Origin of the sequence: Glaciibacter superstes DSM 21135, from assembly GCF_000421145.1 — a bacterium.
GTDB lineage: Bacteria > Actinomycetota > Actinomycetes > Actinomycetales > Microbacteriaceae > Cryobacterium > Cryobacterium superstes.
Genome location: NZ_ATWH01000005.1, coordinates 115,344 through 172,767, shown reverse-complemented (window position 1 = coordinate 172,767; position 57,424 = coordinate 115,344). Strand labels below are relative to the sequence as shown.

Sequence of the window (57,424 nt, the reverse complement as noted above, 5' to 3'; positions counted from 1 at the left end):
CGGATCTGTCGCGTAGTTCTGGATGTAGCCACCCGTTGTCATGTAGCCGGCGGCATTGTTGCCGGCGAAGGTGAGCGCTGCGAGGATCACCAGCAGCCAGTGGTTGCGGAACAGTTTGACGATCGGAACCCTGGTCTGCTCTTTGCGCTTCGCGATCTCCTTGAACACCGGGCTCTCATCGACGCTGCGGCGCACGACGTAGCCGACGATGATCAACACAAAGCTGAGCAGGAACGGGATGCGCCAGCCCCACTCGAGGAAGGCCGCTCCAGGTGAGATCACGCCGGTCATCAGCGCGAGCACACCGGAGGCCAGGAGGAGGCCGATCGGCACGCCGATCTGCGGGAAGGCGCCGTAACGTCCGCGCTTGTCGTTCGGCGCGTGCTCGACGGCCATCAGCACCGCGCCGCCCCACTCACCGCCGGTCGAGATGCCCTGCAGGATGCGCAGCAGCAGGAGGATGACCGGTGCGGCCACCCCGATCTGCGAGTAGGTCGGCAGCACGCCGATGAGGGTCGTCGCCGAGCCCATCAGGATCAGTGTGAGCACCAGCATGGCGCGCCGCCCGATCTTGTCTCCGAAATGCCCGGCGAGGAACGCTCCAAGCGGACGGAACAGGAAGCTGACGCCCACCGAGCCGAAGGAGAGCAGGATGGCGATCTGCGGGCCTGCCGGCTTGAAGAACAACTCGGCGAAGATCAGGCCGGCGGCGCTGGCGTAGAGGAAGAAGTCGTACCACTCGATCGTGGTGCCGATGACGGTGGCGAACGCTACCCGCCTGCGATCCGACGACAGTTTGCTGGCGGGTTGGGTGACCGATACTGCAGACATCTGTTTCTGACTCCTTCGTCACGGCGGAATCCGATCGGCCGGGTGAATGGGCGCCTTGCGGAATAGGCAAGATCGTATATCATTTGAAATACGAACGCAACGATTCAACCGCAACGGTGCGAGGAGAGTGGCATGACGCAGGGACAACACCCGCAACAGGCTCGGCCGGGCAAGATCATCGCCGTGCATCTGAACTATCCCTCCCGCATGGCGCAGCGCGGTCGGGTGCCGGAGCAGCCATCGTATTTCCTCAAGCCGAGCACCTCGTTGAGCGTCTCCGGCACTCCGATTGAGCGCCCAGCTGACACGGAACTGCTCGCCTTCGAGGGTGAGATCGCCCTGATCATCGGGCGCAGCATCCGTCGTGTTGAGCCGGAAGACGCCTGGGCCGCAGTCTCCGGCCTCACCGCCGCCAACGATTTCGGCGTGTACGACCTGCGCCATGCCGACAAAGGGTCGAACCTGCGGTCGAAGGGCGGCGACGGGTTCACCCCGCTCGGTTCGAGGGTGATTGCGGCCACGGATGTCGACCCTGCCGCCCTGCGCGTGCGCACCTGGGTCAATGGCGAATTGGTGCAGGACGACACAACGGCAGACCTCGTCTTCCCCTTCGAGCGGCTGATCGCCGACCTCTCCCAGCTGATGACGCTGGAAGCCGGCGACATCATCCTCACCGGAACACCGGCCGGGTCCTCTGTCGTGCAGCCGGGCGACACCGTCGAGGTCGAGGTCGACGCTCCAACCGCCCCTGGCGCACCGACGACCGGGAGACTGGTCACCCCCGTCACCCAGGGAACCGTGCCGATGGCGCCATACGGGGCCCAGCCGAAGGTCGACGACGCACAGCGGGCGGATGCGTGGGGCTCGCCCACCAAGGCGGGCCCGCCTGTCGAGCCTCCGGCGTTCGCGTTGACCGAGGAACTCACAGCGAAGATCAACTCCGTCGGCACCGCCACCCTCAGTTCGCAATTGCGGAAGCGCGGGCTCAACAACGTTTCGATCGATGGGCTGGCCTCAACCCGACCCACCGAACGAATGGTGGGCCGCGCGCGCACGCTGCGGTTCATTCCGGGCCGCGAAGACCTCTTCGACTCGCACGGAGGAGGCTACAACGCGCAGAAGCGTGCCTTCGACGCCCTCGGGCCCGGTGACGTACTGGTGATGGAGGCCCGCGGCGAGCGCGGAACCGGCACCGTCGGCGACATCCTGGCCCTCCGCGCGCAGGTGCAGGGTGCTGCCGGGATCGTGACGGATGGCGGGGTTCGCGACCTGGCCGCGGTTGCCGCCCTCGGCATCCCGACGTATCACGCCGGTGCGCACCCCGCTGTGCTCGGCCGTCGCCACGTGCCGTGGGACACCGACCTCACCATCGCTTGCGGTGGTGCAGCCGTGCAGCCGGGCGACGTCATCGTCGGCGATGCGGACGGGTTGCTGGTCATTCCCCCGCACCTGCTCGAAGAGGTTGTCGACGCCGCGATCGAACAGGAGCGTGAAGAGACGTTCATCGCCGAGATGGTCGCGGCCGGCGAGAGCGTCGACGGGCTCTACCCGATGAACGCCGACTGGAAGGCGAGGTACCGCGCATGGCTGGAGAAGTAGCTCCCGACGCTTCGACCCTTCGACCGACCCAGGACCAGCGGGGGCTGAGCAAGTCCCAAGCCGCCTACCAGTGGGTCAAGGCCCGCATCGCCGACGGCAGCTACTCCCCCGGTTACCGGCTGGTGCTCGGCCAGATCGCGAAGGAGCTCGGTGTCAGCGTTGTTCCGGTGCGCGAGGCGATCCGGATGCTCGAGGCAGAGGGCATGGTGACCTTCGAGCGCAACATCGGCGCCCAGGTGGCGATGATCGACCCGCGCGAGTACGAGATCACGATGCAGACGCTCAGCCTGGTGGAGGGCGCGGCGACAGCCATGGCCGCGCCGCTGATCTCCGTCGACGCTCTGCGGCGGGCGCGCGAGATCAACGACGAGATGGCCGACACCCTCGCGCACTTCGACCCGGCCAGCTTCACGAGACTCAACCTCGAGTTCCACTCCGTCTTGTTCGAGGCCTGCCCGAATCCGCACATCCTCGATCTCGTCCACCGCGGCTGGAACCGGCTCCGCGCCCTGCGCGAGTCGACCTTCAGCTTCGTTCCCGGTCGGGCACGCGAGTCCGTCGCTGAGCACTCGGCATTGCTCGACCTCATCACCGGCGGTGCCGACGCGTTACAGATCGAACTCTCCGCCCGCAACCACCGTCTCGCCACCCTCGACGCGTTCCTCGCGCAGCAGGCACAGGCCAACGCTCCAGCCCAGAAAGGCGCCGACCAATGAAGTTCCGCAGCAATCCGGCCGCAATACGCGGCTCCATCGCCCCCCTGATGACCCCTTTCACCGCCGATGGAGCAGTCGACCACGCCGGCCTGGCGAACCTGGTGAACTGGCAACTGGCATCCGGGTCGCACGGAATCTCGATCGGCGGCTCAACCGGTGAACCGAGCGCGCAAACCATCGCCGAACGCGCCGAGGCCATTCGAACCGTGGCCGCCGCGATCGACGACCGGGTGCCATTCATGCCTGGCACCGGTTCGGCCAAGCTCGACGAGACTCTCGAACTCACCGCTGCTGCACGGGACGCCGGCATCGACGCCGCTCTCATCATCACGCCGTACTACGCTCGCCCGACCCAGGAAGCGCTCTACGTCTGGTACAAGACGGTCGCTGAAGAGTTCCCAGACCTGCCGATCGTCGCCTACAACGTGCCCAGCCGTACAGCGGTGGACATCAATCCGGAGACCATCGCCCGCCTGTACCGCGACCTCGACAACTTCGTCGGCGTCAAGGAAACCACGAAGGACTTCGAGCACTTCTCGCGCGTGCTGCACCTCTGCGGACCAGACCTGCTGGTCTGGAGCGGCATCGAATTGCTCTGCCTGCCGCTGATGGCGCTTGGTGGGGCCGGCTTCGTCAGCGCGACGGCGAACATCGCGCCGGCGGCGGTGGCCGAGATGTTCGAGGCCTGGGAGGCCGGCGACTTCGCCCGTGCCCGAGAGATCCATTACGGGCTCCACCCGCTCGTCGACCTGCTCTTCGTCGAAACCAACCCGGCACCGGGCAAATGGGTGCTCGAGCAGCGCGGCCTCATCGCGTCTGGCTACGTGCGCCCTCCCCTGATCACGCCGACGGATGCCGGACTCGCGCAAATCCGCACGCTACTGAGCGCGGGCGAACGGTTCCTCACCTCGCCGGAGGGTTTCACGGTTCCCACCGACACGGCCTCCTCTGACATGGCTGACAAGGCTGACAAGACACCGTCAGACGCGACGAGTTCAACTGCGACTACCACCATGAAGGGACTCTAACCGTGGCCTCCGACATCCCAGCAGAGACCTCCGCCACCGTGCCGGCCGGCACCCCACTGGCGACCACACAGTCAGCGCACCACGTTCCGGAGAACCTGCCCACCAGCATCCGTCACTTCATCGGTGGGCAGTTCGTCGACAGCGTTGATGGTACGACGTTCGATGTGCTCGACCCCGTTTCGAACCAGACCTACGTGACGGCTGCCGCAGGGAAGCAGGCCGACATCGACCTGGCGGTCGCCGCGGCGAAGGACGCATTCGACAATGGCCCATGGCCACGGATGCTGCCGCGAGCGCGCGCCCGCGTGCTGAACCGCATCGCCGACGCGGTCGAGGCGCAGGATGCCAGGCTCGCCGAACTGGAGTGCTTCGACACCGGCCTACCGATCACCCAGGCGCTCGGGCAGGCGCAGCGTGCGGCCGAGAACTTCCGCTTCTTCGCCGACCTCATCGTGGCGCAGGCCGACGACACCTACAAGGTGCCCGGCCGGCAGGTCAACTACGTCAACCGCAAGCCGGTCGGCGTCGCCGGCCTCATCACGCCCTGGAACACGCCGTTCATGCTGGAGAGCTGGAAGCTCGCACCCGCACTGGCCTCCGGCTGCACTGTGGTGCTGAAGCCTGCCGAATTCACGCCGCTCTCCGCGAGCCTGTGGGCCGAGATCTTTCGAGAGGCCGGTGTGCCCGACGGGGTCTTCAACCTGGTCAACGGGCTCGGCGAAGAAGCAGGCGACGCGCTGGTCAAGCATCCGGATGTTCCGCTCATCTCCTTCACCGGTGAGACCACGACGGGGCAGACCATCTACCGCAACTGCGCCGCCAACCTCAAAGGCATGTCGATGGAGCTCGGCGGCAAGTCACCAGCCATCGTTTTCGCCGACGCCGATCTCGACGCGGCCATCGACTCGACCCTGTTCGGGGTGTTCTCGCTAAACGGCGAGCGCTGCACCGCCGGGTCGCGCATCCTGGTCGAGCGGTCGATCTACGACGACTTCTGCGAGCGCTACGCCGCCCGCGCCCGCAACATCGTGGTCGGCGACCCGCACGACCCTGCGACCGAGGTCGGTGCGCTGGTGCACCCCGAACACTACGAGAAGGTGATGAGTTACGTCGAGATCGGCAAGGGAGAGGGCCGGCTGCTGGCCGGCGGCGGACGGCCTCCCGGCCTCGAGGCGGGCAATTACGTCGCTCCGACTGTGTTCGCGGATGTCGCCCCCTCGGCCCGCATCTTCCAGGAGGAGATCTTCGGACCGGTCGTGGCCATCACCCCGTTCGACACCGACGAGGAGGCCCTCGAACTCGCCAACGGCGTGAAGTACGGCCTCGCGGCCTACCTCTGGACCAGCGACCTGACCCGCGCCCACAACTTCGCGCAGGCGATCGAGGCTGGCATGGTGTGGCTGAACTCACACAATGTGCGCGACCTCCGCACTCCGTTCGGCGGCGTGAAGGCATCCGGACTCGGGCACGAGGGCGGCTATCGCTCCATCGACTTCTACACCGACCAGCAGGCTGTGCACATCACGCTCGGCGAAGTGCACACGGCGCGCTTCGGCGCATCGACAACGAGACCGTGAGGGGTCACAAATCGTCCTTCCCGCCAATGAAGAGCACTTTGCGACACCTCAGCACCCATTCCGACTAATTTCACCCACTGCACCACATCCACATCTCGATGAGGAGACCACCCCCATGAGCCCCACCAACCCCAGCACGCACCCCACGCCGCCCGACATCATCCGCGCCGCATATGCCGAGCTGATCGTCACCGACCTCGCCACCTCGCGCGCCTTCTACCACGGCGTGCTCGGCCTCGTCATCACTCACGAAGACGACGACGCCATCTACCTGCGCGCCTTCGAGGAGTACCTGCACCACTCGTTAGTGCTGCGGAAGGGCCCGGTCGCCGCCCTGGCCGCCCTCGCCTACCGGGTGCGCACGCCGGAAGACGTCGAATTCGCTGCCGACTATTACACGGGTCTCGGATGCCGCGTCGAGCGCCGCGCAAGCGGTGCGACTCGCGGAATCGGGGCATCCGTTCGCGTGGAAGACCCGTTGGGCTTTCCAATCGAGTTCTTCCACGAGGCCGAGCACGTGGAGCGGTTCACCCGCCGCTACGACGTGCACGGGGCCGGGGCGATCTCGCGGCTCGACCACTTCAACGTGATGACGCCAGACATCGGCGCCGCCCGCGGATACTACGAGGGTCTGGGCTTTAAGGTCTCTGAGGACATCCAGGACGAAGCGGGCACAACCTACGCCGCCTGGATGTACCGCAAGGCGACGGTGCACGACGTCGCTCTGACCGGCGGAGACGGCCCACGGATGCACCACATCGCGTTCGCGACGCACGAACGGCACCAGATCCTGCACATCTGTGATCACCTCGGGGCCATTCGCGAGTCGGACAAGATCGAGCGCGGGCCGGGTCGGCACGGGGTCTCGAACGCGTTCTACCTCTACCTGCGCGACCCAGACGGACACCGCATCGAGATCTACACGCACGACTACTACACCGGTGACCCAGACAACCCGACGCTCACCTGGGACGTGCACGACAACCAGCGACGCGACTGGTGGGGCACGCCGGTGGTTCCGAGCTGGTACAGCGAGGCATCCGCTGTGCTGGATCTCGACGGCAACCCGCGGACGCTGGTCGAACGCGAGGAACCGGCCGAGGAATCCGTCACCATCGGTGCAGACGGATTCTCCTACACGCGGGAAGGCGAACCCCAGCCGGAGTACAAGCTCGGGCACCAGGTCTGAGGCAGCGGGGTGGTCTCACCACGAGGGATTGTTCGACCTCGCCGAGTTGGCGCTTCGGGTGGCTAACTCAGGAGATCCGTCGCCAGACCGCCATCACATCCACAGACCGTGCGACGGCAAACGGATGCCGCCCCGAGGTCTCCTGAATTAGCCACCTGCGCAGCTCAGCTCAGGAACTCGAGCACGGCGTCCTTGAACTGACGCGAAGTCAGCGCATTGATGTGCGTGCGGCCAGGAAGCTCCAGGTAACGGGCTCCGCGTTCGGCGGCGAGCGCCTCGACACCGTCGGGAATTGAGTCTGCACCACCGGCCACATACAGGGTCGGGATACCGGCGGTCACCTCGAGCGTCGCGCCGGCAACACCCTGCACGCACGCCATCAGTGCCTCGCGATCTGCACCCGCGTCGATGGCAGCGCCGAGCACGGTGGCGATGGTCGGATCGGCCGGCAGCGTGCCACGGTCGACGAACGCGCGCACGGCGTCGAGGTTCCACGTGGCGAACAGTTCGAGCGGTCCTGCACCGCCGAGCACCAGCCGCCGTACTCGTTCCGGCGCCAACTGCGTCAGCGCCGCTGCGACCCGCGAGCCCATCGAATAGGCGACGACATCGACCTCTTCCAGCTCCAACTGGTCGAGCACGGCGACGAAGTCTGCGGCGAGTTGGCGGGGCGCATAGTCCTCTGGCCGATGCGGCTTGTCGCTGCGGCCGTGCCCGCGAAGGTCCGGCCGGATCGACCCACGCCCGGCGTCCTGCAGCGCGCGTATCCAGCCAGGGCCCTCCCAGGTGACGGCGGCCGTCGACGCGAAACCGTGCACGAGCAGGATGGGACTCTCGCCTGGCGAGAAGTCGTAGGCGATCCGCACGCCGTCGAGGCGCCGGGCGAACTCGGTCATGCCGTCACGCCCGCGGCACCCGGCGGGCCATCCATGCCCGCCACAGGCGCCGAACGGCCCGAATCGGCTCTGTGCAGCGTGGCTTGAGACCAGAAACGGGCGGGTCGGCGTGCACCGCGTGCGAGGTGGCGAACGGATGCGACGGGTCGGGATACGACGGATCGGGGTGCGACGGGTGGGGATGCGACGAGGCGGGGCTCGACGGGGCGGGGCTCAGCGGACCTCATGAGACCGATTCCGATGTCGCCAGCACCGCACCGGCGTGCGCCAGTTCAGCCAGCGCCGCCGTGCTCGTCTCCTCGGCCACCCCCGCGATGAGATCGGTCAGGATGCGCACGTGCTGGCCGTGTTCGATCGCGTCGAGCGTTGAGGCGCGCACGCAGTGGTCGGTGGCAAGGCCCACGACGTCGATGTCGGTGACGCCGTGCTCCGCAAGCAGCGCACCGACGGTCTCGCCGTTCTCGGTGACTCCCTCGAAGATCGAGTAGGCCGGAATCCCCTCGCCCTTGCGGATGTGGTGAGTGATCGCATCCGTCGACAGCTCTGGGTGGTACTCGGCCCCGACCGTGCCTGCGACGCAGTGCACCGGCCACGTGGTGCGGTAGTCAGGCTCGGCGTCGAGGGCGAAGTGGCCGCCGTTGTCGGTGTGGCCCTCGTGCCAGTCACGCGAGGCGTAGACGAAGCCATAGGCATCCGGATGCTGCTCAAGCAGACTGGTGATTCCACTCGCTACGGCCGCGCCTCCCTCGACGGCGAGCGCGCCTCCCTCGGTGAAGTCGTTCTGCACGTCGATGATGAACAGTGCGCGGGTCACGGTGTGCTCCTTTGCTCGTGAGCGGGCCGGTGTCGGTGTCGGTGGCCCGTGGCAGGATTCAGTTGTTCGAGAGGTTGTCGCCGCAACGGAAGAAGGCCGTTGTGACCGTGTCGATCGCCTCTTTGGCATTGTCGCTCACATCGCCGAGTGCGTACACAGCGAAGGTGAGCGGTGTGCCGTCTTCGGCGTTGATGATGCCGGCGAGCGTGTAGCCGGTGTCGATCCAGCCGGTCTTGGCGAAGACCGCGCCATCGGCATCCGAATTGTCGCCGGTGAACCGGTCATCGTAGGAGAGCGAGCCGGTCTGTCCGGCGACGGGGAGGCCGTCGAGGATCACCCCGAGGTTGCCTTCGCGCGCGTTGATCTTGATGAAGAGCTGGGTCAGGTATGAGGGCGGCACGGCGTTGTTGTCGCTGAGTCCTGAACCGTCGGCGATGACGATGCCGCTGGTGTCGAGCCCGTATGGGGCGAGGCCGCCGACGATCGCCTCCTGCAGCGCGCCGAAGGTGTTGCCGGTTCCGGCCTTCACGGCGACAAGTCTGGCCAGCATCTCGGCGAGCGCGTTGTCGGAGACGATGAGTGACTGCTGGATGAGCGTTGACACCGGCTGCGACTGCACGGCAGCGAGCTGTGTCGCACCGGCCGGGGCGGTACCGCGGCTGATATCGACATTCTCGCCGAGCGCGTCGGCGAAGGCCTCGCCCGCACGCACGATCGGGTCGTCGCTGCGCTCCGAAGTGTTGCTCGACGGGTTCGCCCGGTCGCCGTCGACCTGCAGCGCGGTGATCTCCGGCATGTAGCCGTCGGTGAGTTCCTTGCGGTTCCAGCTCGGCTCCCACCCCGGCTCACCGAAATAGGAGGAGTCGAGAACGACGCTCGTGATCGGCTGGCCGGCCGATGCCGGGTCGGCTTTCCACGCGGCAACCGCCTGGTCGGCGAGGGCGTCGATGTGCGGCGCGCCTGCGTACACCGACTCTTGGCCGGTCGGTGTGCGCGACAGCGTGAGGTCTCCGCCGCCGACGAGCACGATCTGGCCCGGCGAGCTTCCTTTGACGACGGATGTCGTGGCGCGATACTCAGGACCGAGCACGTTGAGGGCGGCCGCAGAGGTGAGCACCTTCAGAACGCTCGCGGTGCGCGAGGGTGTCGTGCCGCCGCGGTCGAAGAGCACTTCCCCGGTCGCGGCGTTGACCACCTGGGCCTGGAAGTTCGCGAGCCGGGGATCTGCGGCCTGCTCGCCGACCGAACAGGTGCGAAGGCGGCTGGCAGCGGTGGCCGCGCCTGGCACCGGTCGCGGGTCAGCGGTTGGGGTGGGCGTTGGGGTGTCGGCGGCTACCAGCGGCCCCGCCTCTGAGCCACCGGTGGCCGCCCCGGCGACCACAGCGCCGGTGCCGAGCAGCGCGAAGGCGAGTGCGCCCGCAGCGATGAGCGAGGCGGTTCGGTGCTTCGCGAAGAAAGCCCCGATGCCAGACACCGCGGTGCCAATTGCGCCGGTGCCGGATGCGCGAGGGCTGGAAGTCGGCGAGGTGCCGGTCGCGGTTGCGCTGCCCGCGCCGGCAGACGGGGTACCGGCGGCCGAGGCGGCCGGGAAGAGACTGGTCGCATCGTCCGATCCTGCGCCGGATGCGGGCGGGACGGCAGCGGGGAAGGCGACCGTCGATGCGCCTGCTACACCGGTGGGGAGAACCGTTGTGGCGTCTTCCACCGTGTCGTCATTGGATAGCGAGCTCTCAGGAATTATCCGCGTCGTGTCGTCGGGAACACCGGCTGCATCCCTTGCACCGACCGCTGTCGGCAGCACGGTGGTCGCATCGTCGGCGAAATCGGAACGGGCACCATCCGCACGGTTCGAATCCGCGTCGTTCGAATCCGCGTCGGCGCCAGTCGCACCGTTCGAATCGGCACCGTTCGAATCGGCACCTTTCGAAGCCGCGTCGTCGCGAGCGGTGCTGATGCGATCAGCATCGTCGGGGAACCCGCCGCCGCTCAGCGTCCAGGAACGGGTGGGGGTCGCGGCGGTCTGCTCTGCACCTGCATCGGGTTCGGCGTCGGGGACTCGGCCCACAGCATCCGTCTCACCGGGTGTTTCATCACCGGGAACGCCGCCCACAGCTTCCGGTGCGGGTGGAATCGGGGTCGCTTCCTCCTCAGCGCGCCTGCGATCGCGGCGGCTCTGGGGTGTATCCGATTCTTCCACCTGAACATTTTACCCGCCACTGTCTGGGCGGTTCCTCCGCGACCCCAACGCAGGGTCTCGACGCACGGTCTCGACGCACGGTCTCGACGCACGGTCTCGACGCACGGCTCCGGCATGGGAAGACCGGCGACACCACCGGAGCGTTCCGGCAGGCGGCGCTGCTACTCCCCGGGGTACCGCAGCCCGATGATGGCACGGATGTCGTCGAGCGTTTCCATGATCGCCACCGATTCCTCCGGCGACAGGATGTCGCTCGCCGTTTTGCCCGCGCGCACCAGTTGCTCAGCCTCAAGCGCCTGGAACTGCATGCCACGACCGGAGACATCGGAGACATACGTCTCGATGACCTCATTGGCACTGTTCAACACCCGGAACGTTGTCGGCGAGTACCAGACCTGGTCGATGTCGATGCGGCCCTCTGTGCCGAGGATGGACGCGACGTTCGGCCCCTTGGTATCGCTCGCCGACAGGGTCGTCGCGACCTGGCCGCCCGGGTACTGGAAAATGGTCGCAACCTGCCCGTCGACCCCGGTGTCCTTCATCGTTGCGGTCGCCACAACGCTCTCCGGCTTGCCGAACAGCGCCGACGCGAACGAGATCGGATAGATCCCGAGGTCGAGAAGTGCGCCGCCGCCGAGCTCCAGCGCGTTGATGCGGTGCGCAGGGTCATCCGTGATGTCCTGGGTGTGGTCGGCCATCAGCGTGTGCACGTCGCCGAGAACCCCGGAAGCGATAATCTCGCGAATCCGCACCATGTGCGGAAGAAACCTCGTCCACATGGCCTCGAGCACCAGCAGGCCCTTGCTGGCGGCGAGGTCGACGATCTCACGGGCCTCGGCCGCGTTCAGCGTGATCGGCTTCTCGATCAGCACGTGCTTGCCGGCGTTCAGGGCGAGGCGGGCATTGTCGGCATGAAACGGATGCGGCGTCGACACGTAGACGATGTCGACCTCAGGGTCAGAGACCAGGGCTTCGTAACTCGCATGAGCGGTGGGGATGCCGAACTCCGCCGCGAACGCGTCTGCCGATTCCTGCGAGCGCGAGCCGACCGCCTGCAGCGCCCTTCCGCTCTGCACCAGGTCGCCGGCAAAGGCGTGGGCGATGCCGCCAGTGGCCAGGATTCCCCAGCGGATGGCTGTCCCGTTTTCTTCGGTGAGGTTCTCGTCAGTCATCTCGAAATCATATCGCGCTACCAGTTCGCGTGAGAGCGCTCTCAGTCTGATGCAACCCCCGATGCAACCCCGCGCTGTGAGCGTTGCTGCCGGGCGATGGGGTGGGCGGCCGCAAAGCCAGTGTTTCTGTGGGGCCGCCTACCAGAATCGAACTGGTGACCTATTCATTACGAGTGAATCGCTCTACCAACTGAGCTAAGGCGGCGTGTTCCTGGAGTGCTCCACGGGGAGCCGCTCGGTGACACAGCAACAAAGCTTACCCGGTCTCACGACTGCTCGTGAACATCCGTCGACCCTGCTCGCTGGCTAGAGGGCAGGGTCAGCACATCGGGTCGGCGTCCGGCACCGTTCCGTTGATGAGGTAGTCGTCGACCGTGTCATTCACGCAGGAATTCGACTTGTTGTACGCGGTGTGGCCCTCCCCCTCGTAGGTGACCAGCTGGCCGCTCTCCAACTGCTCGGCGAGGTTCTGCGCCCACACGTATGGGGTGGCCGGGTCGTTCGTCGTGCCGACCACAAGGATCGGTGCCGCACCCGCCGCGTGCAGTTGGGTGCGCTCCCCCTCGAATTGATATGGCCACGCGGCGCAGCCGATATCGCCGTAGCTCATGTACTTTCCGATGACGGGTGCTTCCGCCTCGATCTGAGCCGCCTGGGCGCGCATCGCGGCCGGGTCACCGTCATAGGAGTAGTCGAGGCAGTTGATGGCTGTGAACGCCTCCGTGGAGTTGTCGGCGTACGTTCCGTCTGAGTTGCGTCCGTTGTAGCCGTCGGCGAACTGGAAGGCGATATCGGCGCTGCCGTTGAACACGCTCTCGAACATCTGACTCAGCTGTGGCCACGCCGTGGCCTGGTAGAGCGGGTAGATGATCGCGGTCAACAGAGCGCTCGACCCGAGCTCCCTGCCGTCTGACACGGCAATCGGGATCCTGTCAACGACGCCGAGGAGCGCCGTGATGGACTCCATCGCCTCGTCGACGGATCCGCGGAACGGACACGCGTCGCCGGCGACACAGTCCGCCAGATAGGCGCGCAGCGCGCTCTCGAAGCCCACCGCCTGAATTCGGGTTACATCGAAGTTGCTGGTCGACGGGTCGATCGCCCCATCAAGCACCAGCCGCCCGACCTTGTCTGGGTACAGGTCGGCGAACATCGCACCGAGGAAGGTGCCGTAGGAGTAACCGAGGTAGTTCAGCTTCTTGTCACCGAGGATCGCCCTCAGCAGGTCGAGGTCGTGCGCGGCGTTGACCGTGTCGACCTGGGCAAGAAGGTCACCGGTGTTCGCGGAGCACGCGGCGCCGAACTCCACGGCCGACGCCTCGATCTCGGCGATCCAGGCATCCGTTCCCCGCTCCGCCCCCGGCAGTCCATAGAGGTACTCATCCATCTGGGCCGGCTCAAGGCACGACACCGCCGACGAACGGCCAACACCGCGCGGATCGAATCCGACGATGTCGAATCGCTCCTGCAGCGTCGCATCTGTCGCGAAGTCGACCGAGTCCTTGACGAAGTCGTAGCCGGATCCGCCTGGCCCGCCCGGGTTGACCAGCAGCGACCCGATGCGGTCCCCTGTCGCCGGATGCCGCACCAGCGCCAGGTCGATCTCCCCGGCCTCCGGGGCATCCCAGTCGAGCGGCGCAGAAGCGGTTGTGCACTGCATCCCGTCTCCGCAGTCTTTCCATTTCAGCACCTGGCTGTAGAACGGATCGAGCGCGGCATCCGTCTTCTCACCGGTCGGCGTCGAGGTCAGCGGCGCCTGCTGTGGCAGGAACCACGACACGCAGCCGGAGAGCCCCATCGCGAGGGCGGCGGCGAGCGCCACGGCCGCCAGTGAGCGAGTTCTACGGGTCAACGGATGCCTCTTTCCGGTCGTGCGTGCCAGCGTACGTCAGTCGGTGTTCTTCATCGGGTCGGTGTTCTTCATCGGGTCGGTGCTCATCGGTATCTCCGGCCGGTTCAGCGCCGGATCGCCGACACCAGCATGGCTTCGAGCGCGAGCGCCGGTGCGACGTTCGCCTCGATCCGCTGCCGTGCCAGCGCGATCGCATCCATTGTCGCGACCGTAGCTGCTGGAGTGCTGGACGTGCCCGCCGACTGCAGTTCGGCAAGCAGCTCGCGGTTGATGACCGCCGTGTCGCGGCCGAGCTGCACCATGATGACGTCTCGGTACAGAGACGCGAGATCGACCAGGATGCGGTCGATCCCGTCACGCAGGCTCCGGGTGGCACGCCGTTTCTGATCGTCTTCGAGCGCCTTGATCTGACTGCGAAGCGCCGTGGGAACATTCTGGCCGGGCTCGACACCCAGCGAACGCAGCACGCCTTCGCGCTCCGCGGCATCCCGCTCCTCGGTGATCGCCTTCGCGTCGTCGCCGGCGATCGCGAGCAGACGGGTCGCGGCGTTCACCGCGGTCGACACCGAACGGATGCCCAAGGCCGTTCGCAGCGTCTCCTCGCGCCTGGCCCGCGCCTCTGCGTTGGTGGCGAGGCGCTGTGCCATGCCGATGTGGCTTTGGGCCTGGCGCGCCGCGCGTTCTGCGGCCTGGGCATCGATGCCGTTGCGCTTGACCAGGAGTTCGGCCACGTCTTCGACGCTCGGGACACGCAGGCGTACGGTGCGCACGCGCGACCTGATGGTGGGGAGGAGATCTGCGTCGCTCGGGGCGCAGAGAATCCAGACTGTGCGCTCCGGCGGCTCCTCGAGTGCTTTGAGCAGCACGTTGGAGGTGCGCTCGACCATGCGGTCGGCGTCTTCGACGACGATGACGCGGTAGCGGCCGATCGACGGCGAGTACTGGGAACGGGCGACGACCTCTTTGACGGACTCCATCTTGATGATGACGCCCTCCGTGGTGAGCACAGTGAGGTCGGGGTGCGTGCGCGCCTCGACCTGGCGCGCGGTGGCGACCTCGTCGTGCGGGCCGCGACTGAGGAGTGCAGCGGCGAAAGCGAAGGCAAGGTTCGAGCGGCCGGACCCCGGCGGGCCGGTGATCAGCCAGGAGTGAGTCATTGAGGCAGAGGAGGCCGAAGACGCCGAACCGGTCGAAGGCGCCGATGCGGCAGACCTGCCGGTCACCACGGAGTCGGTGGCCGCGGTGCTCTCGGTGGCCGCGGCCTGGGCGGCATCCGTCGGCGGGATCGCGGCAGCCGCGCGGAACACGGCGATAGCGTCAGCCTGTCCCGTCAGGTCGTCCCACACGGTCATGCGTCAAGGCTACCGGTCGCCGCTGACAGTCCCCGCCGGGGAGCTCGCGGCCACCCGCGCCAATCGCGGGCCCGCGTTTTGTGACCGGGCCCACCACCATTTATCGCGGGCCCGACCGCATATCGCGGGCCCGAACACGACGTGCACCCCGACGCCGCGGTGCGGTGCGCGACGTTCGCAGCAGAGTAGTGGCACGATCAAGACTGATGCGATCCATGGCCTGGTACCTGCGAGCCGCGCTCGCGCGAGCCATGCTTTCGCGACCCGCGCGCCGAATCGGTCCGGCCTTCATTCCCGGGCTGCATCTGCGTCTCTTCCACCTCACGCGTGGCCGCTTCGAGCTCAGTCGGCTCGTCGTACCCTCCCTCGTGCTCTACACCGTCGGTGCACGCACCGGCGCACGGCGCGAGACGCCGCTGCTCTGTTGCCCGGAACCGGGCGGAACCCTGCTTGTCGCCGACAGCAATTTCGGCCGAGACTTCCACCCCGGTTGGAGCGCCAACCTGCTCGCCCACCCGCACGCCCAGATCTCCCGTCGCGGCCACCGCCGCGCGGTCACCGCCGAACTCCTCGAGGGCCCCCAGCGCGAACTCGCCTGGACCCGCCTCGAGGGCATCTGGCCCGGATACCGCGAGTATGAACGAACCGCGAATCGCCAGTTCCGCGTGTTCCGGCTGACTCTCGTCACAGAGACGACGGATGCCTCCAGTCTGCCAAACCTGACGGGTCGCCGGATCGTCGTCACCGGCGGCAGTTCCGGACTCGGGTATTTCGTGACGGAGAAGTTGGCCGCGGCCGGCGCATCCGTCGTCATCGCGGCCCGCGACCCTGGGCGGGCGGCGACGGCGGCCCGGTCGGTGCGCGACCGTGTGCCGGGCGCACACGTCACCATCGTGCAACTCGACCTCGCCGACCTGGAATCGGTCGCACGTGCGGCCGCAGAGCTCGAAGGCACACGGATCGATGCCCTCGTCGCCAACGCCGGGCTCCTTCCGCAGCGCAGACGCGGTACGACGGCCGATGGATTCGAGCTGGTGTTCGGCACCAACCACCTCGGGCATTTTGCGCTCATCGGGCGATTGCTGCCGACCCTGCTCGCGACGGAGGGTTCGCGGATCGTGCACCTCGGGAGCGTGTCGCATCGGCGCGCCAGGCTCGATTTCGACGACCTGATGAGCCGACGATACCGGCCGTATCGCACCTATCGCCGGTCGAAGCTTGCCGTGATGCTGTTCGCGTTCGAGCTCGATCGGCGCCTGCACGCCGCCTTTGCGCACAGGCCCGGTGCGCACAGGCCGGCCACACAGAGGCGCGGCACACAAACCCGCAGTCTGGTCGCCGACCCCGGCTATGCGACGGATGCGTTGAGTCCCGCTCGCGATGGAATCGTGCCGCCGGCAAACAGGCTGTTCCGGTTCGCGGTGCAATTCATCGGGCAGGGGAAAGACGTCGGGGTATCCCCCATCGTGCACGCCGTCTGCCAGGGCACGGGCGGGCAATACTGGGCGACGTCTGGACGGTTGCGCGGTCGGGCCGTGCTGGCACATCCGGATGCCGGCGCGCTGGACGAACGGGCGGCCCGCCGGCTCTGGGATGAGTCGGAGCGCCTCACCGGCGTCACGTTCGACGCCCTCGACTGACCGCCGCACGCCGCACGGTCTCTCCGGCCCTGGCGGTGGCTAACGCAGGAGATGTGGGGACGACGACCACATCTGCCGCGGAACCACGAGGCACCGACATCCCCATAACGAAATCTCCTGAGTTAGCCACAGTTGGCCCAGCAGCCACGGCATTACTCCTGCAGGGAGCTGCAGATCAATCCGAATTACGCTCTCAGGAGGCACGCCGCACCGGATTGCAGGAGTTGCGCACGAGCCCCAGATGATCGACAGAACACAGAACACAGAACACAGAACACAGAGGACAGAGCGCTGAACGCGGCGCACTCAACTCGACAGCCAGAGCCCGGCACACTGAACCCGGCAGCAAGAACTCGACAGCCAGAACTCGACAGCCAGAAGCGAGGCTGCCGGCGCCCCGCGCCACGACGACCTACGCGGCAATGAGCTGGTCGGGCGAGCTACCCGGCGAGGAGCGCAGCGACGCGCGTGCGGATGGAGGCGGCGATCGCCTCGGCCGGGAACTCGGCGTCGAGCACGAGAAAACGGTCCGGTTCCGCCAGCGCAAGCTCGAGGAACGCCTCCCGCACCCGGGCGTGAAACTCGCCCTTCTCCGCCTCGAGCCGGTCGAACCGCTTGTTGTCAGCATCGAGGCGGCCGCGCGCAACGGCCTCATCGAGGTCGAGCAGAATCGTGAGGTCTGGCAGCAGACCCTCCGCAGCCCACAGCGACAGATCGCGCACCTCCCCGGCTCCCAGGACACGCCCCGCGCCCTGGTAGGCGACCGACGAATCCAGATACCGATCCTGGATCACGATCTCACCGCGCTCGAGCGCCGGTCGCACCTTCGTCGCGATGTGGTGCGCGCGATCCGCCGCGTACAGCAGAGCCTCAGCACGCGGCGCGATGTCACCCCTGTGGTGCAGCACGATCTCACGAATCTCGACACCGACCTCGGTTCCGCCCGGCTCACGCGTGCGCAGCACGGTGTGTCCCTGCTCCTCAAGCCATTCCGTCAAGAGCTCGGACTGCGTGGACTTGCCAGACCCGTCCCCACCTTCCAGCGTGATGAACAGGCCACCGACCAGGCGTTCGGATGCCGCTGGCACCGACACCCCTTCGACAGACGACTCGCCGGCGGTTGTGGTGAGTGGCTCGGGTGTCGCGTCTTCCGTCACTGCTTCGGTGTCCTCTTTCGGCTGGTCGTGAATGTCAGGGAGTGGATGTCAGGGAACGGATGTCAGTTGCCGGCGGCTTTGGTCGAGATGCCGGTCTTCTTTGCAGGAGCCGGCTTCTTCGCAGCAGTGGTTGTCGTCTTCGCCGCAGGCTTTTTTGCCGCAGGCTTCTTCGCGGCCGTCTTTTTGGCCGGAGCCTTCTTCGCCGGAGCTTTCGCCCGCGACTTGGCCGGGCCGTTCGCCCGCTTGTCGGCGAGCAGCTGCACGGCCCGGTCGAAGTCGATGTCCTCGATCATCTCAGACTTCGGAATCGTCGCGTTCGTCACCCCGTCGGTCACGTACGCACCGAATCGGCCGTCTTTGATCTTGATCGCCTTGCCGCTCTCCGGGTCCGGCTCTTCGAAGTCCTTCAGCGCGCTCGAGGCGCGGCTGGCACCGTACTTCGGCTGCGCAAACAGGTCGACGGCGCCGGCCAGGTCGATGTCGAAGATCTGGTCTTCGCCCTCCGGCAGGGAGCGGGTGTCCGTGCCCTTCTTGAGGTAGGCGCCGTACCGGCCGTTCTGAGCGGTGATCTCCGCGCCAGACTCCGGGTCGGTGCCGACAACCCGCGGCAGGTCGAGCAACCGCAGCGCGGTCTCCAGGTCGATCGACGCGAGATCCATCGATTTGAACAGGGATGCCGTGCGCGGCTTCTCCGCGGCTGCTTTCTTCGCTGGAGCCTTGCGCTTGGGCTTCGCCGCAGGAGCGGTGGTGACCTCGCCGGTGACCGGGTCGACCGTCTCGGCCTCGCCGGAACCCGCGCTGGGTATGGCAGTTTCGGTCGGCGCAGGTTCCGGGTCGAGCTCGGTCACGTACGGACCGAAACGTCCGTCCTTGGCGACGATGTTCTTGCCGTTGTCTGAGTTGACGCCGATCACGCGGTCGGTGATGACCGGAGCCTCGATGAGCTCACGGGCCTTCGCCGCCGTCAGTTCGTCTGGAGCGAGTTCCGGCGGAATGTTCACGCGACGAGGTGTTGCAGGGGCGCCATCCGCGCCAGCCGGGGCATCCGGGTCAATCACCTCGAGGTAGGGGCCGTACTTGCCGATGCGCAGCGTGATGTCGTCGGCGATGGTCACCGAGTTGACGGCGCGGGCGTCGATCTCACCGAGGTTGTCGATGACCTGGCGGAGCCCGCGGTGCTTGTCTGAGCCGAAGTAGAAGCTGGTCAGCCAGTCGACCCGGTCGGCTTCTCCGCCGGCGATGCGGTCGAGGTCGTCTTCCATCTCTGCGGTGAAGTCGTACTCGACGAGGTCGGCGAAGAACTCCTCGAGCAGGCGCACAACGGAGAACGCGATCCAGTTCGGAACCAGGGCCTGGCCGCGCGGGGTGACGTAGCCGCGGTCGGTGATCGTGGAGATGATCGACGCGTAGGTCGACGGGCGTCCGATGCCGAGTTCTTCGAGCTTCTTGACCAGGCTGGCCTCGGTGTATCGGGCGGCGGGCGTGGTCTCATGACCCTTGGCCTCCACGTCGGCGAGCGCCAGGCTCTGGCCCTCCGTCAGCGGCGGCAGCTTCGACTCGGTCGGGTCTGTCGATGCATTGCGCTCTTCGTCGCGGCCCTCTTCATAGGCGAGGAGGAAGCCGCGGAAGGTGATCACGGTGCCGCTGGCAGAGAATTCGGCGAGGGCGCCGGATGCGGCAGGGTGCTCGGCGGTGCCGGTCGGGCCTGCGGCAATGGTCACGGAAGCTGTCGAGCCGGTGGCGTCCGCCATCTGCGAGGCGACAGTGCGCTTCCAGATCAGGTCATACAGCTTGAAGTCGTTGCCGCGCAGGCTCGACGACAGCGAGGACGGCGTGCGGAAGGTGTCGCCGGACGGCCTGATGGCCTCGTGCGCTTCTTGGGCGTTCTTGCTCTTGCCCTTGTAGAGGCGGGGCTTTTCTGGCACGGTTTCCGGACCGTAGAGGGCACCGGCCTGGGCTCGCGCCGCACTGATCGCCTGCTGCGAGAGCGACGGCGAGTCGGTGCGCATGTAGGTGATGTAGCCGTTCTCGTAGAGCGACTGCGCGACGCTCATGGTCTGGCGGGCGGTGAAGCGCAGCTTACGGGCGGCCTCCTGCTGCAGGGTCGAGGTGGTGAATGGTGCGGCAGGGCTGCGCCGGTAGGGCTTCGAGGCGACCTTCGTGACCGTGACGTCGATGCCGGGCTTCTTCAGTGCTTCGGCCAGGGCCAGCGCAGACGCCTCGTCGAGGGTCGCCGCGGTGACGCCAGGCTTGAGCATGCCTGAGTCGTCGAAGTCGCCGCCGGTGGCGATGCGGTCGCCATTCAGGCGCACCAGCTTGGCGTCGAAGGCGGCCGAATCCGGGGTGCCCGCCGTAGAACCAGCAGTGGCGGATGCCGCGAGCCGAGCGAGTAGGTCCCAATACGATGCAGACACGAACGCCAGGCGCTCGCGCTCACGCTCGACGACGAGGCGCGTTGCGGCGGACTGCACGCGTCCGGCGGAGAGGCCGGGACCGACTTTGCGCCACAGCACCGGCGAAACCTCGTAGCCGTAGAGACGGTCGAGGATGCGGCGGGTCTCCTGCGCGTCGACCAGGGCGGTGTCGAGTTCGCGAGTGTTGTCTTTGGCAGCGAGGATCGCGTCTTTGGTGATCTCGTGGAACACCATGCGGCGCACCGGAACCTTGGGGGCGAGCACCTGCAGCAGGTGCCAGGCGATGGCCTCGCCCTCGCGGTCTTCATCAGTTGCGAGCAGGAGTTCGTCGGCGTTCTTGAGCGCGCGCTTGAGATCGGCGACGGTCTTCTTCTTGGAGTCGGAGACGACGTAGTACGGTTCAAAACCGTTGTCGACGTCGACAGAGAACTTGCCGAGCGGGCCTTTCTTCAACTCGGGCGGCAGGTTTTTCGGTTCAATGAGATCGCGAATGTGACCGACGGAGGACAACACCTCATAGCCATCGCCGAGATAACCGGCAATGGACTTCATCTTGGTCGGCGACTCAACGATGACCAGCTTCTTAGTGCCTGGCACCAGACTCCTCTTATATGTGATGGGAACTAGGCACACCATACACACAGGAATCGGGTGCACGCCTAATCCACGACCAGCATGTTTGTCCAGTGTTTGCCGTGAGAACCTTGCAACCGGGTCATTGCAGAGCAGAATGGACCCATGGCTACCACATCTACGGGCACGTACACCGCGAAGCTCACGGACGGCCCACTCGAAGGAAAAACCATCAGCGTCACGTTTCTGGATTCGGGCGATCCGCAGCCTCGAATCGAGATTCCGGCGGACTCCGCTGGCAAGCGCTACCTCTACGCGCGCGGAGCCGGGCTCGAGTTCGAGAACGAGGAGCACACCGACCGCCCGAGTGCTGTCGATTATCGCTACCTCGAAGCCGTCTTCGAGGAACGGTCACAGGAAAAGGCGCAACCCGCCTAACCATCCGGTGGCCCTGCCCTGGCGCGCGACTCCACGTCGAAGCCGAGAAACGAGCGTGCGACGCTGACGGATGCGATGAGGCCGTCCACAGCGCATAAGGTGACGGATGCCCCGCCCAGCGTCGCCGCCTCACCCGCAGCCTCGCATGGCACTCCGGCCACCCTGCCCGATGCCGTGTCGGCGGCGGCCAGCGCCGCGGCGTCAGCGGCGTTCTGCACCGACTGACCGACCGCGAATGCCGCGAAGAGTGGAACGATGAGTGCGGTGGCGAGCATGGTCGCCGCGATGAGCGCCACCATCAGGATCGATCCAGAGCCGGCTTCACCTGGGCCGACATCATCTGAGCCGGCCGAACCGGTGGACTCACACCGCGGACTGCGGTGGCGGGGCGCCGGCGGGCTCATCAGAGTCCGCCGGCGAGCGCACACGAGCTGGCCTCGAGCGTGAGCCCGAACAGCGCAAACGGGCCGAACGCGCTCGGCGCCGACAGGTGTGCGCAGACGAACTCACCGCGGTTTTCCGTTCCGAGCGAGGCACCGCTCACCGCCTGGGCGACGAGGCCGGCAGCACGGCCGGCCTCGTCGCCACGGGACAGTGAGCGGGCGGCGTCTGCCGCGGCATCCGTCAGCCGAACCTGCTGGCCGGTGACCTGCACGGCCGCCAGGCAGCAACCGAGAACCAGCACAACGGCGGGGAGTGCCATCGCCAGTTCAGCGGTGACGCTGCCACGATCCGGGCCCCACCGTTTACCCCACGGTGAGGGCATTGCGCACCAGATCCGTGAGGATCCCCTTGACCTCGTCACCGCGCAGGATGACGATGAGCAGACCAGCGAACCCCACCGCAGCCATCGTGGCAACGGCGTATTCTGCGGTCGCGGCTCCCTCGTCGTCTGCGAGGTGTCGCAGCACCGTTCGTGCCGTGCCGCCCAGCGTGTTCCGCTGGCGCCCGTTCCGTCGCAGCTCACCCTGTCGGCGCTCACTGAGCCCTGGCGGCTTCTTTCGCACCGTGTTTCGCACCGTGTCCATTGATGACTCTCTTTCTGCGTCTTTCGACGCGTTTGTGGCGGCGCGAGTAAGACCAGCGTGACTGATCCCGGCGGCGCGCAGGCGACGTATCCGCACATCTGTGGACAACGTCACAATGTGGAGAATGTGGAGGACAACACGGTCATCAAAAGCGGTGCGACTCCGACGAGCATGAACGCGGGCAACACGCAGACGCCGAGCGGAATCATCAGCGACACCGCCAGAGTTTCGGAGTTGCGTTGTCCGGCGCTTCGGGCGTCCCTCCGCACCTGCTCGGCTTCACTCCGAAGCAACTCCGCCGCCGGCACCCCGGCGCGGGTCGACAACTCGAGAACCCGGTCGATCACCTCGCCCGACGATGCCTGGGCCTCGGCGCCACCTACACTGCCAGCCAGCCCGTACCGCGCGACGGTACCGGCGACCAACGCCCGCGCACGCTCCACCGACCCGCCGCCGGCCATGCCGATCGCGACCAGGTCGAGGTGGAGCCCGGGCGTCGCGCTCTTCGGCTGTGCCGACCTGACCAGACGCGCGTTCCAGCGCGACCCGGCGAACATCAGCGCGGAGCCGACGACCAGACACACCAGCCCCGGCACCGTGCCGAACAGGGTCGCCAGGGAGTTGAACCCCATCAGCGCGCCGAAGCCGATGCCCACTACCGGCAGCATCATGACCATGCGCGCCGTCGCATTCGGGCCGGCCAGGGCAACCCCCAGGTCGCGCTGCACCTGGCCGAGATCGCGAAAGGATTCCGCCAGCTCACGCAGGCTGCCCGCCAGCGGCGCACCAGCATCCGTCGCCACCCGCCACGCCGCGGCCAAACCGAGCCAGGCATCACCTGACTGTCCACCGGCACCCTGCGCCACGAGCGCGATGGCATCGGCGATGCTGTCGCCGCGCGGACCGGCGAGCGCTGCTGCGCGAATCACCCGCACCGAGAGCGGCTCCTCGTCAGGGGTATCGTCGGCACGGCCCCGGCCGTCAGCACCGCCGCGGCGAGCGCCCCGACCGACGGTCCGACGAGCGGCTCGACCAGCGGGAAATCGTCGACGCCCGTGCGCGCCGACCGACTCGGCAGCGGGAGGGTCTGGGTCACCATCCTTCGGCAACAGGTAGCCCCACGCCGACACCGGCGACACACCGGCGGCGAGCAACACGGCCAACCGCTGCGTGACGGCCGCGACCTCCTCAATCGGCGGGTTCGCTGGCGTCCGTCTGCGCACGAGAGGCACGCGCAGCCGCGGAAGACGCAGCGGCAGGATTCGCGGGGCGCTCATGCCACCTCCATCGCCAGGCGGTCGTGCGCGTCGAGGCGAAACCGGCCAGCCTGAGCCAGCCGACGCACGCCGTCGACACGCTCGAGGTGCAACACGAGGTCGATCGCGCTGACCGTCTGCCTGGCCACCGCCTCCGCACTCATTCCAGCGAGCGCTCCCAGCGCCTCGAGCCGCGCTGGCACATCGTGAAGGGAGTTCGCGTGCAGGGTGCCAGCTCCCCCGTCATGCCCGGTGTTGAGCGCCGCAAGCAGCTCGCGCAATTCGACCCCGCGGCACTCCCCGAGCACCAGCCGGTCGGGGCGCATGCGCAGCGCCTCCCTCAGCAGGCTCTCCAGGCCGATGCGGCCCGCACCTTCGAGATTCGCCTGCCGCGATTCGAGTGCGGCAACATGCGGATGGTTGATGCGCAATTCGGCGACATCTTCGATCACAACGATGCGTTCGTCGTGCGGCGTCTCGGCGAGCATCGCTGCCAGGAGCGTGGTCTTGCCGCTGGCTGCGGCACCGGTAATGAGCAGGTTCTCGCGGTTCCGCACCGCGTCGCGCAGCCGCTCGAGGCGAGGCACCGCTGAGTCGCCGATACCGAACAGCCCGCGCGCGGCGAGCGCATCGAGGGTGAGCCGCTCGGCACGCGGAAGCCTGATCGAGAGGAGGGTGCCGACACTCGAGACCGGTGGCAGCACAGCATGAACACGGATGCCGTCGGCCAACCTCACATCCACACACGGGCTGGCCTCGTCGATGTGGCGCCCGCCCAGCGCGATGAGGCGCACGGCAAGTTCGCGGAGCGCGGGTTCATCGCACTCCCAGTCTGCCTGTCGCACCAGACCGTGGCCGGCATCGACCCAGAGCCCGGCTTCACCGTTGATGCAGAGGTCGGTGACGTTCGGAGCCTCGGCGAATGGGGCGAGCGGGCCCAGCCCCGAAGTATCGAGCTGTGCGGCTGGCGCCGACTCATGGTCGGCGCGCCGCACTTCGTAGGAGGGCACGGCGATGAACAGCTGGGGCATGAGGCGACGGTAATCTGCCTCGGAGGGTGCACGACCCCCAGCGGAGGCAATCTGTGGAGAACAGGCTCGCCCAGAGCCTGTGGAGGAGCCGCGGAGTACCCGACGTCAAAACATCAAAAACTGGCCAACTGTCGTCGAGAACATCAAACACGGGGCGATTCTCGCGCGAGTTTGCTGTACTCGCTACGAGAGCGGCCGGTAAAAAATGAGGGGCGGTTAAAAGGGGGGGGCGGCACCTATTGGGGGGAACAGGTACCGCCTCGGTGACACGATGATTGGGGGGAACCATGCGCGCCACAGGTCAGAACTTTCGTTCGACGTGCTTCAGTGTACGCGGAAACCGGGTATCCACACTACTCTTGCCCTCATAATTGGGGGCAGTTTCTCAGGGAGTGGAATGGCACCGATTCCGCCAGGCCGGCGGAGCATAAGCGCTACATTCGTACTATGCCTCACGAACCCGCTGAAGCCGCCCCCGATGGAGCAGCCGGAGAGCCGGCGCGCGAGACCTCGCGGCCTCCAGCCGGGCCGGACACTCCCCCTCCTGCACGGCCGCCGATGTCGAATATGACTCCGGCGCCGATCCATAAACCTCTCGAGCCGACGGGGCCTGTGAAGGTTTCGAACCGGCTGTGGATGCTCAGCTTCCTCTTCGGCGTCGTGGCTATCGTCTTCACGTTCCTTTCCCGCAACACGCAGGTCGAGAAGCTCACCGAGTTCATCACCGACCTCGACCCCAAGCAGGATGACGCCACCGTCGAGACGGTCACCGCCGTCGTCTACTGGGCCACCGTCGCCGCCATTGCCCTGGTCATCCTCATCGAGCTCCTGCTGGTGCGCGGGATGATGAATCGTCACGGCGCGGTGCGGTGGGTACTGCTGGTGATGCTGGTCTTTCACGCGGCCGTCACCCTCCTCGGCGATGCCTTCATCGCCTTCGGCGGGGAAGGCATCTACATCAGCTCACTCCTGGTGGCGCAGTTGGTGCTGGCCGGGGCCGGGCTCGTCGCCAGCCTGTTCCCCCGGGCCAGCAGTTGGTTCAGGTCCAAGAACGAGACGGACCCGCTCGCGCCCGCCTGATTCGGCGGGAATCTGCGCCAGCGCCGCTTCACAGCTGCGCACGACGATCTCGCACACCTCGGCGCCCGCACGGTCGGTCGCCGGACTCTCAGCCAGCGTGCGCCAACGCTGCAGTGCCGCCATAGCCACCGATCGAAGTTCGGCCGCCGGTGCATCTTCTGCGACCCCGAGCCGAATCGGTAGCGCCACCCCCTGGCCGCCGATGAGGCGCTCGGCTTCCTCCGCCAGCTCCGGTGCAACCGGGAGCCCCGCAGTGCGCGCGGCGGCCAGCAGTCGCAACTCCCGAAACTCGTGTGCACTCGACTGGATTCGCTCAATCGACGCCGCAAGCTGCTGGGTGCCCGCCCGCGGATGCGCGCGCAGCACGGTGTCCACTCCGACCAGGGTCGCCCGCGCCTTCAGGTGAGCGGCACGGGCCTGGAACTGCACGCCGATGAAACGCAGCAACTCGTCCAGCCCGCTGCGACGCGCGAGTTCGTGGGCAAGATCCGTCGCGTCGTCGAAGCCGCCTCGAAGCAGGGCCGAGGCCAGACGGATGCCGAAGAGCCCGAACCGGTCGAGAAGCGCCGCGCGAACTTCCGGACTGACATCCACCCCCTCTGTCGGCCGCACGAAGCGGTCGACAGAGATCATGAGCCGCTCACGCTCTGCACGGCCCAGCCGGGAGAGCGTGGCCAGCGCAGTGAATTCCGTCTGGCGGAGGCTCCGTGCACTCTGAGCGAGTAGGCCAGCCATCGGCACGACGCCGAGCGCCACGGCCCGGAGTGTTCCGTCTCGTCGGTACCGATCGGCGATCTCCTTGGCCGAGAGCAGAGAGTCGATGCGACCGGCACCGATCTCGTCTGCGCGAGACAGCACGGCGAGGGCGTTGATGGCGTTGGACTGCCCGACGGTCGTATCGCGGAAAGACTCGAGAAAATTCAGGTCTGCCGCGTGGAGATGGCGCATGAGATAGATGATCGCGTCCGCCTCAGACGGCGCGTCTTCCGGAGTGAGAAAGTCCGTCGAGCGCATCGAGACCTCTGTCGAGAGCGAAGCGATACCCGGGGTGTCGATCAGGGTGATGTCACGAAGTTTCTTCGCCGGCCAGTCCACTACCAGCCGCTCGACTTCTTCTGCGCGGGTCTGCCCCAGATCGAGGGTCAAGCGGCCGTCGTTTCGAATGACCGGAAGGGCACGAGGGGACCCGATAACCGGATACAGGGTGATCCGGGGCGTGTCCGAATAGCGGTACCAGGTCAGAACCTTGGTGCACTCCCCCGTGTCCGTCGGAGCAATCTCCTCACCGATGATGGCATTCAGCAGCGTCGACTTTCCGGCTTTCACCATGCCGGCAACCGCGACCCGCAGGGGCTCCTGCAGCCGCCGCTCGTAGGTCTCGAGCGCTCGGAGCACGACCGGGTCGTCCGCGTAGAGGGTGGCGGCTTCGCGCACCAGGTCGTGCACAGCTGTGCTGACCGCTCCCGTCACGCGCGCGCCGCTCCGGTCGCCCCAGTGATTGCCACTGCGGCGCCCCGGCTCGGCTCACTCTCCAGCGCCGGTGCGGCCTGGCGCAGGGTCTCGACCCGCTTGAGTTCGATCCTGAGTGTCTTGACCCGCTGCTCCCGTTCAGCCGTGAACGTGCTGGCGGCCCTCTGCGCGGCCAGCACGGAATCGCCGAGCGACCGCAGGTACTCGTCGGCAATCTCGGTGAAATGGTCCCTGGTGCCGCGTTGCACCAGTCTGAGCCGGTCTTTGAGTTGTTTGCCCACCTGGAAGATGACGTCGTCGATCTGGCGACGCACGATATTCTTCGCCTCGGCCTGGCGTTGCTTCAGGCGCGCCTTCTTGTCGTCTTTGTATGCCTTGCTGCCGATGAGGATGCCGGCGGCCAGTGACAGCGGGTTGATCAGCGCCATGCCGAAGATGCCCGTGGCCAGGCCCACCATCAACACGCCGCCATAGGAACCCCGCATTCCGGTCAGGATCTTCTGCATGACAGTGACGTTGCCCGGGTCGAGCAGGGGAATGACCTCGACCGGGTCGAGCACGTCTTCCGTGTCGTCGACGTGCAGCACCGGAAGCGGCACCTCGTCCTGACTGAAGTGCTCTGCAACCCGTTTGGAGAGCCACGCCGCGCGTTCGTTGGTCCAGACGAACGTGTCAGACACACCAGAGGCGATGCGTTGCTCCAGCCAGTCGATCATCTGCTCCCACATCGGGCCGGGGTCGCCCTCGTTGATCGCTTCCTCGGCGTCACGCTGGATGTTGCGCAGTCGATCGCGCAGGTCGTGTTCCATATCGGAGATGAGGTCGCCGACACCGTCGTTGAGGGTGATCTGCCATCGGGCGGAGCGGCGGCGCAGTTCGTCGGCCCGCGCCTTCGACGCCTCGAGTTCTGCGATCAGCTGTGGGGTGCCATCCGGGTCGACCAGGGCGCTCAACTCCGACTGCATCGACAGCCGCAGGTGTTCCGTGCTGGAGAGCAGGTCTTGGGCGACCGCGCGCCGCTGAAGCCGTTCACTCTTGCCGAGGATCTCCTTGCGGAGATACGAGATCAGCGCGGGAAAACCCGACTCGACGTTCAGCTCGCTGTCGCCGAGCTTCGCTGCGGTCAGGCGCAGGTCAGATGAGAGCGGGAAGAGGGGGATGTCGGTTCCCACCTTTTCGAGGTGCGCCCGGTCGAGTTCCTCAACCTGCCGCCACTGGGGGTAGAGGTCGGTCTTCGACAACACGCAGGCGACGTTCGGGCAGATCCGCAGTGCCTGCTTCAGAAACTGGATCTCTGGCTCGGTGTATTCCTGGGAGGCATCCGAGACCAGGATCATGGCGTCAGCCGTCGGCAGCGCGGTGAGCGTGGTCAGCGAATGAGCCGAGTTCAACCCGCCGACGCCGGGCGAATCGATGATCGACAGCCCGCCGGCGAGGATGGCACGCGGCAGGAACACCTCTGCGGCCACCAGCTGGCGACGGTTGCCGGGGTTGCCGGCCTCTGACACGTGGTCTGCGAGATCTTCGAGCCTGACGGACTCCCGCGAGAGCGCGGGCTCACCGTCAGGAGACGTGGCGCTGCCCTTTGCGGTCACGATCACCGCAGAAGCCGGATCGCCGTGGCGAACAACGGTGGGAACGGATGTCGCGATGTCGTCGTCGACGGGACACACCGGGGCATTGACCAGCGCATTGATCAGCTGGCTCTTGCCCTGTTTGAACTCACCGACGACGATGACACGGATGTTGGGGTCAAGCAGGCGTTTACGGGTCTGTTCCAGACGACGGCGCAGGTCTGGGCGATCGCCGGCGCTGACCAGTTCGATGCCCTGTTCGACGAGCTTGACCAGTTCAACCACGATTGACTCCTCTTAACCAGACTATGGCATGAGATCGGCCCGACAGGAAGCGATCGCTTCCCGCCGGGCCAATCTTGCACTGCTGGACACTCAGATTGAGCGGCTACTCTCCGGCTTCCACTACCGGGATGACGACAACCACGTTGTCTTCGACTTCGACTTCGTTGCCGATCGCGTTACCGTTGCCGGAGTCCACGATGGCGGTGTTGTCGTCGAACGAATCGACAGCGACATTGTTGTCTTCGATGACGGTGTTGTCTTCGATGACGGTGTTGTCTGCAACCACCGTGTTGTCGGCGATCACCGTGTTGTCGGAGACCTCGGTGTTGCCGATGGCGACGTCTTCAACGTCGACGTCGACATCCGTGTTGCCCTGGTTCGAGTTATCGGTGTTGCCCGAGTCCTCGATGTCAACGTTGGTCGAGTTGTCGTTGCCAGAGTCAGCCACGTTCGTCGAGTTGTCGTTGAACGAGTCTTCGACCTCAAGGTCGACGGAGTTGTCGGTGTTGAACGAGTCGTCGATGTCGACGTCCACGTCGGTGTTGCCGATGTTGACGTCGTCTCCGGCGATGATGGCCGTGTTGGTCGAGTTGTCGACCTCGGCGTCGTCGCCGGCAGCGACAGCCCCGTCGCCAGAGGCGATGACGGCGTCGTTGTCGAAGATCTGCGTGACGTCGCCGTGCGCCCAGACATTCGTGCTGACCGACTGGTCGGTGTTCGTGCTGTCATCGGTGTACGACCAGTTGTTCACGACGTGCGTGATCTGCTGCACTGCGTGACCGTGGTCGCTGCTGCCGCCTGCGCCACCGGCACCGCCTGCGCCGCCACCGCCACCGCCACCTGCGCCGCCGCCGCCGCCACCGCCGCCGCCACCTGCGCCGCCGCCGCCGCCTCCGCCGCCACCGCCACCGGCCGAAGCAGAATCGAGGATGACCGGCATGACGGCGTCGACGTCGTCCATGCAGACATTGCCGAGACCCGCGCTCTCGAGAGCGGCCTCGGGGTCGTTGTTGAAGTCTGCTGCCGCGTCGGGGTTGCGGAGCAGGTCCATCAGGTAGTCCAGAAGGACTGTGGTGATTGCAGGCATGAGCTTTACCCTCTATCTAGAAGTGTTGTCATCTGTCACCCGGTTGAATTGCCGGGCATGACTTCGAAGTTACGGCTCTCTGACTCGGCCGGCATCGGTGAAAAACCCCCTCTAGCCCGGGCGGGGCATGCGGGTTTTCGCACACCGGCGTTAGGGGGTGAGGGGGAGTGCCCCGCCCACCTGCGTCGCGCCCACCTGCACCGCGCCCACCTGCACCGAGGCATCCTGCGCGCCAAGGGCGAGGCGCAGTTGCGCGAGGAGCTCAGCACGGGTGGTGGCGCCGAGGCGATGACGGATGCGGGCGATGTGGTGCTCTGCGGTGCGCGGTGAGATGAACACGGCCTCGCCGATTTCACGGTAGGTCTTGCCGTCGAGCACGAGTTTGGCGATCTCCTGCTCGCGGGCGCTCAGGCCGGACTCGCCTCTGGCGGAACCTGAGGTGGCGCGGGGCGACGCGGTGGTCTCGCTCTTCCCGCCCTGATCGTCGACGGAAGCGGCAGCACTCGGGTGCAGTTCGCGTGCGCAGGCGAGGAGCCTCGCCATGTCTTTGCGCTCCTCGGCGCGCGCGGCACCGTGCCCGGCGAGGCGCGCTCCGTCCCAGGTTCGTCCTGCTGCCGCCAGCCCCCTGGCAGCACTCTCCACGAGGGCGACGTCAACCTCTCCGGCGAGCACCAGAACCCAGGCCCGGCCTGCCAGCGACAGAACCGCGGCCAGGTTGTTGCGCTTCGACTCGCGCACGAGGGCGGCAGCGGGAGGAGCGAGGGCTGCGGGCTGCTCCGTGAGGATGGCGACCTGCACCGCAGACCAGTGCAGGGAGACCGACCAGAGCGGTGGCTTTCCGAGTCTCTCCAGCAGCTTCCAGGCGTCGGCGAGATGCGACTCGACCCTGGCTGACTCGCGAAGGCGACCCGCCGCCACCACCAGTTCCTCAAGCGGCAGCAGGCTGTAGAGGTCCACTGGAACGTGCAGGATGGCCTCGCACGCCCGCTTCCAGGTTCGCACCAGGGCGAGGGCGTCATCCGTTCGGCGCGCCAGGCCCACCTCCAGGGCCCGCAGGAGCAGTTCGTCGCGGGGCGTGAGTTCCACGCCGCACGCGGTGGCCTCACTCACCGCGACGCCGGCACGCTCGAGTCGGTCGCCGTACATGTCGATCCAGGCCCGAAACAGCAGGAGCCTGGGCCTGGCGACCGGTCCGCACTGGTCACCGGCGAGCGCGGCATCAATCACCGATTCTGCGACGCCGAGCTCTCCGCTGTGGAGGGCGACCGTCGCCGCGAGAACCGCGGGAATTTCAGGAAACTGCATGGTGGTTCCGGATGCCGTGCACAGGTCAGAGGCACGAACCAGCCTGGAGAGTGCCTGGCCGGGAGCACCACCGATCGATTCTCGGACGCCCTCCCCCATCAGCACCTTCGCCGCCGCGAGAAGGGTGGGTGACCCGCTGGGAACAGGGGCCGAGAGCATGGCATCTGCACCCGCGCGATCTCCGATTCCGATCATCGCAACAGCGGCCGGTGCGGCGGCGGAACCGATGCGCTCAGCGCCGAGCCAGCGGTACAGCTCAGCGCTGCGCTCGAGCATCCCGCGCTGCGCCCAGACGGCGGCAGCGACATCCACACCGCGAACCAGATCCGGGGCATTCTCCAGCGCGAGCAACACGTCGGTGATGCGCCCAGCGCCGTCGATGTCGCCGGTGGCCGACGCGACCTGGGCGCGCCTGGCTGCCGTGGACGATCGGTCGAGCCCGGCTGCTGTCGCCTCGTCGTAACGGAGGGCGGCAATCTCCGGTTCGGAGTTCAATGCGGTGTCTCCCGCGAGCTCGAGGTTGCGGGCAAGTCGCGGATCCTTCACGCCGGCCCTCGCCAGGATGGTGGCGGCATCGTCGAGCGAGCGACCGCCCGTCGTGAAGTGGTCGATGAGTTCTCGCTGGAGGGAACGCAGTCGGTAGACCGGCGTCGTATCGAGGATCGCCTGACTCACCTGTGGGACGAGGGTGCCGTCGTTCAAGAGCAGTCCGGCGGAATGGGCGCGCTCGATGAGGCTGTCGATGTCTTCGTCAGCGTGCGCGAGGGAGGCCGGCAACGGTGCGGTCAGGTCAAAACCGGCCGCGACGGCGAGCAACAGCGAGTGCAGTCCGTCGTCGACCAGCTGGGGATCGAATCCGGGCAGGCCGAACTCAGCGCCCACGAACTCAGCGCTCCCGAACTTAGCGCGCTCGAACTCAGCGCCCCTGGACTCAGGACGCGCCGGTTGGATCCCCCTCAATACCACGGGCGATCACACAGCCGCTCCCGGTTCCTGGGCAGGCATGGCCGGTTCTTCTACTGGCGCAGGTGCCGGCTCGGGTGCCGGAACTACTGTGGGTTCGGGTGTCGGTTCGGGTGTCGGTTCAGGCGTCGGTTCAGGCGCCGGTTCAGGCGTCGGCTCTGGCGTCGGTTCGGGCGTGGGCTCCGGGGTGGGTTCCGGCTCGGGCGTCGGGTCAGGACTCGGGCTCGGGTCAGGACTCGGGCTCGGGCTCGGGCTCGGGTCAGGGTTCGACGGCGGATTGGTTGCCGGGCCCTGCTCGGCCGGCTTCGTTCCCGGCGGGGTGCTGTTCGATGCCGGCGGCGATGAATCCTTGTCGCCGGACTTGTCGCTGCCGTTGTCGCTCTTCTTCGAGTCGGGCGGCGTGGAATACGGGCTCGGTTCCGGCTCGGTCGGCTGCATCACCGGAACGGCAGTCGGCGCCTCGCCCGCTGCCGTCACCTGAGCCGATTGCCCGCGAGGATTGGGCTCGTTCGCCTGGGCTTGACTGGCCACCGGAGACATGTTCGAGGACGTCTGAGAAATCGTTCCGGTCAGAACCATGAGCACCGCCACAACGGCGGCTGCCGCGGTCAGGCGAACTCCAGAGCGCGCGTCGACGAAATTGGCTACAGCGACAGGGCGCTGGAAGGGGATGACCGTCGCTCCGTAACGACGTCGGGGTGGAGGGGTGGTTCCGTCGCCGACGCCCTCCGCCGGTTCACGCTCACCGTCGGCGTCCTCTTCGCCTGGCGCGGCATCCGTCACCTGGGTCAGAGCGGCAGCAGCGGCGAACGCGGCACCGAGCGAGATCGCCGCCTTCGGGTCGGCGTCGATCGCGATCGGGCGGTCGAATTCCTGCGACAGCAGTTGCGCGACCAGGGGGATGCGGGAGGAGCCGCCAATCAACAGGATGGCGTCGAGGTCGTCTGCGTGCAGGTGCGCCGCCTTGAGCGCATGCTTCAGCGACTTGATGGTGGAACGCACCGACCCGTCGATCAAGCCTTCGAGCTCCGAACGCACCAGTCGCACCTGGCTCTGTGCGCCGGGCAGCAGCACCGGAATGGACGATTCGGAGTCGAACGAGAGTGCCTCTTTCGCCTCTGTGCACTCCCGACGCACCCTGGAGAGCGCGACGAGCACCGCGGGGTCTGTGGTATCGAGCTTCTCGAAGACATCAGCGACGCTGGCCGTGACGTGCGAGAACACCGCTTGGTCGAAGTCGGCACCACCGAGCCGTTCGATGCCCTCCGGACGGCCGAGCACAACAAAGGTGTCTGCCTCGGCCTTCTTCATAATGGCGATGTCGAACGTTCCGCCGCCGAGGTCGTAGACGGCGATGGTACTGCCGGTCTCCACGCGCTCTTGCGCTGCGTAGTGCAGCACGGCGGCCTCCGGCTCGCTCAGCAGGGTCACGTCGGCCAGCCCGACGCCGGCGAGAGCCACTCTCACTAGGCCGGTCTTGTACTCGCCCCAGTTCGCCGGGTGCGAGACAGTGATCGCCGCAGGGGGCGCGCCCTCCCGCTCCTCTGCGCGGTCGACGACCCAGCGCACCATGATGGCGAAGATGTCTTCGGGGGCGACGGTGAGATCACCGACAACGATCGGCACGGTGTCGCCGACCCTGCGCTTGAACTCCCGCACCACACGGTCTGGAGTGGTCGAACCTCGTCGTTCGGCCGCCTCGCCGACGAGTACCACTCCGTCTTCGCCGAGGAAGATCACCGAGGGCACCGAACCGCCGCGCACCCCGAGCCCTAAGGTTTGTGGCGCGGGCAGGCCATCCTCCCCGGCGCGCACAATGGCGGCGGCTGTGAAGCTCGTTCCAACATCAACCCCGAGGACGTAGTCCATGATTCACCTAAATGAGTAATCATCAATATGCCGTCAATCGCTGCAAACGATACGCTGAACGCAGGGTCGAGGGTGAGGATAGACAGGGAGTTTGCCCCAGCAGTGGGGGTGATCGCCCACGGCTGCCAAGGCGGTCGCGCTCTGGCAGCTCCCTGCGCGTGCACGTGTTACACCACCATGCGGGGGCTGTGCACCCGGCGGAGTAAGGTAATTCTGGGTCAGCAACACCCCCGCCAGAACTCGGCACGATGCCCGCAAAGGAGCGACACCACAACAATGAACGTGCAGATCGACCACCTTCTCAACGAATCCAGGCGATTTGCGCCATCCGCCGAATTCCAGGCCGCATCCGCCGCCTCAGGGCAGCTCTATACGGATGCCGCGGCTGACCGCCTCGGCTTCTGGGCCGATCAGGCCCGCGACCTCCTGCACTGGGAGACCCCGTTCACCCGCACGCTCGACTGGTCGAATCCGCCGTTCGCGAAGTGGTTCGACGACGGCCGTCTCAACGTCGCATACAACTGCCTCGACCGGCACGTCGAGGCCGGCAACGGCGACCGCGTCGCCATCCACTGGGAAGGCGAGCCAGGCGACTCCCGCGCCATTACATACGCCGAACTCACCGCAGAAGTGAAGCGGGCGGCGAACGTGCTCCTGAAGCTCGGCGTGAAAGCCGGCGACCGGGTGGCCATCTACCTGCCGATGATCCCGGAAGCCGTGGTGGCGATGCTCGCCGTCGCGCGCATCGGCGCTGTGCACTCCGTCGTCTTCGGCGGTTTCAGTGCCGAAAGCCTGCGCTCGCGCATCGATGACGCGAACGCGGCGCTCGTGATCACGGCAGACGGCGGATTCCGCAAAGGCAAGCCCTCTGCGCTGAAGCCCGCTGTCGATGATGCCCTCGCGAGCGGCGACTCATCCGTCACCAACGTGCTCGTGGTCAAGCGCACCGGCCAGGACGTTCAGTGGAACGAGCGCGACCTGTGGTGGCACGACGAAATGGCGTCGGTCGACGCCGAGCATGTTGCAGAGGCCTTCGGTGCGGAAAACCCACTGTTCATCCTCTATACCTCCGGCACCACCGGAAAGCCGAAGGGTATTCTGCACACCAGCGGCGGCTACCTCACGCAGTGCGCGTTCACGCACAAGTATGTGTTCGACCTGAAACCGGAGACGGATGTCTTCTGGTGCACCGCCGACGTCGGCTGGGTCACCGGCCACAGCTACGTGGTCTACGGGCCCCTGGCCAACGGCGCAACGCAGGTGCTGTTCGAGGGCACGCCAGATTCCCCGCACCCCGGCCGCTGGTGGGAGCTCATCGAGAAGTACAAGGTGTCGATCCTCTACACCGCGCCGACGGCGATCCGTACCTTCATGAAGCTCGGAAGGCAGATTCCGCAGGAGTTCGACCTGTCGAGCCTGCGCCTGCTCGGGTCGGTCGGCGAGCCGATCAATCCAGAGGCGTGGATGTGGTACCGCGAGGTCATCGGCGGCAACCTGACTCCTGTCGTCGACACCTGGTGGCAGACCGAGACCGGCGCGATCATGGTGTCGGCGTTGCCCGGCATCACCGAGACGAAGCCAGGGGCCGCACAGGTGGCGATCCCCGGCATCAATATCGACGTGCTGGACGACGACGGCAAGCCGGTCGGCGAGGGCAACGGCGGGCTCCTCGTGGTGACCGAGCCGTGGCCGGCCATGCTGCGCGGAATCTGGGGCGACCCTGAGCGCTTCAAGGAGACCTACTGGGACAAGTTCGGCGACAAGTATTTTGCCGGCGATGGCGCTCGTCTCGACGAAGACGGCGATATCTGGCTGCTCGGACGCGTCGACGATGTGATGAATGTCTCTGGTCACCGTCTCTCGACGGCAGAGATCGAGTCGTCGCTGGTGGCGCATCCGTTGACGGCGGAAGCCGCAGTGGTCGGAGCGGCAGACGAGACCACCGGGCAAGCCGTTGTCGCGTTCGTGATCATCAAGGCGAGCCAGACGGAGGCCGCATCTGCGGGCGACGTCGCCGAACTGTTGCGGGCGCACGTGGCCCAGCAGATCGGCGCGATCGCCAGGCCCAGGCAGATCTTCGTGGTGAACGAGCTGCCGAAGACGCGCTCGGGCAAGATCATGCGGCGCCTGCTGCGCGATGTTGCGGAGGGACGTGAGGTCGGCGACACCACAACACTGGCCGACACCTCCGTCATGCAGATCATCACCGACAAGCTGAGGTAGCGCGCCGTTCGACGGCTCCCGCTCCCGCGACGCCCCACGCTGAGGGCCAACAACGGTGGCTAACTCAGGAGAATCCGGAATGCGGCACTCGCCGGCCCCGTCACCACGCGGCACACCCTCTGCCGCGCGCGAGATCTCCTGAATTATCCACCGGGCGCGGCACGCAGGCACGCAGGCACGCGAGCACGCGAGCACGCAGGCAACGTTCACCCGACGTGCCTACGGTGGGGGCCATGACACGGGTCACAGCGGCGGGGCGACTTGTGGCCCTGGACGCGCTGCGCGGCCTCGCGGCTGCCGTCGTGCTCGTGCACCACATCGCGATGACTGTGCCGGCCATCGCGAACGCCTATGAATCCAGCGACGACGTCGCGTTCGGCTCCGCCGTTTGGTGGGCGACCCTCTCTCCCCTCAAGCTGCTCCTTGCCGGTCCGGAATTCGTGCTCGTCTTCTTCGTGCTGAGCGGATTCGTCCTGGTGCGATCCCCGCTCGCGGCCCGCGGCTACGACTGGATCGCGTATTACCCGCGCCGCGTCATCCGTCTCGGTGTGCCGGTTGCCGCGTCGATCGGGCTGGCCGCAGCCTGGATCGTGCTGATTCCGAACTATGGCGGCGACTCCGGCAGTGCCTGGCTCGCGCGCCAGGGCGATCGACCAGACCTCAGTCTCGGCAACCTGCTCGCCGAGGCCAGCATCATCGGCGACCACACCCGTCCAGATGTGAACCCGCCGCTCTGGTCGCTGACCTGGGAAATGTGGTTCTCGCTCCTGCTGCCCGTTGCGGTCCTGATCGCAGCGCTCACCCGGCGCCCACAACTCGCATCCCGGCCCGTGCTCCGCGTCATGCTCTGGGCGCTCGCCCTCTGCGCCCTCTGCTCGTTCGGCTACCTCGCCGACGTGCGGCCGCTGATGTACTTGCCGACTTTCGCGCTGGGTGCCCTGCTCGCCGCCAACTATGAGGTGCTCCGCGAGCGTGCAGCGCGCCTCGCCGCCGGGCCATGGGGCACGGCCGCCTGGATCGGCATCACCGCTCTCGGGCCGCTCCTTCTTATTGCCTATTGGTTGCTGCGGCCATTCACCGACGGACCATGGAGCGACCTGACCCTCTCGCTGCGTGTGCCCGGCGCGTTCCTCATCGTCGCCGCGGTCGCGCTCTGGACGCCGCTGCAGCATCCGCTCACCAGTCGACCACTGCTCTGGCTGGGGTCGATCAGCTTCAGCCTGTACCTCGTGCATTTTCCGGTGGTCGTGGCACTCGGCGGCATCTTCGGGCCAGACAGTTTCGGCCCTGTCAACTTCGGCCGCGCTTACTGGTGGGCTGGCGCTGTCGCGACCGTGGCCGTCAGCCTGCTGCTGGCGCACGTGATGACGGCGTGGGTCGAGCATCCAGCGCAGAAGCTTGCGACGCACACGGGCGCCTGGTTCGGCGCGCGCTTCTCCCCCTCATCCCGTACAACGACCGCTACCGCAAAGACCGCGACCGTTCGACGGAGATTTTCACGCGGCCAAACCGAGCCCGATACCGCCGATTGAGCAAGAATCTCCGTCGAATGGTTTCAGCGGTGCGGGCTGAGAGCAGAGAAAATGCGCGACTACGCGAAGGAGACGACGATCTCCACCTCGACGGGCGAGTCGAGCGGCAGCACGGCAACGCCGACCGCCGACCTGGCGTGCGCCCCGATATCACCGAAGACCTCGCCGAGCACCTCGCTCGCACCGTTGATCACTCCAGGCTGCCCGTTGAATGACGGGTCGGATGCGACGAAGCCGGTGACCTTGACGACCTGCGTGACGCGATCCAACGATCCGATCACGGACTTCACAGCCGCGAGGGCGTTCAGTGCGCACTGCCTGGCGTGGCCGTGGGCATCCGCCGCCGACACCAACCCGGCACCGTCGCCGACCTTGCCTGCCTGCGGAAGCGAACCATTCACCATCGGCAGCTGGCCGGAAGTGAACACCAGGTCGCCAGACACGATGGCCGGTACATAAACGGCAACGGGCGGAACCACCTCGGGAAGTTCGAGGCCCAGTTCAGCCAGGCGTGCGTCGATCAGCGACATTAAGCGGCTCCTTCGGAATCGGTTGCGGAATCGGTTGCGGAATCGGTTGCGGAATCGGTTGCGGAAGCAGTTGCGGCGTCAGGCTCGACGGCAACCGGCCTCTTGAGGTACGCAACGAGCCCGCCTTCCGGCCCGGTGACGACTTGCACCAGCTCCCAGCCCTCTGCTCCCCAGTTGTTCAGGATCGCCGAAGTATTGTGGATGATCAGGGGCGTGGTGAGGTACTCCCAGGCAGGCATAAGGCTCCCATTCAGGCGGTTTTTCAGTTTTCTCGCGTACTCTCCATTCTATGTCCGCCAAAAATCGAACGGTAAGCGGAGCCCTCGGCGGCTTCCTCGGCTTTGTCGGGATGAGTGCCGTCGCCGGCGTGCTCGTCACCGCCGCCGTCACACCTGCGCTGGCCGTCAGCGGCATGGCCGCGACGAACACCATCAACGTCTTCGAGAACCTCCCCGACTACCTCGCGATCGACCAGCTCTCCCAGAAGAGCAACATCTACGCGACGGCTAGCGACGGAAGTCCGGTTCTTCTCGCCTCGTTCTACGACCAGAACCGGGTCGAGGTCGGCTGGGAGCAGATCAGCCAGTACGCGAAGGATGCCGCGGTCGCCGGTGAAGATCCCCGCTTCTACGAGCACGGAGGCGTCGACCTCGAGGGAACCGTCAAGGGCGCCGTGCAGACCGTTGCCAGCGGCAACACCCGCGGTGGCTCGTCGATCACCCAGCAGTACGTGAAGAACGTGCAGGTGCAGAAGTGCGAGCTCATCACGAAGGATGAGGAGAAGCACGACTCGTGTTACGAAGAAGCGACCGAGACCACGCCTGATCGCAAGCTCAAGGAGATGCGGCTGGCAATCGGCGTCGAGAAGAAGTACAACAAGGACGAAATCCTCCGCGGGTACCTGAACATCACCGGCTACGGCGGCACCGTCTACGGAATCGAAGCCGCCGCCAACTACTACTACAACGGCACCACCGCCGCGAATCTGACGCTTCCGCAGGCTGCCAGCCTCATCGCCATCGTGAACAATCCGGTCAAGTTCCAGCTCGACAAGCCCGACAGCGAAACCAATGGCGCCGCCAACGGGTACGCAGCCAACAAGGAACGCCGCGACTACATCCTCGGTGAGATGGTCAAGTACAAGAAGATCACCCAGGAGGAGTACGACGCGGCCATCGCCGCGCCGATCGAACCCGTCATTCTTCCGCCGAGTACCGGTTGCGCCACTGCGCTCGACAACGCGTTCTTCTGCGACTACGTCACCCACATCCTCCAGAACGACGAGACGTTCGGCCCGGACGAAGACACGCGGATGACCAACTTCCGCCGCGGCGGGTTCGACGTGTACACCACACTCGACCTCGACCTGCAGGGCGCTGCCGTGACCACCATGAACGAGAACGTCCCGAAGGTACTCGACTTTTGGGATGTCGCCAGTGTGATCTCCAGCGTGCAGGTCGGCACCGGACGCGTTCTGGCGATGACCCAGAACAAGGATTACAGCCAGGACCCTGAAGTTCAGGCCACTGGCGCGAATGTCACCAGCATCAACTACAACACCGACTTCGACGAGGGAAATTCGGGCGGCTTCCAACCGGGATCGACCTACAAGGTCTTCACCCTGGCCGAGTGGCTGAACGAGGGCCATGCCCTCAACGAGCGCGTCGACTCCCGTCGCAAGTCGAACTGGGGCACTTTCGAGGACACGTGCCTGGGGCCGCAGACCTACCCGAACTGGAACCCCAAGAACGACGCGAACGAACCGGGCTCCAACTACAGTGCCCTCGAGTCGACCGTCGGCTCGATCAACACCGGCTTCGTCGGTATGGCGAAGGAGATCGACCTCTGCGGCATTCGCAAGACCGCCGAGAACTTCGGTGTGCACCGCGCAGACGGCGACCCATTGCTGCAGAGCGCGTCGACCATCCTCGGCACAAACGAGATCGCACCGCTGACCATGGCGGCCGCCTTCGCGGGAATCGCCAACGGCGGCACCACCTGCACTCCGGTTGCCATCGACAAGATCATCGGGCCTGACGGCACTGAGCAGCCGGTTCCGGCGTCGAAGTGCACACAGTCCGTGACACCCGAGGTGGCGGCCGGCATGACCTACGCCATGCAGCGGGTAATGTCGGGCGGCACGGGCTCGTCGTCGAACAGCCGCACCGACCCGCGGGTGCCGATGATCGGCAAGACCGGTACCACCGACGACAACATGGATACCTGGATGACCGGCTCAAGTTCCAAGGTCGCCACCGTGGCCGGCGTCATGACGCTGCGCGGCGGACCCAACGGAGTCGCCAACCAGCGCGACATCGAATTCGACAGCGGTGAAGCCGCGACCGCCCGTCACCGCATGTGGCCAGCCGTCATGTCGGTCGCGAACGCCAAGTACGGCGGAGACGAGTTCGCCGAGGCATCCTCCGACGTGATCCAGGCCGTTCAGGTTCCGGTTCCCGACCTGCGTGGCCAGTCGATGGCCGACGCGCAGGCCACCCTCGAAGACGCCGGATTCGAGTTCGCCGACGGCGGGCCGATCGACTCCGAACTGCCGGTTGGCACGGTTGCCGGCAGCGACCCGGCCGGCGGCACCAGCGCCGGTAAGGGCTCCACCGTCACCGTCTACTCGAGCAACGGGGCGGTGAAGGCGCTTCCGAATGTCGTCGGCATGACCGAGGTCGAGGCCCGTGCGGCCCTAGCCGGATACGACGTGAAGAAGAAGGACGACGATTCCAAGAACCCCGGCGACAAGGGCAGGGTCATCAGCATGGAGCCTGGCGCGGGTTCCGCCGTCAAGCCGGGAGGCCAGGTCACGCTGGTCATCGGCAAGTAGACGGCGCCAACGGATGACGCCACAAAGCGTTGGAGGTAAGGCCCTTGCCGCGGCGGCCACTGTGGCCGGCGCGGCGGGGCTTGCCGCGTTCGCCTGGGGTTCGCTCGTGGAGCGCCACCGGTTCACGCTGAGGGAGGCGACCGTTCCGGTGCTGGCGCACGGGGCAGACCCGATTCGAGTACTACACCTCTCCGACCTGCACATGGCGCCCTGGCAGCAGGCCAAGCAGGACTGGGTGCGCTCGCTCGCCGACCTGCAGCCAGACCTCATCGTCGACACCGGCGACAATCTGGGTCACGAGGCCGGATACTCGGGAATCGAGTATGCCTTCGAGCGTTTCCGCGGCATCCCCGGCGTCTTCGTGAACGGGTCGAACGACTATTTCGGCCCGCAGCTGAAGAACCCGCTGAAGTATTTCGGCGGGCCGTCGCTCATCGAAACACAGCGGCCCAAGAAGCTCGACATCACGCGGCTGCACGCGATCTTCGACGATCTGGGCTGGAGCAGCCTGAACAATGCCGCCGAGTCGCTTGACCTGAACGGCACCCACCTCGAGTTGTTCGGCGTCGACGACCCGCACATCGGACTCGACCGGCCTGAGGTCATCACGGGCGCGATTGATGAGCTGCGTGCGAATGATCCGTTGTCGGAAGAGACCTGGCCAGACCCTGTGGTGTCTGCGACCAAACGGTCAACCCTCACGATCGGGGTGGCCCACGCGCCGTACCAGCGGGTGCTGAGATCGTTCGTGAACCACGGCGCGCAACTCATTCTCGCGGGGCACACGCACGGCGGGCAGGTGTGCGTGCCGGGCTTCGGCGCCCTGGTGACCAACTGCGACATCCCGCGGAAGCAGGTCAAGGGGCTGAGCCTGTGGAACGTAGGGCTGCGCACGGCGTACCTCAATGTCTCTGCCGGGCTCGGCACGTCGATCTATGCGCCGGTGCGGTTTGCCTGCCCGCCAGAGGCGACACTGCTGACGCTGACCGCCGGCTAGGCTGCTGCCCGGCCAGCCGCGGTCACGGATGCCGGATATCGCTCGCAGCGAGTGGGGGGCTTCGGCGGTCGAGGCATCGCATTCTGGGCGTTATACTTGTCGAGGCCCACGGGCCATCGGGGTATGGCGCAGCTTGGTAGCGCGCGTCGTTCGGGACGACGAGGTCGCAGGTTCAAATCCTGTTACCCCGACCAGCACACCAGCACACAGAACCCCCACTCCACGCGGAGTGGGGGTTCTGTCGTCCCACCCGCGATTGTGCCCTTGACCAGCCGTACGTGGCATGCAGGTCCGCGCTGCACTGCGCGACCACCCCTCTTCGGGGCACTCGTCGCGAGATTGCTGGCGCACGACCGAGGGCGCTCGCTACGGTGAAAACATGTCTTCAACGCAACGCGTCCGTAAGCCGCCGCGCCAAAAAAGGCTCCTGCACATCGTTGACGACCGAGGCGAGGGCAGCGCGATCATCCTCATTCACGGCATCGCCTCCTCGTCGCTCACGTTCACCCATCTCCTGCCGTTGCTGGCCGGCCATCACCGGGTGATCACGATCGACCTGCTCGGCTTCGGTCAGTCGGCAGACGGCGTGAGCTACACGATCGACGAGCACGTTGCCTGGCTGGAAAACACCATTCGCTCCCTCCACCTCCTGGAGCCGGCCACGATCATCGGTCACTCGCTCGGCGGCTTGCTGATGGCCCGCTACGCACGCCGCAACCCGCGGCGCGTCGACCGGCTCATCATGGTGAACCCGCCCATCATCCTCGACGCCGACGACATCGGCGATCGCCGCGAACGGATGGCCGTGCAGGCGTTCGTGAGAACGTACCAGTACCTGCGACACAACAAGGCCTTCACGCTGCGCAACTTCGGGATGGTCGCCAGGCTCCTGCCGATCAAGGGGTCGCTCGTTGTCAGCGAAGAGGACTGGGAGCCGTTCATCGGCACCATGCAGCACTGCATCGAATCGCAGACCACCATCAACGACATCGGAGCGGTGAACAGCCCGGTCGACATTGTCTACTCGTCCACCGATGCCCTGGTCGTGGCCAGCGGGCTGCGTCTGGTGAGACGTTTTCGGCACGTGGAGACCCATCGACTGACGGGCGGCGACCACCTCATCGGAAAGCGCCTCGCACGCCTGGTCGCGACGGTCGTCGACGCGGGCTAGCCGAGTCTCCGAGCGCCGCGGCTACCGCGCTGCATCTTCGAGTTGGGCTGGTTCATCGTCCTCCGCCGGTGTCGCCCTCCGCAGGATGAGCCAGGCCACGAGAGCCATCACGGCGTAGCCGATCAGCACCAGCAGCCACACCCCGAGGTCGCCGACCTCAGCGCCGGTCAGTTCGCCCGGCAGCACCAGCAGCGCAAACAGCGTACCGATGACGAGGAACATCATCACCCAGAGCCGCTTCGAATGGCCGAACAGCTCCTTGCCGTCGAGGAACCCGATCGGCAGCATGGCGACCATGACTGCGGTCAGGCCCTCCGCCGTGATGGCGACGAGCGTGTCCTGGGTCAGCGCGCTGAAAAATGTCGGCTCGGCCGCCCCCTGCATCAAGGCCGCCATCGAATAACCCAGCCACGCCGCCACCGAGATGCCCACGACAATGGCGAGCTGCACCACGACGGCGCGGATGCGCTGCCCTCGGCCGATCCTGTTGCCGATCTCCAGCCCGATCACGAGCCCGATCAGAAACCCGGGTGAGAAGTCGAGGAGCCGCGCCAGCACCACCCCGATGATGGCGAAGACAAGGGCGACCGGTTGCAGCGTGATCGAACTTTCGACCTGCCACCTGCGCCGGATGACGAGTGCACTGAGCGCCGACGCGATCCAGGTCACCACGAAGAGTGCAATCCCCAGGGACAGCACCAGCCGCACCGACGTGATGTCGAACCCGAAGTGGGGATCGGTGAACCCGAAAACGATCGCGGTGACAACGATCAGCAGCGCTGCCGGCAGCGCTGTGCCATGGAATCGGGAGGAGAGCCACTTCTCCCCGCGCACCGTGGCATCCTCCAATCGCGCGAAGCGCCTGCCGAGGCGACCGGTGCTTGCCGACAGGGTCGAATTGAGAATCTCGGTGGGAATGGCCACCAGAATGAGGATCGCCAGCGCCAGTCCACCCGCCGCTGCAATGCTGACTGGACTCAGGATGACATCGACGGCCGTCGGCACCGCCCCGGTCAGAGCGCTCGGTGCGCCGGGCTCGGTGCGGGGCAGGTTCTGGCCGGCGGATGTCGCGGCGCCGCCGACCGCGCCGGCCGCGTCTTCCTGCCCGCTCGCCGTGGTGCCCTCCTGCGCCGAGGCGGCCGGAGCTTTGGCCCCTGTGGGCTCCGTGCTCGAGGCGGAAGTCACGTGAATGGGCGCCTGTGCCTCAGACGCGACACCGCCCGGAGGCGTCAATACGCCGACGATATGGTGGCTACCCGGTTCGGCGGCGCCCGGAATCGTGGCGACATAGTTCAACGCTCCACCGGAGGCGACCGTCGCACTGCCCAGCGGCATCGGGGTGGAGTGAAGCTCGAAATTCACCGTGCTGCCTGGCGGCAGGCCCGATCCGCTGAGCACCACCCGGTCACCGGGCTGGAGCGGACCGGTCGCGTCGATTCCGAGTACCCAGCTGATCGCCTCTGGGGCCGCGATCACCTCCGGCGTGGGTCGCGGCGACGGCGCGGGTGGCGCGGGAACCGGCGGTGCCGGAACCTGTGGTGCCGGTGCAGCGTGCGTCGGGGTCGGGGTCGGGGTCGGCGTCGGGGTCGGCGTCGGGGTCGGCGTCGGCCCGGGCTCCTCGACCACCTCCAGCACCAGCGGCGCGCTCACCGGCGACCGGTGACCGAGAAGGCTCGTCTGCACGGCCTGAAAGCTGTACGTTCCGAGCGAGAGCGCCTGCGGCAGGGCGCACGACCACTCGCCCGCCACCGCGACAGTGGTCGTGCAGACATCCGTTCCGTCCATCGACAGCACGAGCGTTGCGTCGCCGAGGCCGCTGCCGCCGAGCGTCGACACGGTCTGGTCGTACACGGGGTCGGCGGGCGCCGTGATCACCGGGGGTGCCGGGGTCTCGGTGTCGACCCAGAACGTGCGGGGTGCGAGTTCGATTCCGTTGACGCTGTCGGCGGCGATGTAGTCGTGGAAGCCCTCGATCATGTTGTGGGCAGGGCAACTCCAGGTGCCGTCTGCGTTCACGCCCGACTGACAGTACAGGCCAGGATCACGCACGTTGCGAATCTCCACCCAGCTGCCCGGTTCGGCGGTTCCGGCGAAGTTGGCCACCGTGGTGCTGATGTGTTCGCCCTCGGTGGGCGCCGTGACAACGGGAATCGCGGCCGGCGTGTAGGTGATGAGAACGGATGCGCCGGGCGCGGACCGCGCGCCCGTGTCGTCGACAACCGTGGCCCGGAGCCAGTTCGCGCCGGGAGTGAGCGCACCGGCGATGGTGGTGCAGGTCCAGGTGCCTGCTGTGCCCGACCCATCCGTGCAGTATTCACTCCAGCTGAAGTCGTCGGTCGAGACCTCGACATCGAAGCGAGGAGAGACGGTATCCGGATCCACCGCGCTGAACGTTCCGCTGACGGGCTGATGTTGATTGTGTACGGTGCTGCCCGCAACCGGAGAGTCGATGGCCGGGGGTGTTGGCACCGCATAGGCGGCAACCGCGCCGAGCGAAGCCCCGCCGAGCGAGAGGGTTCCGAATGCGAGCGCGAGCAGGCCAAGGCCGACGCTGGCGCGGCGCAGTCGCATGGCTCCCCCTCGACCGTCCACGCTAGCGATGACGTGCTCCGGGTCGCCACCCCCTTTTCTCCCCCCGTTCGGGCGACGCGACGCGGTTCACGCCGCCCACGTGGCCGACCGCCTGTCGGCGCGAAGTTGCGGATTCACGACCCCGAGGGACCGTGGTGCGGCGTCAGCGCTCGTCGGAATGCGGAAGCCAGGTTTCCGGGGGCTCGATGCGGCCGGTCTCAGCCAGCCACTTCTGGCTTTGTGCTTTCAGCGCCTCCATCAGCGGAAAGATCTGCTCCGCCGGAATCCGCACACGGGCCGCGACACCGGCCCGCAGCATGGCGCTGGATTCGCCGGTTTTGTCATCGGTGACAGCCTGGGCCGGGCCCTTGACCGACAGGAAGTCCATCACGAAGGTCGCAGGCGTGTGCCAGACATTCGCGAAATCTGCGAACACGCCGACTTCCTGCGCGGGCGGCAGGTCGATCGTGAATTTCAGGGGCTGGTTGTGCTGATGTTCGTCCACAGTCACACGCTACTCGCGCCAACCGACATCCGTCACTCGAATGCCGCCATCGCGCACCCTTCTAGCTGGCGACGAAGCGCACGTCGACGGTCGCTGACATCTCGATGTCTTCCGGCTTGAACGACAGGGCTGGGCCGCTGCCGGCATCCGGAATCGACGCACTGCGCGCGTACGTCATCAGCTGCGGCGCACTTTCGCTGGATCCGCCGTCGCCGAGCATGCCGGGGTCGGCGACCGCGATCGCGCGCACCGGGCCGAGTCCCAGGCTCGCGCCGTAGACGGATGCTTTCGCCACGGCATCCTGCACCGCGCGAGTGCGCACTTCGTCGATGAGCTCCTTCTTGCGCGCGTCGGTGAGCGCCCAGACCACGCCGCTGATGGCGACGCCGTTGACCGCAGCGACCGATTCCGACCACTGGGCGAGGGCATCGAAGTCCTTGAATTTCACCCGGAAGGTGACGCGCGAGTGGTGCACGAGAGGCAGTTGTTTGCCATCGTTGTTCCACGGCTTCGCGCTCCACACCTGCACCTGGTCGCTCGACCACCAGGTCACGTGCCCGGCAACACCCTCGTGCAGGGCGGTGATCTGCGCGCGCACCGCGTCTGCCGCTGCGACGGTGGCAGTGAACGCGCTCTGTCGTTGTTCGGACTCGTGGTGCACAGACAGACTCACGGTCGCCCGTTCGGCCGGCTGGTAGTGCGAATACGTTCCCTGCACCGTGATCACGGTCTCATTCATGTCGTCCTCCAACGCTTACCGACACTTTACGGTGCGTGCAGGGCCGGCAGCCGTTGCCAAACTTCGCCCATGTTCGGCCCGGCCGACGGGTCAAGCGCTTCCCAAGGTGGCGATCGACTTCGCAATGCGGCGCTGGCGGGTCTCGGGCGTCTTCGCGCCCTCGATGGAGAGGGTGTGCTGCCGCTTCCCGCTGTATGAGAGCTTGTCGAATGCGGCCTGCGCCGCGGCATCCGTCGCCAACGCGGCAGCGAAGTCGGCCGGAACCTCAACCTCACGCGGTGCGGAATCGACCTCGATCGTGACGTCGATCTCCTCGTCGCCGACCAGACCGGCGGCCTCGCGATTCTCCACGCTCAGCGCGATCATATATTCGCCGCGATAGGGACCAACCGTGTTGCGATAGGTGTAGCCGTTCAGCGTCACGGCCACCGGCACGCGCTTGCCGGCGCCGAGGCCGAGAACGACCTCCTCGGGAACCGGGATGCCTGACACCTTGCCGGTCAGCTGCAGTGCTGTGCGAAACGTGGTCATGATCTCGGCACCGTGAAGAATTCGACGAGTTCGGGCGCGATCGCCTCGTCTGCGACCTGGTGAGTCTGGCCGGCCAGCGTCTTCCGCGTGGAACCCGGCACCGCATCGGCCACACCGCTCACGGCCCTGGCCATGTTCGGCTTCGCCTTGCTGCCGCCCATCACGAGCGTCGGCACGCCGACGTTCGCCAGCACATCCGCCGGAACGTCGAAGCTACCCAAGACCGCCGCGTCGTTCGGCAGCGTGTGCGCGACGCCCTTGAGCTGCTTCCAGATCTTGGGCATCAGGCGCATCATGATCGGCAGGAAGGCCGGACCTCCGACGATCTTCACCATGAAGTAGCCAACGGCTGCGCCACGCTTGTCAGTGGCGACCAGTTCGTTCAGATGGGCCAGGTAGTCGGGCTTGACGCCCTTCACCTCTTTCAGGCCGATATACGGGGCCTCGTAGACGGCCAGCTTCCGCATGGCGACACCGGATGCTGCGGCCTGCAACGCCAGGGCGGCTCCCGATGAGAAGCCGGTGATGTATGCGTTCCCGCCAGCCGCGTTGATCACCGCTGCCAAGTCTTCGTACTCGCGCTCTGGAGCGTACGGCTGGGTGTCACCACTCTCGCCGCGACCGCGCCGGTCGTAAAAGTAGACGGTGAAACGGTCGGCAAGGTGGTTCGCAAGACTGCGGCACGGCCCGAACCCGCGGTAACAGAGGGCGCCGTCAACGAGCACCAGGGCCGGTCCGGTGCCGACCTTCTCGTAGGCGATGGCCGTGCCGTCTGCGGAACGCGCGGTGTGGGTTTCGGTGCCGGCGGCATCCGTTGTGGGCTGGCTCATGCTTCTGCTCCCTCGAGGATCGTGTCGAGCTTCTGGAACGACTGGTTCCAGCCGTCTCGGGTCATGTCGCGCATCTCCGGCGCGAACGGCCCTTGGTGCAGCGTCAGCCGGGTCTTCTCGCCGTGGTCGTGGAACTGGATGCGTAGAATCTCGTTCTCGAGCAGGCCGGCGCCGGACTCGGCGCGCAGGGTCATTTCGAGGTATTCGTTCAGGACGAGCTTCGTGATGGTCGCCGTGATCGGGTACTCGCCTGCGTCGTCTTTCATGGTGAGGTTCCAGCTGCCGCCCTCGCGCGCCTCGATGGCGATCGAGTCTGGTGAAACGGTGATGCCCTCTGGGCCGAACCACTGGGCGAGGAGTTCTGGCTGGGTCCAGAACTTCCAGACCACGTCGACCGGGGCCGCAAAGCTGCGGGTGATGAAGACGTCGCGGTCGGTCACCTCTGGGATGCTGTTGCTACTCATTTTCGTTCTCCTTGTTGGTGTGTGCGTCGTGTTGGGGAGCGTCTTCTGCTGCGCTGTTCGCGGTGTTTTGGTAGGCCGCGAGGGCTTCGTCGAGGCGGTCGAAACTCACCTTCCAGAAGCGTCGATACTTCTCCATGTATTCGGTCGCCTCCTTCAGCGGCTCGGCTTCGAGATGACTGAACCGCGCAGTGGCCACGCGATTGCGCGAGATGAGGCCGGCGGACTCGAGTACCTTGAGGTGCTTCGAGATGGCCGGCTGGCTCATCGCGAAAGGCTCTGCAAGGTCTGCAACGTTGGCGTCGCCCTGCGTGAGGCGGTGCAGAATCGCACGTCTTGTCGGGTCGGCGAGTGCTGCGAAGACGGTGGTGAGCTGGTCTGCCATGTTCCATAACCCTTTCGTTCTAGAAGCGATTGGTTACAGATTACCGCGCTGACGACGGATGTCAACCCCGCGTCCCAGAATCCTGTCGCGTCACCTGCGTTCGAGCTCGCCGAACCGTGAATTAAGCACCTTCCCAGGGCCCGGGAAGGTGCTCAAGTCACGGTTCGGCGGGTGGTGGGAGGGGAGAGAGATGGGAGGAGAGGGAGAGGGCAGGGCCGCTTACGCGCGGCGGGTGAGAACGCCACGAACGAAGGATGCCTGCCCCGCGTGCTGCAGGTCGTCGGAGATCACGCTCACGAGCCGCACCGCGAGGGTGACGGGCGGGTTCCACGACATGTCGACGACCCGGTCGAGATCGCTCTCGCCGAGGGTGCCGAGGTAGTGCAGCGTCTGGTCGGCCACGGCGTCGTGGTACGCACCGAGGTCTTCGGCCGCGACGCCGCGCACCCCTCCGACATCCGTTGCCGACTGCCCGTAACCGGTGGCCGACGCCTCGAACGGGAGGGCGAATCGTTCGTGCCAACCACCGGTCGTCCAGACCTGGTCGGTGCCGGCGACATCGGCGACGTGGTCGTCTTGCACGCGGGTGAGGTGCCAGACGAGCCAGGCGATCGTGTTCGCTTCGGGGTCGATTCTGAAGGTCAACTGGTCGTCGTCGAGACCGGCGAGAGTTCGATGCACAACACCACGGATGCGTTCGATTGCGTCGGAGAGCAGTTCAGTACTTGTCGTCATCGTTCCACTCTCCCCCAGCCGTGGCGCGAGTGCCAGTGATACTTCTGCAGATGCCTATTCGGCCAGTTCGATCGGCTCAACGAGGGTCGGGTCGTCTTTGGCGACGCTGTCGTCGCGGGAACTGTTCACCCGTCGCGAGACCGGGTAGCTGGTGATGGTGGATGCCATGGTCAGCGACACCGAGTCGAGCATGCTGACCATGCTGTCGGTTTCGCCCAGCTTGGCGGGGCGCAGCCAGTCGGCGCGCACGTCGTCGGTCAGGAACACCGGCATCCGGTCATGGATCTCGCCAGACGCATCCGCTGCCTCGCGCGTGATTATCGTCATGCTGAGCGCCCACTCGCCGTCGTCGTCTTTCCGCACCTCGTAGAGGCCGGCCGCCGCCAGCACGGGCGTCTGGCCGTGAATGTAATACGGCTGCTTGCCGTCTGGCAGCGTCTGCCACTCGTAGTAGCCATTCATCGGCACGATGCAGCGGCGGGCCGCGAACGCGTTTCGGAACATGCCGTTCGTGGCGACGGACTCGAGCCTCGCGTTGATCGGGGCAGGCGACTTGCCCTTGCTCCAGGCCGGGCGGAGACCCCAGCTCACGGCGTCGAGGGTGCGCGTCACATCACCGTCGTGCTCGCGCTCCCGCACCACGAGCGTGGTCTCGGTGGGGGCGACGTTATAGCTGGGGCGCCAGTCACGAAAGTCGCCGCCCTCTGCGACGAATTCCTGGATGAGGTCGTCGGTCTTCTGGTCCATCGCGAATCGTCCGCACATGGTGTCAGGTTAGGCGTGCCGCGCGGCGGCGGCAACCGCTCCGGCGCACTTCCCCGACCACGCGAGTGCGGTCAAACGGTGAGGTCTCGGCGGGCGAAGACGACCATCTGACCACACTCGCGTGCACAGAGGCAGGGCGCTCAGCCGGCGAGCGCCTCGGCGATCCAGTCGGCCGGCACGATCTCCGCGAACGTCGGCGGGTCTTCTACGAGACCCGTTTGCAGGTGGAAGTCTGCCGACTTCTGGTACCCGTCCTCGCTCGGCTGCGGATCGCCGGGCATCTCAGACTGCAGGATCGGCACAAGCGCCTCCACCGTGGCAGGCTCCATCCCCGACTGGTAGAGCTCAAACAGCGCTGCGACATCCGCGGAGTCGCCCTGGATGACTTCCTCTGCCCGCGCGATCCCGCGCAGGAAGGCTGCGACAGCCGGACCCTTCTCATCTATCACCGACTGTGTCGTGAAGACGATCCCGTGCATCGCGCCGTCGAGCGTCGGCACGTCGCCTCTGGTCGGCGAGATGTAGATGCTGCCGACATCCGTCGTCTCGGCCTCCTGCCCGATCGGCTGGAAGAACGAGAGGGCATCGACCTTGTGGGTCTTGAGCGCACCGATCGCCGCAGAACTGTCAGCGCCAAGGTTCACCAGGGTCACCTCCGTGCTCGGATCGATGTTCTCCTGCATGAGCAGGTAGTTGATGAACGCCTCCGTTCCGCTGCCGGGGCCCGTCATGCCGATCGTCTTGCCCTTCAGGGACTGAATGCGTTCCGCCAGGGGCGCATCCACGTCGGCACCGTCAAACTCGTCACCGACGATGATGTCGACATAATACGAGTCGACGAGTGAGCCGATGATACGAGCCTCATCGTTGACCTTGTACAAGTTGAAGGCATCCGTCATCACCCCGCCGCCCACGTCGATGCTGCCCGACTGCAGCGCCGCTGCCAGTTTGGCGCCGGTGCCAAGGCGTGGGCGGTCTTCGCCGAGGGTGAGCCCCTCTTCGGTGAAGAATCCCTCGTTCTCGGCGACGAAGATGGGGAAGAACGCGACCGAGTTACTGATCTGGCCCACGTTCAGGGTCAGCTCTTCTCCGGCACTCGCCGACGTATCCGCCGACGTATCCGCCGCACCTGATGAGGCGCAGCCAGAGAGCACAATACCGACGGTCGCGGCCAGCGCGACCAATATTCGAGCACGCGATGTGCTATGGGTGGTACTCATTTCTATCTCCTTTGATCGGGTGTGAGTAACGCGGGTGATGCGGGTGGTGCCAGCGACACAGGTGCTGAGAGTGCGACAGGAAGAACGTGAGAACGGATGCCGCGGGTCACCCCTCGGCGGAGAGCGGCTTCCATCGGTTGGCCCGTTTGCTGATCAGGCTGACCAATGAGTTGAGAATTGTGGCGAGGATGCTGAGGACGACCAAAGCCGCGAACACCCCGTTGGTATCGAAGCTGGCCGACGAATCGCTGATCAGGTAGCCGAGGCCGCGGTTGGACGCGACCAGCTCCCCGATGACGGCACCGATCACGGCGTACGGGATACCGACACGCAGGCCGGTGAGCAGCCCGGTCATCGACGCGGGAAGTATCACCTTGAGGGCGACGTCCCGGCGGCTTGCGCCCATGAGTCTGACTGCATCGATGAGACCACGGTCGACCTCCTGCACGCCAACCGCCGTGTTGAGGAACACCAGGAAGAACACCGACACTGCGGCGAGCAGCACCTTCATGTCGATGCCGATTCCGAACCAGACGATGAACAGTGGGGCGAGGGCAACCTTCGGGATGGCGTAGAGGGCCATCACGAACGGACTGATCACGTCCCAGATCGCACGCACGGGGGCGACCAGGTAAGCGAGCACTGCGCCGGCGACCGCGCCGAGGAGGAAGCCGAGCACCACCTCCTGAACCGTGATCCAGGTGTTCGACCAGAGCACCCCGTTGCCTGTCCACTCCACGAGCCGCTCTGCGACACCGAAGGGCGAGCCAACGAATTGCGGGTCGAGCACTGGACCGGACAACAGCCACCACGCCACCAGAAAGATGACGAGCACCAGAGCTCTGGCGGTCCAGATCATGGTGCGGTAGCCCTGGCGTTGCCGCCAGGTGTTCTCGGTACGGATGCGCAACGGCCCTGTTGGTGGAGCGGTGCCTGGAGTAGCCCGGGCGACCGGCGACCCGGCGGTGGATTCGATGGTCATAGCGCACCTTCTTTCAGCGCCGCCGAGAGTTGGCGGTGCAGGGCGACAAAATGAGGCGCGACCCGCATGTCGTCCGGGTCGCGCGGCCGAGGGAGGTCGATCTCCTGGTCGAGCACGATGCGACCGAGGGGCCCGAGCACAACCACGCGGTCGGCAAGAAGCAGCGCTTCCTCGATGTCATGGGTGACAAACACGACGGTGCGACCGCTGCCGGCCCAGAGCCTCAGCAGTTCGGCCTGGAGTTCGGTGCGCAATTGGGCGTCCAGAGCACTGAAGGGCTCGTCGAGCAACAGGGTTTCCGGGTCTCCGCTCAGCATTCGCGCGAGGCTGGCCCGGCGACGCATGCCTCCAGACAACTCCCTGGGGTAGCTCTTCTCGAAACCGGAGAGCCCGACTCTCTCAATCAACTGCCCGGCGGCGGCCCGGCGCACCTCGCGCCGTTCACCGCGAAGCTCCCTGGGCATCTCGACATTGCGTTGAACGTCGCGCCAGGGCATCAGTGTGTCCTGCTGTGTCAGGTAGCCCACCTGAGTGCGCACGTCGGTGATCTTCTCGCCCTGGTAGGTGATCGCCCCCGACGTCGCCGTGGTGAGGCCGGCGAGCAGGTTGAGGAGCGTCGACTTCCCACAACCGCTCCGCCCCAGCAGCACGACGAAGCTGCCCTCTTCGACGTCAAGGTCGACTTCGCGCAGGGCAACGAGATCTTCACCGTCTTTGCTGAAGTGCTTGGACACCTTGCGTACCGCGAATTGGGTTGTCATTTCGTCGCCTCACTCTCGCGTGCCCGCAGTCCGTGGATGTCATAACTGAGCTCGCCCGCCTGCAGACGCTCCCGCATCCGCGCCTCGCGTTCCAGCCGGGATCTCGCTGCGACCAGCACCTCGTCGACGTCGCCCTGTGCGACGACGACAGCGCCATCGGCGTCGAGAATGACGATGTCACCTGGGCGGATCACGGCACCGCCGACGGTGACGGGCACGTCGACCTGGCCGGGGTCGGACTTAGCCGCCCCGCGCACCCGCACCCACCTCGCCCAAACCGGCAGACCGAGTTCGCGCACGTCTTCCAGGTCGCGAACGGATGCGTCCACAAGAACTCCCGCAGCGCCGTGCACTTTCGCCTGGGTGAGGAGCAGGTCCCCGACAAGCGCCACCGGCCGCGGCTCAGGCATGGTCAGGATGAGGACGTCGCCCGGTTGCACCGCGGCCATCACAGCGTGCACGGCCCAGTTGTCATCCTGGGCGCATGCGGCGATTCTGGCCGGCCCCGCAGCACGGGTACCGGGGACGATCTGGTGCAGGGGCACATCGATCAGGCCGCGCCTGCCGTAGGCCTCGTAGACCGTGGCGCTTCCGAGCCGAGCCAGCTCGGCAGTCACGCTGCTGTCTGTCACGGCACGGTTGGTCATTGTGTTCTGCGTCGTCGCGTCGTTCATAGCTCCGTCACCACATTCGGCAGGATTCGCTGGAAGGCCTCCGCATAACGGATGTCGGCGTTGCCGGTGACCTTGCGCGCGTGATTCCCGCGTTGCTCCGCGCGCTGCTGGTAGTACTCCTTGAGGTAGACCTGCGCCGCCATCGACGACATCGCCTCTGCCTTCGCGTCGATAGTGCTGGTGATGTCCACGTAGACGGTCGGCACAAATCCGCACAGTTCCGGCTGGTGCGGTTCGAACACCAGAAACTCCGACGGCGCCGCTGTGCGGAAGCCGCTGGCCACCCCGGCACCTGACGTCAGCAGTCGGGCGCGGGCGACAGCGGCGTATGCCGCGGGGTGGTCGGGGTTGAACGGATCGAGTTGCGGATGGGTCAGCACCACGTGCGGGGCGAAGTCACGCATGAGTTCGGCAAGCTGATCGACCCGTTCCGGTCCGACGTCGAGTGGGTAGTCACCGAAGTCGAATGCCCGAAATGTCGCGCCGACCGCAGTGGAGGCACGCTCTGCCTCCCCGTGACGGATCCGCTTCACGTTCTCCTCGGTCTGCCCCTGCTCCTTCCAGAGCCCGCCGGACTCACCGCGCTCACCGTACGAGAGCGCGACAACGATGGCTTCCCCACCGCCCGCAGTGTGGCGCGCGATCGTGCCTGCCGCGCGCCAGACGAAGTCGGCGCTGTGTGCGCCGACCACCAGCATCCGCCTGCCCGTCATGCCGCACCCACAGCCTGAGACGTGGCGGTCGGTGCCGCTGCGCCCCGCGTGTTGACAACCGCCATGATGTTGATCTCGTCGTCGCTGAATCCAGCGGCAAGAAGCTGGTCAGCCATGAGCGCCAACCCGTCTTCGACCGGCGGATTAAAGGGTTGCCCGAGGTCGCTCGAAAGAATGGAATGCTCGGGTCCGACCTGGCGGATGTGGTCGAAGACTACTTCCCAGGAGACCTTGCCGCTGTGTGGCGTTGTGAAGCAGCGCTCCATCAGCGCACCGCGCTCCGCCAGTCGCTGCTGCACGTCGACGGACAACTGCTGGGAGGTGAACTCCGGATGGGTGACGATGACCCGGTTCACGCCGGCGTCGATCGCTGCGTCGACGACGACGACGATCTCCCTACTGCTCAGGTGTCCGGTGGCGAGCACCATGTCGTGCTTGGCGATCACCGTGAGGACATCGCCGACCTCCGGCAGGATGGCGCCGGACCCGTCGAGAATCCTGATGGCGGGCGACATGATGCCCTCGCGAGCCAGATCGTCCTGGAGTTCCGCCCACATCGGAGGTGTCGACCCCGCAGGGGCAAGCGCCCTGCTCTCACGTTGATTGACGCTGTCAACGGTCGGGAACCAGACGATCCTGGCTCCCTGTCGGCCGGCGATCTCGACGGCGACGGGGTTGAGGCCACCGACCGACCCGTTGAGGGTCAGCGCACCGAGCACGTCAACACCGGGGATGACGCCGCGCACAACTTCTGCGCGCTCGGCAGTGGGAACGTAATGCGACTTCAAGACGAAGCCGGCCATGCCGACCTCGGCGAAGCGTCGAGCGAGCGAGACATCGTCGATGCGCCTCTTCATCACATCCGGACCAACATGGATATGCGTGTCGTACGCGCCGGTGACGAGGGCCCTGGCACGGTCGGTGGGAATTGGGTGGTCGGACATTGAGCCTCCATTGGCTTTTTCGGCGCGCTTCTGCAGCGTGACCTCATCGGTACTTGTTGGGTCTGATCGGTGTTGGTGGGGCCTGGCGGCCGTCGGTTACGGCGCGGGTTCGCCGTGGGCGCGCTGGGAGCGCGCTCCGGCGGTGTCACGCAGCGTTTCCGCAACGTGCGAGAGGTGGGTGCGCATCGCGGCAGCTGCCCGTTCGGGGTCGTGGGCGGCGATGGCCTCGACGATCTCGGTGTGCTCGGCGAACGAGTTCTTGGCGCGGCCGACAACGAGCACTGTGCGGTACTGAAAACGCACAAGTTGAGCTTTGAGTTCGGCGATGAGCCTGGCGGCCGTCTGGTTTCCGGATGTCGCGGTGACCTTGGCGTGAAGCAGCGAGTTGACATCGGAGTACTTCAGGAGATCGCCGCTTTCCATCAGCTCACGCATCTGCACCAGCATCGCGCGCATCTCGGCGATGTCGTCATCGGTGGCGTGCAGTGCCGCCCCCTCCGCGGCGAGCGACTCGATGGCCGCACGAATCCTGGTGATCTCGAATGCCTCTGACTCCGAGACCATGCGAACACGTGCACCCCGGTTGGGTTCGCGTACGACAAGACCGTCGTTCTCCAGCCGGGCGAGGATGATTCGCACTGCCGCCCGTGGCACGCCGAGCGACTCCGTCAGGTCGAGCTCGACAAGCCGTTCGTTCGGCATCACGCGTCCCTGCACGATATCGCCGTGCAGTCGCCGGTATCCTCCTTCGGCCGCCGTGGCCTTGGACGCCCTGGCGGGCAGGGCCCTGTCGTCGTCACGATCCGCAGAAGCGTCGCGCCGGGAGAGCATGCTCACGGTTGTCCTTTCGATAGTGAAGCCAGCCAGCGGAGAGTGCCATCCGCCATCCAGCCGGGTGTGCCCAGTTCGGTCACATACTCCAGTGCGTC

At 66.3% G+C, this 57,424-nt stretch carries 51 protein-coding genes and 2 tRNA genes (2 of these 53 only partly in view); 14 read left to right on the top strand and 39 right to left on the bottom strand.

All coding sequences use genetic code 11. The annotated features are described in order from the left end of the window. Nucleotides 1–831: the 5' portion of an MFS transporter gene (locus K323_RS0108405; protein WP_022884838.1), read on the bottom strand. The gene continues 540 nt to the left of window position 1, outside the view; only the first 831 of its 1,371 coding nucleotides appear in the window; it begins with the start codon at nt 829–831; the stop codon falls past the left edge of the window. A 132-nt stretch (nt 832–963) separates the two neighbouring features. Between K323_RS0108405 and K323_RS0108400 the strand changes: the two genes are divergently transcribed. From K323_RS0108400 to hpaD, 5 genes are all read left to right on the top strand, one after another. Continuing rightward, nucleotides 964–2,430, top strand: coding sequence for a fumarylacetoacetate hydrolase family protein (locus K323_RS0108400; RefSeq protein WP_022884837.1), 1,467 nt, complete (start codon nt 964–966; stop codon nt 2,428–2,430). Then, on the top strand, nt 2,415–3,146 hold the full coding sequence (locus K323_RS0108395; protein WP_022884836.1) for a GntR family transcriptional regulator: 732 nt from the start codon (nt 2,415–2,417) through the stop codon (nt 3,144–3,146). The genes K323_RS0108400 and K323_RS0108395 overlap by 16 nt, the downstream gene beginning before the upstream one ends. Further along, complete coding sequence (gene dapA / locus K323_RS25070; protein WP_022884835.1) at nt 3,143–4,174, top strand: 4-hydroxy-tetrahydrodipicolinate synthase; 1,032 nt, start codon at nt 3,143–3,145, stop codon at nt 4,172–4,174. Before K323_RS0108395 ends, dapA begins: the two co-directional genes overlap by 4 nt. Before the next feature lie 56 nt (nt 4,175–4,230). Further along, the gene (gene hpaE / locus K323_RS0108385) at nt 4,231–5,751 is read left to right on the top strand and encodes a 5-carboxymethyl-2-hydroxymuconate semialdehyde dehydrogenase (RefSeq protein WP_026851422.1); all 1,521 of its coding nucleotides are present in this window, start codon (nt 4,231–4,233) and stop codon (nt 5,749–5,751) included. Nucleotides 5,752–5,866: 115 nt separating this feature from the next. Next, nucleotides 5,867–6,940, top strand: coding sequence for a 3,4-dihydroxyphenylacetate 2,3-dioxygenase (gene hpaD / locus K323_RS0108380; RefSeq protein ID WP_022884833.1), 1,074 nt, complete (start codon nt 5,867–5,869; stop codon nt 6,938–6,940). Between the two features lie 164 nt (nt 6,941–7,104). On the opposite strand, the gene K323_RS0108375 is transcribed toward hpaD, so the two are convergent. The 7 genes from K323_RS0108375 to K323_RS0108345 all read right to left on the bottom strand — a co-directional run bounded on the left by K323_RS0108375 (nt 7,105) and on the right by K323_RS0108345 (nt 15,223). After that, nucleotides 7,105–7,836: an alpha/beta fold hydrolase gene (locus tag K323_RS0108375; RefSeq protein ID WP_022884832.1), complete on the bottom strand. Its 732-nt coding sequence runs from the start codon at nt 7,834–7,836 to the stop codon at nt 7,105–7,107. A 223-nt stretch (nt 7,837–8,059) separates the two neighbouring features. Continuing rightward, nucleotides 8,060–8,650: an isochorismatase family protein gene (locus tag K323_RS0108370; protein ID WP_022884831.1), complete on the bottom strand. Its 591-nt coding sequence runs from the start codon at nt 8,648–8,650 to the stop codon at nt 8,060–8,062. 58 nt (nt 8,651–8,708) lie between these two features. Next, nucleotides 8,709–10,847: a D-alanyl-D-alanine carboxypeptidase/D-alanyl-D-alanine endopeptidase gene (gene dacB / locus K323_RS25065; RefSeq protein ID WP_245570949.1), complete on the bottom strand. Its 2,139-nt coding sequence runs from the start codon at nt 10,845–10,847 to the stop codon at nt 8,709–8,711. Nucleotides 10,848–11,008: 161 nt separating this feature from the next. Continuing rightward, nucleotides 11,009–12,019, bottom strand: a complete 1,011-nt coding sequence (locus K323_RS0108360; RefSeq protein ID WP_022884829.1) for a Gfo/Idh/MocA family protein — start codon at nt 12,017–12,019, stop codon at nt 11,009–11,011. Between the two features lie 129 nt (nt 12,020–12,148). Beyond that, a tRNA-Thr gene (locus K323_RS0108355) sits at nt 12,149–12,224 on the bottom strand. A 114-nt stretch (nt 12,225–12,338) separates the two neighbouring features. Beyond that, nucleotides 12,339–13,817 carry an alpha/beta hydrolase gene (locus K323_RS0108350; protein ID WP_084697129.1) on the bottom strand — a complete coding sequence of 493 codons (1,479 nt, stop codon included), beginning with the start codon at nt 13,815–13,817 and terminating at the stop codon, nt 12,339–12,341. Between the two features lie 158 nt (nt 13,818–13,975). Continuing rightward, on the bottom strand, nt 13,976–15,223 hold the full coding sequence (locus K323_RS0108345) for a DNA polymerase III subunit delta' (RefSeq protein WP_022884827.1): 1,248 nt from the start codon (nt 15,221–15,223) through the stop codon (nt 13,976–13,978). A 215-nt stretch (nt 15,224–15,438) separates the two neighbouring features. On the opposite strand from K323_RS0108345, the gene K323_RS0108340 reads away from it, so the two are divergent. Next, nucleotides 15,439–16,863: a nitroreductase family deazaflavin-dependent oxidoreductase gene (locus K323_RS0108340; protein WP_022884826.1), complete on the top strand. Its 1,425-nt coding sequence runs from the start codon at nt 15,439–15,441 to the stop codon at nt 16,861–16,863. A 440-nt stretch (nt 16,864–17,303) separates the two neighbouring features. Here the strand turns inward: K323_RS0108340 and tmk are convergent, their stop codons facing one another. Together tmk and topA are read right to left on the bottom strand one after the other, a co-directional pair. Then, nucleotides 17,304–17,930: a dTMP kinase gene (gene tmk, locus K323_RS0108335; protein ID WP_033372694.1), complete on the bottom strand. Its 627-nt coding sequence runs from the start codon at nt 17,928–17,930 to the stop codon at nt 17,304–17,306. A 152-nt stretch (nt 17,931–18,082) separates the two neighbouring features. Beyond that, complete coding sequence (gene topA, locus K323_RS0108330) at nt 18,083–21,031, bottom strand: type I DNA topoisomerase (protein ID WP_022884824.1); 2,949 nt, start codon at nt 21,029–21,031, stop codon at nt 18,083–18,085. 141 nt (nt 21,032–21,172) lie between these two features. On the opposite strand from topA, the gene K323_RS0108325 reads away from it, so the two are divergent. After that, nucleotides 21,173–21,445, top strand: a complete 273-nt coding sequence (locus K323_RS0108325; RefSeq protein WP_022884823.1) for a hypothetical protein — start codon at nt 21,173–21,175, stop codon at nt 21,443–21,445. On the opposite strand, the gene K323_RS0108320 is transcribed toward K323_RS0108325, so the two are convergent. From K323_RS0108320 to K323_RS25055, 5 genes are all read right to left on the bottom strand, one after another. Continuing rightward, entirely contained in the window at nt 21,442–21,849 is a 408-nt protein-coding gene (locus K323_RS0108320) for an Rv3654c family TadE-like protein (RefSeq protein ID WP_022884822.1), read from the bottom strand. The two genes, K323_RS0108325 and K323_RS0108320, sit on opposite strands and share 4 nt — an antisense overlap. After that, a complete protein-coding gene (locus K323_RS0108315; protein ID WP_033372639.1) occupies nt 21,849–22,148 on the bottom strand; it encodes a TadE family type IV pilus minor pilin in 300 nt (99 codons plus the stop codon). The genes K323_RS0108320 and K323_RS0108315 overlap by 1 nt, the downstream gene beginning before the upstream one ends. A 43-nt stretch (nt 22,149–22,191) precedes the next feature. Then, nucleotides 22,192–22,377 carry a DUF4244 domain-containing protein gene (locus tag K323_RS25060; protein WP_051147300.1) on the bottom strand — a complete coding sequence of 62 codons (186 nt, stop codon included), beginning with the start codon at nt 22,375–22,377 and terminating at the stop codon, nt 22,192–22,194. Nucleotides 22,378–22,583: 206 nt separating this feature from the next. After that, nucleotides 22,584–23,750, bottom strand: a complete 1,167-nt coding sequence (locus K323_RS0108305; RefSeq protein ID WP_051147283.1) for a hypothetical protein — start codon at nt 23,748–23,750, stop codon at nt 22,584–22,586. Beyond that, nucleotides 23,747–24,760 carry a TadA family conjugal transfer-associated ATPase gene (locus tag K323_RS25055; protein ID WP_084697111.1) on the bottom strand — a complete coding sequence of 338 codons (1,014 nt, stop codon included), beginning with the start codon at nt 24,758–24,760 and terminating at the stop codon, nt 23,747–23,749. The genes K323_RS0108305 and K323_RS25055 overlap by 4 nt, the downstream gene beginning before the upstream one ends. A 447-nt stretch (nt 24,761–25,207) precedes the next feature. On the opposite strand from K323_RS25055, the gene K323_RS29790 reads away from it, so the two are divergent. Next, nucleotides 25,208–25,840 carry a hypothetical protein gene (locus K323_RS29790; protein ID WP_157509388.1) on the top strand — a complete coding sequence of 211 codons (633 nt, stop codon included), beginning with the start codon at nt 25,208–25,210 and terminating at the stop codon, nt 25,838–25,840. Here K323_RS29790 and K323_RS25050 read toward each other — a convergent pair. The 5 genes from K323_RS25050 to K323_RS0108270 form a co-directional block, all read right to left on the bottom strand. After that, nucleotides 25,724–27,310 carry a dynamin family protein gene (locus K323_RS25050; RefSeq protein WP_022884817.1) on the bottom strand — a complete coding sequence of 529 codons (1,587 nt, stop codon included), beginning with the start codon at nt 27,308–27,310 and terminating at the stop codon, nt 25,724–25,726. The genes K323_RS29790 and K323_RS25050 overlap by 117 nt on opposite strands. Then, nucleotides 27,307–29,169 carry a dynamin family protein gene (locus K323_RS0108285; protein WP_022884816.1) on the bottom strand — a complete coding sequence of 621 codons (1,863 nt, stop codon included), beginning with the start codon at nt 29,167–29,169 and terminating at the stop codon, nt 27,307–27,309. The genes K323_RS25050 and K323_RS0108285 overlap by 4 nt, the downstream gene beginning before the upstream one ends. A gap of 103 nt (nt 29,170–29,272) precedes the next feature. Further along, the gene (locus K323_RS30225; RefSeq protein WP_022884815.1) at nt 29,273–30,256 is read right to left on the bottom strand and encodes an IniB N-terminal domain-containing protein; all 984 of its coding nucleotides are present in this window, start codon (nt 30,254–30,256) and stop codon (nt 29,273–29,275) included. Nucleotides 30,257–30,406: 150 nt separating this feature from the next. After that, nucleotides 30,407–32,443 (bottom strand): helix-turn-helix transcriptional regulator, encoded by a 2,037-nt coding sequence (locus tag K323_RS25040; protein ID WP_022884814.1) that lies wholly within the window; start codon nt 32,441–32,443, stop codon nt 30,407–30,409. Nucleotides 32,444–32,533: 90 nt separating this feature from the next. Further along, nucleotides 32,534–34,393: an Hsp70 family protein gene (locus tag K323_RS0108270; protein WP_022884813.1), complete on the bottom strand. Its 1,860-nt coding sequence runs from the start codon at nt 34,391–34,393 to the stop codon at nt 32,534–32,536. Between the two features lie 276 nt (nt 34,394–34,669). On the opposite strand from K323_RS0108270, the gene acs reads away from it, so the two are divergent. Continuing rightward, nucleotides 34,670–36,616, top strand: a complete 1,947-nt coding sequence (acs, locus tag K323_RS0108265) for an acetate--CoA ligase (protein WP_026851415.1) — start codon at nt 34,670–34,672, stop codon at nt 36,614–36,616. Between the two features lie 233 nt (nt 36,617–36,849). Next, nucleotides 36,850–38,148 (top strand): acyltransferase family protein, encoded by a 1,299-nt coding sequence (locus K323_RS25035; RefSeq protein WP_051147282.1) that lies wholly within the window; start codon nt 36,850–36,852, stop codon nt 38,146–38,148. 59 nt (nt 38,149–38,207) lie between these two features. Here the strand turns inward: K323_RS25035 and K323_RS0108255 are convergent, their stop codons facing one another. Beyond that, complete coding sequence (locus K323_RS0108255) at nt 38,208–38,678, bottom strand: RidA family protein (RefSeq protein WP_022884810.1); 471 nt, start codon at nt 38,676–38,678, stop codon at nt 38,208–38,210. After that, a complete protein-coding gene (gene sp36, locus K323_RS25030) occupies nt 38,678–38,917 on the bottom strand; it encodes a Sp36 family protein (protein ID WP_022884809.1) in 240 nt (79 codons plus the stop codon). Before sp36 ends, K323_RS0108255 begins: the two co-directional genes overlap by 1 nt. A 50-nt stretch (nt 38,918–38,967) precedes the next feature. Here sp36 and K323_RS25025 point away from each other — a divergent pair, with 50 nt between their 5' ends. The 4 genes from K323_RS25025 to K323_RS0108230 all read left to right on the top strand — a co-directional run bounded on the left by K323_RS25025 (nt 38,968) and on the right by K323_RS0108230 (nt 43,679). Then, nucleotides 38,968–41,511 carry a transglycosylase domain-containing protein gene (locus K323_RS25025; protein WP_022884808.1) on the top strand — a complete coding sequence of 848 codons (2,544 nt, stop codon included), beginning with the start codon at nt 38,968–38,970 and terminating at the stop codon, nt 41,509–41,511. A gap of 13 nt (nt 41,512–41,524) precedes the next feature. After that, nucleotides 41,525–42,508 carry a metallophosphoesterase gene (locus K323_RS0108240; protein ID WP_026851414.1) on the top strand — a complete coding sequence of 328 codons (984 nt, stop codon included), beginning with the start codon at nt 41,525–41,527 and terminating at the stop codon, nt 42,506–42,508. A gap of 117 nt (nt 42,509–42,625) precedes the next feature. Continuing rightward, nucleotides 42,626–42,702 (top strand) — tRNA-Pro (locus K323_RS0108235). Nucleotides 42,703–42,887: 185 nt separating this feature from the next. After that, the gene (locus K323_RS0108230) at nt 42,888–43,679 is read left to right on the top strand and encodes an alpha/beta fold hydrolase (protein ID WP_022884806.1); all 792 of its coding nucleotides are present in this window, start codon (nt 42,888–42,890) and stop codon (nt 43,677–43,679) included. Nucleotides 43,680–43,700: 21 nt separating this feature from the next. Here K323_RS0108230 and K323_RS29780 read toward each other — a convergent pair whose 3' ends face one another. The 17 genes from K323_RS29780 to K323_RS0108145 all read right to left on the bottom strand — a co-directional run. Beyond that, nucleotides 43,701–46,250 carry a hypothetical protein gene (locus K323_RS29780; protein WP_022884805.1) on the bottom strand — a complete coding sequence of 850 codons (2,550 nt, stop codon included), beginning with the start codon at nt 46,248–46,250 and terminating at the stop codon, nt 43,701–43,703. Between the two features lie 163 nt (nt 46,251–46,413). Further along, nucleotides 46,414–46,755 (bottom strand): DUF3467 domain-containing protein, encoded by a 342-nt coding sequence (locus tag K323_RS25020; RefSeq protein ID WP_022884804.1) that lies wholly within the window; start codon nt 46,753–46,755, stop codon nt 46,414–46,416. A gap of 61 nt (nt 46,756–46,816) precedes the next feature. Continuing rightward, complete coding sequence (locus K323_RS0108215) at nt 46,817–47,494, bottom strand: SIMPL domain-containing protein (protein ID WP_022884803.1); 678 nt, start codon at nt 47,492–47,494, stop codon at nt 46,817–46,819. Nucleotides 47,495–47,584: 90 nt separating this feature from the next. Beyond that, complete coding sequence (locus K323_RS0108210; RefSeq protein ID WP_022884802.1) at nt 47,585–48,025, bottom strand: YdeI/OmpD-associated family protein; 441 nt, start codon at nt 48,023–48,025, stop codon at nt 47,585–47,587. After that, the gene (locus K323_RS0108205; protein WP_022884801.1) at nt 48,022–48,855 is read right to left on the bottom strand and encodes an alpha/beta fold hydrolase; all 834 of its coding nucleotides are present in this window, start codon (nt 48,853–48,855) and stop codon (nt 48,022–48,024) included. The genes K323_RS0108210 and K323_RS0108205 overlap by 4 nt, the downstream gene beginning before the upstream one ends. Beyond that, nucleotides 48,852–49,319, bottom strand: coding sequence for an SRPBCC family protein (locus K323_RS0108200; protein ID WP_022884800.1), 468 nt, complete (start codon nt 49,317–49,319; stop codon nt 48,852–48,854). The genes K323_RS0108205 and K323_RS0108200 overlap by 4 nt, the downstream gene beginning before the upstream one ends. Next, nucleotides 49,312–49,701, bottom strand: coding sequence for an ArsR/SmtB family transcription factor (locus K323_RS25015; RefSeq protein ID WP_022884799.1), 390 nt, complete (start codon nt 49,699–49,701; stop codon nt 49,312–49,314). The genes K323_RS0108200 and K323_RS25015 overlap by 8 nt, the downstream gene beginning before the upstream one ends. A gap of 219 nt (nt 49,702–49,920) precedes the next feature. Next, the gene (locus tag K323_RS0108190) at nt 49,921–50,436 is read right to left on the bottom strand and encodes a mycothiol transferase (RefSeq protein ID WP_022884798.1); all 516 of its coding nucleotides are present in this window, start codon (nt 50,434–50,436) and stop codon (nt 49,921–49,923) included. 54 nt (nt 50,437–50,490) lie between these two features. Beyond that, nucleotides 50,491–51,201 carry an SOS response-associated peptidase gene (locus K323_RS0108185; RefSeq protein WP_022884797.1) on the bottom strand — a complete coding sequence of 237 codons (711 nt, stop codon included), beginning with the start codon at nt 51,199–51,201 and terminating at the stop codon, nt 50,491–50,493. 140 nt (nt 51,202–51,341) lie between these two features. Next, nucleotides 51,342–52,421 carry an ABC transporter substrate-binding protein gene (locus K323_RS25010; protein ID WP_051147280.1) on the bottom strand — a complete coding sequence of 360 codons (1,080 nt, stop codon included), beginning with the start codon at nt 52,419–52,421 and terminating at the stop codon, nt 51,342–51,344. Between the two features lie 106 nt (nt 52,422–52,527). Beyond that, complete coding sequence (locus tag K323_RS0108175) at nt 52,528–53,403, bottom strand: ABC transporter permease (RefSeq protein ID WP_022884795.1); 876 nt, start codon at nt 53,401–53,403, stop codon at nt 52,528–52,530. After that, a complete protein-coding gene (locus K323_RS0108170) occupies nt 53,400–54,164 on the bottom strand; it encodes an ABC transporter ATP-binding protein (protein ID WP_022884794.1) in 765 nt (254 codons plus the stop codon). Before K323_RS0108170 ends, K323_RS0108175 begins: the two co-directional genes overlap by 4 nt. After that, a complete protein-coding gene (locus K323_RS0108165) occupies nt 54,161–54,838 on the bottom strand; it encodes a 4-carboxy-4-hydroxy-2-oxoadipate aldolase/oxaloacetate decarboxylase (RefSeq protein WP_022884793.1) in 678 nt (225 codons plus the stop codon). Before K323_RS0108165 ends, K323_RS0108170 begins: the two co-directional genes overlap by 4 nt. Continuing rightward, nucleotides 54,835–55,551, bottom strand: coding sequence for a PIG-L deacetylase family protein (locus tag K323_RS0108160; RefSeq protein ID WP_022884792.1), 717 nt, complete (start codon nt 55,549–55,551; stop codon nt 54,835–54,837). Before K323_RS0108160 ends, K323_RS0108165 begins: the two co-directional genes overlap by 4 nt. Next, nucleotides 55,548–56,495, bottom strand: coding sequence for a DUF6282 family protein (locus tag K323_RS0108155; protein WP_022884791.1), 948 nt, complete (start codon nt 56,493–56,495; stop codon nt 55,548–55,550). Before K323_RS0108155 ends, K323_RS0108160 begins: the two co-directional genes overlap by 4 nt. Nucleotides 56,496–56,591: 96 nt before the next feature. Beyond that, nucleotides 56,592–57,326 (bottom strand): GntR family transcriptional regulator, encoded by a 735-nt coding sequence (locus K323_RS0108150; RefSeq protein ID WP_084697105.1) that lies wholly within the window; start codon nt 57,324–57,326, stop codon nt 56,592–56,594. Between the two features lie 2 nt (nt 57,327–57,328). Continuing rightward, nucleotides 57,329–57,424, bottom strand: the end of a protein-coding gene (locus K323_RS0108145) for an NAD(P)-dependent oxidoreductase (RefSeq protein ID WP_022884789.1). The gene runs 678 nt beyond the window's last position; the window shows 96 of its 774 coding nt (coding positions 679–774); its start codon lies off the right edge, out of view; its stop codon occupies nt 57,329–57,331.

Bases quoted from the DNA above. Each gene is read 5' to 3' on its own strand.
- K323_RS25025 (WP_022884808.1), top strand. From the start codon at position 38,968: ATGTCCGCCAAAAATCGAACGGTAAGCGGAGCCCTCGGCGGCTTCCTC.
- K323_RS0108165 (WP_022884793.1), bottom strand. From the start codon at position 54,838: ATGAACGACGCGACGACGCAGAACACAATGACCAACCGTGCCGTGACA.
- K323_RS0108205 (WP_022884801.1), bottom strand. From the start codon at position 48,855: ATGAGCCAGCCCACAACGGATGCCGCCGGCACCGAAACCCACACCGCG.
- K323_RS25010 (WP_051147280.1), bottom strand. From the start codon at position 52,421: ATGAGTACCACCCATAGCACATCGCGTGCTCGAATATTGGTCGCGCTG.
- K323_RS0108170 (WP_022884794.1), bottom strand. From the start codon at position 54,164: ATGACAACCCAATTCGCGGTACGCAAGGTGTCCAAGCACTTCAGCAAA.
- K323_RS25055 (WP_084697111.1), bottom strand. From the start codon at position 24,760: ATGCCCCAGCTGTTCATCGCCGTGCCCTCCTACGAAGTGCGGCGCGCC.
- K323_RS0108395 (WP_022884836.1), top strand. From the start codon at position 2,415: ATGGCTGGAGAAGTAGCTCCCGACGCTTCGACCCTTCGACCGACCCAG.
- K323_RS29790 (WP_157509388.1), top strand. From the start codon at position 25,208: ATGCCTCACGAACCCGCTGAAGCCGCCCCCGATGGAGCAGCCGGAGAG.
- K323_RS0108240 (WP_026851414.1), top strand. From the start codon at position 41,525: ATGACGCCACAAAGCGTTGGAGGTAAGGCCCTTGCCGCGGCGGCCACT.
- K323_RS0108340 (WP_022884826.1), top strand. From the start codon at position 15,439: ATGGCCTGGTACCTGCGAGCCGCGCTCGCGCGAGCCATGCTTTCGCGA.
- K323_RS0108230 (WP_022884806.1), top strand. From the start codon at position 42,888: ATGTCTTCAACGCAACGCGTCCGTAAGCCGCCGCGCCAAAAAAGGCTC.
- K323_RS0108210 (WP_022884802.1), bottom strand. From the start codon at position 48,025: ATGACCACGTTTCGCACAGCACTGCAGCTGACCGGCAAGGTGTCAGGC.
- dapA (WP_022884835.1), top strand. From the start codon at position 3,143: ATGAAGTTCCGCAGCAATCCGGCCGCAATACGCGGCTCCATCGCCCCC.
- K323_RS25015 (WP_022884799.1), bottom strand. From the start codon at position 49,701: ATGGCAGACCAGCTCACCACCGTCTTCGCAGCACTCGCCGACCCGACA.
- K323_RS0108360 (WP_022884829.1), bottom strand. From the start codon at position 12,019: ATGACTGACGAGAACCTCACCGAAGAAAACGGGACAGCCATCCGCTGG.
- K323_RS0108155 (WP_022884791.1), bottom strand. From the start codon at position 56,495: ATGTCCGACCACCCAATTCCCACCGACCGTGCCAGGGCCCTCGTCACC.
- K323_RS0108345 (WP_022884827.1), bottom strand. From the start codon at position 15,223: ATGACCGTGTGGGACGACCTGACGGGACAGGCTGACGCTATCGCCGTG.
- K323_RS0108190 (WP_022884798.1), bottom strand. From the start codon at position 50,436: ATGACGACAAGTACTGAACTGCTCTCCGACGCAATCGAACGCATCCGT.
- K323_RS0108305 (WP_051147283.1), bottom strand. From the start codon at position 23,750: ATGAGCGCCCCGCGAATCCTGCCGCTGCGTCTTCCGCGGCTGCGCGTG.
- K323_RS0108325 (WP_022884823.1), top strand. From the start codon at position 21,173: ATGGCTACCACATCTACGGGCACGTACACCGCGAAGCTCACGGACGGC.
- K323_RS0108200 (WP_022884800.1), bottom strand. From the start codon at position 49,319: ATGAGTAGCAACAGCATCCCAGAGGTGACCGACCGCGACGTCTTCATC.
- K323_RS0108255 (WP_022884810.1), bottom strand. From the start codon at position 38,678: ATGTCGCTGATCGACGCACGCCTGGCTGAACTGGGCCTCGAACTTCCC.
- K323_RS0108215 (WP_022884803.1), bottom strand. From the start codon at position 47,494: ATGAATGAGACCGTGATCACGGTGCAGGGAACGTATTCGCACTACCAG.
- K323_RS0108315 (WP_033372639.1), bottom strand. From the start codon at position 22,148: ATGGCACTCCCCGCCGTTGTGCTGGTTCTCGGTTGCTGCCTGGCGGCC.
- K323_RS0108175 (WP_022884795.1), bottom strand. From the start codon at position 53,403: ATGACCATCGAATCCACCGCCGGGTCGCCGGTCGCCCGGGCTACTCCA.
- hpaD (WP_022884833.1), top strand. From the start codon at position 5,867: ATGAGCCCCACCAACCCCAGCACGCACCCCACGCCGCCCGACATCATC.
- K323_RS0108185 (WP_022884797.1), bottom strand. From the start codon at position 51,201: ATGTGCGGACGATTCGCGATGGACCAGAAGACCGACGACCTCATCCAG.
- acs (WP_026851415.1), top strand. From the start codon at position 34,670: ATGAACGTGCAGATCGACCACCTTCTCAACGAATCCAGGCGATTTGCG.
- K323_RS0108270 (WP_022884813.1), bottom strand. From the start codon at position 34,393: ATGGACTACGTCCTCGGGGTTGATGTTGGAACGAGCTTCACAGCCGCC.
- K323_RS0108375 (WP_022884832.1), bottom strand. From the start codon at position 7,836: ATGACCGAGTTCGCCCGGCGCCTCGACGGCGTGCGGATCGCCTACGAC.
- K323_RS25035 (WP_051147282.1), top strand. From the start codon at position 36,850: ATGACACGGGTCACAGCGGCGGGGCGACTTGTGGCCCTGGACGCGCTG.
- K323_RS30225 (WP_022884815.1), bottom strand. From the start codon at position 30,256: ATGCCTGCAATCACCACAGTCCTTCTGGACTACCTGATGGACCTGCTC.
- K323_RS0108350 (WP_084697129.1), bottom strand. From the start codon at position 13,817: ATGGGGCTCTCCGGCTGCGTGTCGTGGTTCCTGCCACAGCAGGCGCCG.
- K323_RS0108400 (WP_022884837.1), top strand. From the start codon at position 964: ATGACGCAGGGACAACACCCGCAACAGGCTCGGCCGGGCAAGATCATC.
- K323_RS0108150 (WP_084697105.1), bottom strand. From the start codon at position 57,326: ATGCTCTCCCGGCGCGACGCTTCTGCGGATCGTGACGACGACAGGGCC.
- sp36 (WP_022884809.1), bottom strand. From the start codon at position 38,917: ATGCCTGCCTGGGAGTACCTCACCACGCCCCTGATCATCCACAATACT.
- K323_RS0108160 (WP_022884792.1), bottom strand. From the start codon at position 55,551: ATGACGGGCAGGCGGATGCTGGTGGTCGGCGCACACAGCGCCGACTTC.
- K323_RS0108320 (WP_022884822.1), bottom strand. From the start codon at position 21,849: ATGAGCCCGCCGGCGCCCCGCCACCGCAGTCCGCGGTGTGAGTCCACC.
- K323_RS29780 (WP_022884805.1), bottom strand. From the start codon at position 46,250: ATGCGACTGCGCCGCGCCAGCGTCGGCCTTGGCCTGCTCGCGCTCGCA.